This window comes from Streptantibioticus silvisoli, from assembly GCF_027947535.2.
Taxonomy (GTDB): domain Bacteria; phylum Actinomycetota; class Actinomycetes; order Streptomycetales; family Streptomycetaceae; genus Streptantibioticus_C; species Streptantibioticus_C silvisoli.
Window position 1 is genome coordinate 57,672 of the sequence record NZ_JAAGKO020000018.1, and the last position, 56,640, is coordinate 114,311.

Annotated in this window: 52 protein-coding genes and 1 pseudogene (2 of these 53 running past the window's edge); 22 read left to right on the forward strand and 31 right to left on the reverse strand. The window is 74.4% G+C overall.

Annotated features, from left to right (window positions below; genetic code table 11):
• The 5 genes from POF43_RS14275 to POF43_RS14295 all read right to left on the reverse strand — a co-directional run.
• A protein-coding gene (locus POF43_RS14275; protein ID WP_271324403.1) for a spherulation-specific family 4 protein crosses the window boundary here: on the reverse strand, positions 1–368 show its 5' portion. Its footprint begins 394 nt before the window's first position; the window shows 368 of its 762 coding nt (coding positions 1–368); the start codon lies at positions 366–368; the stop codon falls past the left edge of the window.
• Entirely contained in the window at positions 356–1,258 is a 903-nt protein-coding gene (locus POF43_RS14280; protein ID WP_271316336.1) for an NAD-dependent epimerase/dehydratase family protein, read from the reverse strand. The genes POF43_RS14275 and POF43_RS14280 overlap by 13 nt, the downstream gene beginning before the upstream one ends.
• A gap of 147 nt (positions 1,259–1,405) precedes the next feature.
• A complete protein-coding gene (locus POF43_RS14285) occupies positions 1,406–2,626 on the reverse strand; it encodes a hypothetical protein (RefSeq protein WP_271324404.1) in 1,221 nt (406 codons plus the stop codon).
• A 103-nt stretch (positions 2,627–2,729) separates the two neighbouring features.
• Positions 2,730–4,670 (reverse strand): glycosyltransferase, encoded by a 1,941-nt coding sequence (locus tag POF43_RS14290; RefSeq protein WP_282704581.1) that lies wholly within the window; start codon positions 4,668–4,670, stop codon positions 2,730–2,732.
• 374 nt (positions 4,671–5,044) lie between these two features.
• Positions 5,045–6,025: an alpha/beta fold hydrolase gene (locus POF43_RS14295; RefSeq protein WP_271315042.1), complete on the reverse strand. Its 981-nt coding sequence runs from the start codon at positions 6,023–6,025 to the stop codon at positions 5,045–5,047.
• A 120-nt stretch (positions 6,026–6,145) separates the two neighbouring features.
• Between POF43_RS14295 and POF43_RS14300 the strand changes: the two genes are divergently transcribed.
• The 4 genes from POF43_RS14300 (at position 6,146) to POF43_RS14315 (ending at position 7,997) form a co-directional block, all read left to right on the forward strand.
• A complete protein-coding gene (locus POF43_RS14300) occupies positions 6,146–6,373 on the forward strand; it encodes an Rv3202a family protein (protein ID WP_271323528.1) in 228 nt (75 codons plus the stop codon).
• A gap of 172 nt (positions 6,374–6,545) precedes the next feature.
• Positions 6,546–7,187 (forward strand): TetR/AcrR family transcriptional regulator, encoded by a 642-nt coding sequence (locus POF43_RS14305; protein WP_271315040.1) that lies wholly within the window; start codon positions 6,546–6,548, stop codon positions 7,185–7,187.
• Positions 7,188–7,307: 120 nt separating this feature from the next.
• Positions 7,308–7,535, forward strand: a complete 228-nt coding sequence (locus POF43_RS14310; protein ID WP_271315039.1) for a DUF3107 domain-containing protein — start codon at positions 7,308–7,310, stop codon at positions 7,533–7,535.
• Positions 7,536–7,718: 183 nt separating this feature from the next.
• A complete protein-coding gene (locus POF43_RS14315; RefSeq protein WP_271315038.1) occupies positions 7,719–7,997 on the forward strand; it encodes a hypothetical protein in 279 nt (92 codons plus the stop codon).
• 221 nt (positions 7,998–8,218) lie between these two features.
• On the opposite strand, the gene POF43_RS14320 is transcribed toward POF43_RS14315, so the two are convergent.
• On the reverse strand, positions 8,219–8,986 hold the full coding sequence (locus POF43_RS14320) for a ferritin-like fold-containing protein (protein WP_271323529.1): 768 nt from the start codon (positions 8,984–8,986) through the stop codon (positions 8,219–8,221).
• Positions 8,987–9,545: 559 nt separating this feature from the next.
• Between POF43_RS14320 and POF43_RS14325 the strand changes: the two genes are divergently transcribed.
• The 3 genes from POF43_RS14325 (at position 9,546) to POF43_RS14335 (ending at position 12,767) form a co-directional block, all read left to right on the forward strand.
• A complete protein-coding gene (locus POF43_RS14325) occupies positions 9,546–11,162 on the forward strand; it encodes a DEAD/DEAH box helicase (protein WP_271323530.1) in 1,617 nt (538 codons plus the stop codon).
• 341 nt (positions 11,163–11,503) lie between these two features.
• The gene (locus tag POF43_RS14330; RefSeq protein ID WP_271323531.1) at positions 11,504–12,379 is read left to right on the forward strand and encodes an alpha/beta fold hydrolase; all 876 of its coding nucleotides are present in this window, start codon (positions 11,504–11,506) and stop codon (positions 12,377–12,379) included.
• A 235-nt stretch (positions 12,380–12,614) separates the two neighbouring features.
• Entirely contained in the window at positions 12,615–12,767 is a 153-nt protein-coding gene (locus tag POF43_RS14335) for a DUF8834 family protein (protein ID WP_500692305.1), read from the forward strand.
• Between the two features lie 33 nt (positions 12,768–12,800).
• Here POF43_RS14335 and POF43_RS14340 read toward each other — a convergent pair whose 3' ends face one another.
• The 4 genes from POF43_RS14340 to POF43_RS14355 form a co-directional block, all read right to left on the reverse strand.
• On the reverse strand, positions 12,801–13,406 hold the full coding sequence (locus POF43_RS14340; protein ID WP_271315034.1) for a MarC family protein: 606 nt from the start codon (positions 13,404–13,406) through the stop codon (positions 12,801–12,803).
• Between the two features lie 251 nt (positions 13,407–13,657).
• Complete coding sequence (locus POF43_RS14345) at positions 13,658–14,515, reverse strand: PHP domain-containing protein (RefSeq protein WP_271323532.1); 858 nt, start codon at positions 14,513–14,515, stop codon at positions 13,658–13,660.
• A 300-nt stretch (positions 14,516–14,815) separates the two neighbouring features.
• Complete coding sequence (locus POF43_RS14350) at positions 14,816–15,454, reverse strand: DUF6758 family protein (protein WP_271315032.1); 639 nt, start codon at positions 15,452–15,454, stop codon at positions 14,816–14,818.
• A 450-nt stretch (positions 15,455–15,904) separates the two neighbouring features.
• Positions 15,905–16,498, reverse strand: a complete 594-nt coding sequence (locus POF43_RS14355; RefSeq protein ID WP_271317887.1) for a suppressor of fused domain protein — start codon at positions 16,496–16,498, stop codon at positions 15,905–15,907.
• A 462-nt stretch (positions 16,499–16,960) separates the two neighbouring features.
• Here POF43_RS14355 and POF43_RS14360 point away from each other — a divergent pair, with 462 nt between their 5' ends.
• Positions 16,961–18,088, forward strand: coding sequence for a magnesium and cobalt transport protein CorA (locus POF43_RS14360; RefSeq protein ID WP_271317888.1), 1,128 nt, complete (start codon positions 16,961–16,963; stop codon positions 18,086–18,088).
• Between the two features lie 3 nt (positions 18,089–18,091).
• On the opposite strand, the gene POF43_RS14365 is transcribed toward POF43_RS14360, so the two are convergent.
• Positions 18,092–19,066 carry a DMT family transporter gene (locus POF43_RS14365; protein WP_372516005.1) on the reverse strand — a complete coding sequence of 325 codons (975 nt, stop codon included), beginning with the start codon at positions 19,064–19,066 and terminating at the stop codon, positions 18,092–18,094.
• A gap of 81 nt (positions 19,067–19,147) precedes the next feature.
• Between POF43_RS14365 and POF43_RS14370 the strand changes: the two genes are divergently transcribed.
• From POF43_RS14370 to POF43_RS14385, 4 genes are all read left to right on the forward strand, one after another.
• The gene (locus POF43_RS14370) at positions 19,148–19,687 is read left to right on the forward strand and encodes a hypothetical protein (RefSeq protein WP_282698722.1); all 540 of its coding nucleotides are present in this window, start codon (positions 19,148–19,150) and stop codon (positions 19,685–19,687) included.
• 154 nt (positions 19,688–19,841) lie between these two features.
• Positions 19,842–21,137: a magnesium transporter MgtE N-terminal domain-containing protein gene (locus tag POF43_RS14375; protein WP_271314989.1), complete on the forward strand. Its 1,296-nt coding sequence runs from the start codon at positions 19,842–19,844 to the stop codon at positions 21,135–21,137.
• Positions 21,127–21,732, forward strand: coding sequence for a DUF1003 domain-containing protein (locus tag POF43_RS14380; protein ID WP_271314990.1), 606 nt, complete (start codon positions 21,127–21,129; stop codon positions 21,730–21,732). Before POF43_RS14375 ends, POF43_RS14380 begins: the two co-directional genes overlap by 11 nt.
• Positions 21,733–21,762: 30 nt before the next feature.
• Positions 21,763–22,923 carry an Mrp/NBP35 family ATP-binding protein gene (locus POF43_RS14385; RefSeq protein WP_271314991.1) on the forward strand — a complete coding sequence of 387 codons (1,161 nt, stop codon included), beginning with the start codon at positions 21,763–21,765 and terminating at the stop codon, positions 22,921–22,923.
• Positions 22,924–23,047: 124 nt separating this feature from the next.
• On the opposite strand, the gene POF43_RS14390 is transcribed toward POF43_RS14385, so the two are convergent.
• From POF43_RS14390 to sigE, 5 genes are all read right to left on the reverse strand, one after another.
• Positions 23,048–23,722, reverse strand: a complete 675-nt coding sequence (locus POF43_RS14390) for a hypothetical protein (RefSeq protein ID WP_271314992.1) — start codon at positions 23,720–23,722, stop codon at positions 23,048–23,050.
• Positions 23,723–23,922: 200 nt separating this feature from the next.
• A complete protein-coding gene (locus POF43_RS14395; protein WP_271314993.1) occupies positions 23,923–24,384 on the reverse strand; it encodes a sec-independent translocase in 462 nt (153 codons plus the stop codon).
• Between the two features lie 115 nt (positions 24,385–24,499).
• Positions 24,500–25,933 (reverse strand): S1C family serine protease, encoded by a 1,434-nt coding sequence (locus tag POF43_RS14400; protein WP_282704582.1) that lies wholly within the window; start codon positions 25,931–25,933, stop codon positions 24,500–24,502.
• A gap of 167 nt (positions 25,934–26,100) precedes the next feature.
• Positions 26,101–27,117 (reverse strand): zf-HC2 domain-containing protein, encoded by a 1,017-nt coding sequence (locus POF43_RS14405; protein ID WP_271316857.1) that lies wholly within the window; start codon positions 27,115–27,117, stop codon positions 26,101–26,103.
• Positions 27,114–27,902, reverse strand: coding sequence for an RNA polymerase sigma factor SigE (sigE, locus tag POF43_RS14410; protein WP_271316859.1), 789 nt, complete (start codon positions 27,900–27,902; stop codon positions 27,114–27,116). The genes POF43_RS14405 and sigE overlap by 4 nt, the downstream gene beginning before the upstream one ends.
• Positions 27,903–28,134: 232 nt before the next feature.
• On the opposite strand from sigE, the gene POF43_RS14415 reads away from it, so the two are divergent.
• Positions 28,135–28,770, forward strand: a complete 636-nt coding sequence (locus tag POF43_RS14415; RefSeq protein WP_271316858.1) for an O-methyltransferase — start codon at positions 28,135–28,137, stop codon at positions 28,768–28,770.
• A 539-nt stretch (positions 28,771–29,309) separates the two neighbouring features.
• Here the strand turns inward: POF43_RS14415 and POF43_RS14420 are convergent.
• Positions 29,310–29,477: a DUF3117 domain-containing protein gene (locus POF43_RS14420; RefSeq protein WP_271316856.1), complete on the reverse strand. Its 168-nt coding sequence runs from the start codon at positions 29,475–29,477 to the stop codon at positions 29,310–29,312.
• 319 nt (positions 29,478–29,796) lie between these two features.
• On the opposite strand from POF43_RS14420, the gene POF43_RS14425 reads away from it, so the two are divergent.
• Positions 29,797–30,594 carry an enoyl-CoA hydratase/isomerase family protein gene (locus POF43_RS14425; RefSeq protein WP_271324734.1) on the forward strand — a complete coding sequence of 266 codons (798 nt, stop codon included), beginning with the start codon at positions 29,797–29,799 and terminating at the stop codon, positions 30,592–30,594.
• Positions 30,595–30,913: 319 nt separating this feature from the next.
• Here POF43_RS14425 and POF43_RS14430 read toward each other — a convergent pair whose 3' ends face one another.
• A complete protein-coding gene (locus POF43_RS14430; RefSeq protein WP_271316854.1) occupies positions 30,914–31,504 on the reverse strand; it encodes a DNA-3-methyladenine glycosylase I in 591 nt (196 codons plus the stop codon).
• Between the two features lie 225 nt (positions 31,505–31,729).
• A pseudogene (locus tag POF43_RS14435) lies at positions 31,730–32,048 on the reverse strand (DivIVA domain-containing protein); the annotation flags it as partial.
• 136 nt (positions 32,049–32,184) lie between these two features.
• On the opposite strand from POF43_RS14435, the gene POF43_RS14440 reads away from it, so the two are divergent.
• Entirely contained in the window at positions 32,185–32,808 is a 624-nt protein-coding gene (locus POF43_RS14440) for a hypothetical protein (protein ID WP_282704583.1), read from the forward strand.
• Between the two features lie 39 nt (positions 32,809–32,847).
• Here POF43_RS14440 and POF43_RS14445 read toward each other — a convergent pair whose 3' ends face one another.
• Both POF43_RS14445 and dapE read right to left on the reverse strand, forming a co-directional pair.
• Complete coding sequence (locus POF43_RS14445) at positions 32,848–33,537, reverse strand: LOG family protein (protein WP_271316320.1); 690 nt, start codon at positions 33,535–33,537, stop codon at positions 32,848–32,850.
• Between the two features lie 308 nt (positions 33,538–33,845).
• Entirely contained in the window at positions 33,846–34,925 is a 1,080-nt protein-coding gene (dapE, locus tag POF43_RS14450) for a succinyl-diaminopimelate desuccinylase (RefSeq protein WP_271325344.1), read from the reverse strand.
• Between the two features lie 621 nt (positions 34,926–35,546).
• Here dapE and POF43_RS14455 point away from each other — a divergent pair.
• Both POF43_RS14455 and POF43_RS14460 read left to right on the forward strand, forming a co-directional pair.
• A complete protein-coding gene (locus tag POF43_RS14455) occupies positions 35,547–36,503 on the forward strand; it encodes a VldE C-terminal domain-containing protein (protein WP_271325129.1) in 957 nt (318 codons plus the stop codon).
• A gap of 297 nt (positions 36,504–36,800) precedes the next feature.
• The gene (locus POF43_RS14460) at positions 36,801–37,277 is read left to right on the forward strand and encodes an ATP-binding protein (protein WP_271325130.1); all 477 of its coding nucleotides are present in this window, start codon (positions 36,801–36,803) and stop codon (positions 37,275–37,277) included.
• A gap of 208 nt (positions 37,278–37,485) precedes the next feature.
• Here POF43_RS14460 and dapC read toward each other — a convergent pair whose 3' ends face one another.
• Positions 37,486–38,580, reverse strand: a complete 1,095-nt coding sequence (gene dapC / locus POF43_RS14465) for a succinyldiaminopimelate transaminase (RefSeq protein WP_271325131.1) — start codon at positions 38,578–38,580, stop codon at positions 37,486–37,488.
• Between the two features lie 333 nt (positions 38,581–38,913).
• Positions 38,914–39,234: a ferredoxin gene (gene fdxA / locus POF43_RS14470; RefSeq protein WP_271316319.1), complete on the reverse strand. Its 321-nt coding sequence runs from the start codon at positions 39,232–39,234 to the stop codon at positions 38,914–38,916.
• A gap of 114 nt (positions 39,235–39,348) precedes the next feature.
• Between fdxA and POF43_RS14475 the strand changes: the two genes are divergently transcribed.
• Positions 39,349–40,485, forward strand: a complete 1,137-nt coding sequence (locus POF43_RS14475) for a GNAT family N-acetyltransferase (protein ID WP_282704584.1) — start codon at positions 39,349–39,351, stop codon at positions 40,483–40,485.
• A gap of 840 nt (positions 40,486–41,325) precedes the next feature.
• Positions 41,326–42,066 (forward strand): transglutaminase-like domain-containing protein, encoded by a 741-nt coding sequence (locus POF43_RS14480; protein ID WP_282704587.1) that lies wholly within the window; start codon positions 41,326–41,328, stop codon positions 42,064–42,066.
• 79 nt (positions 42,067–42,145) lie between these two features.
• On the opposite strand, the gene POF43_RS14485 is transcribed toward POF43_RS14480, so the two are convergent.
• The 8 genes from POF43_RS14485 to POF43_RS14520 all read right to left on the reverse strand — a co-directional run bounded on the left by POF43_RS14485 (position 42,146) and on the right by POF43_RS14520 (position 50,731).
• Positions 42,146–42,751 (reverse strand): response regulator transcription factor, encoded by a 606-nt coding sequence (locus tag POF43_RS14485; RefSeq protein WP_271315215.1) that lies wholly within the window; start codon positions 42,749–42,751, stop codon positions 42,146–42,148.
• 33 nt (positions 42,752–42,784) lie between these two features.
• The gene (locus tag POF43_RS14490) at positions 42,785–44,062 is read right to left on the reverse strand and encodes a sensor histidine kinase (protein ID WP_271323800.1); all 1,278 of its coding nucleotides are present in this window, start codon (positions 44,060–44,062) and stop codon (positions 42,785–42,787) included.
• A gap of 31 nt (positions 44,063–44,093) precedes the next feature.
• Positions 44,094–44,849, reverse strand: a complete 756-nt coding sequence (locus POF43_RS14495; protein ID WP_271323799.1) for an ABC transporter permease — start codon at positions 44,847–44,849, stop codon at positions 44,094–44,096.
• Positions 44,849–45,805 (reverse strand): ABC transporter ATP-binding protein, encoded by a 957-nt coding sequence (locus POF43_RS14500; protein ID WP_271323798.1) that lies wholly within the window; start codon positions 45,803–45,805, stop codon positions 44,849–44,851. The genes POF43_RS14495 and POF43_RS14500 overlap by 1 nt, the downstream gene beginning before the upstream one ends.
• Before the next feature lie 512 nt (positions 45,806–46,317).
• Positions 46,318–48,426: a hypothetical protein gene (locus POF43_RS14505; RefSeq protein WP_271323797.1), complete on the reverse strand. Its 2,109-nt coding sequence runs from the start codon at positions 48,424–48,426 to the stop codon at positions 46,318–46,320.
• Between the two features lie 264 nt (positions 48,427–48,690).
• The gene (locus tag POF43_RS14510) at positions 48,691–49,050 is read right to left on the reverse strand and encodes a DUF6113 family protein (RefSeq protein ID WP_271315210.1); all 360 of its coding nucleotides are present in this window, start codon (positions 49,048–49,050) and stop codon (positions 48,691–48,693) included.
• Between the two features lie 5 nt (positions 49,051–49,055).
• On the reverse strand, positions 49,056–49,991 hold the full coding sequence (mshB, locus tag POF43_RS14515; protein ID WP_271323796.1) for an N-acetyl-1-D-myo-inositol-2-amino-2-deoxy-alpha-D-glucopyranoside deacetylase: 936 nt from the start codon (positions 49,989–49,991) through the stop codon (positions 49,056–49,058).
• 545 nt (positions 49,992–50,536) lie between these two features.
• Positions 50,537–50,731 (reverse strand): hypothetical protein, encoded by a 195-nt coding sequence (locus POF43_RS14520; RefSeq protein ID WP_271315208.1) that lies wholly within the window; start codon positions 50,729–50,731, stop codon positions 50,537–50,539.
• 245 nt (positions 50,732–50,976) lie between these two features.
• Here POF43_RS14520 and POF43_RS14525 point away from each other — a divergent pair, with 245 nt between their 5' ends.
• The 3 genes from POF43_RS14525 to POF43_RS14535 all read left to right on the forward strand — a co-directional run.
• Entirely contained in the window at positions 50,977–53,397 is a 2,421-nt protein-coding gene (locus POF43_RS14525; protein WP_282704585.1) for a S9 family peptidase, read from the forward strand.
• A gap of 507 nt (positions 53,398–53,904) precedes the next feature.
• A complete protein-coding gene (locus POF43_RS14530; RefSeq protein ID WP_271312985.1) occupies positions 53,905–54,951 on the forward strand; it encodes an ABC transporter permease in 1,047 nt (348 codons plus the stop codon).
• A 79-nt stretch (positions 54,952–55,030) separates the two neighbouring features.
• Positions 55,031–56,640, forward strand: partial view of an ABC transporter substrate-binding protein gene (locus POF43_RS14535; RefSeq protein ID WP_271312984.1) — the 5' portion only. The gene runs 55 nt beyond the window's last position; only the first 1,610 of its 1,665 coding nucleotides appear in the window; it begins with the start codon at positions 55,031–55,033; the stop codon falls past the right edge of the window.

Sequence of the window (56,640 nt, forward strand, 5' to 3'; positions counted from 1 at the left end):
CGGCAGGCGGCCAGCAGTGCACGATCCGCCGGGGCCCGGTCCAGGTAGAAGCCGTCCACCCGGTACCAGTCCAGGTAGTGCTGCGCGTCGCCGATCAGCTCGCCGAGGGTCCGGGCGCCGTACGCCATGTCCAGCCGGCCCAGCACCCGCACTCCGGCCTCCCGCAACCGGCCCGCGGCGTGCGCGTACCCCGGGTCGGCCCGGGTGCCGGGGCTGCCGGAGACGTTGAGCACCACCCAGTGCAACGGCGTGCCGGGGCGGGCGAGTTCGGCCCACTCGTCCGGGGCCGTCAGCGGGTCGGCGTAGGCGGGCACCCCCAGGCCGCCGAGCGCCGCCGCCTGCCGCGCGGGCCCGCTCACACCCGGCACGCCGCCTCCATCCAGATGTCGGCCAGCGACTCCTCCAGCGCGATCCGCGGCCGCCAGCCGAGCCGGTCGCGCGCGGTGCGCACGTCGGCCTGCTGCCACACCCCGCAGCCGTCCGGGTACGGCGGCACGGCGACCGGGTCCTCCAGCTCGTGCAGGCTGCCGTCGAACCCGGCCGCGCGGGCCAGGGTGGCGACGACGTCCTTGAGCCGCACCGCCCGGCCGGTGCCGATGTTGACCACGCCCTGCGCCGCCGACAGCGACGCGGCGTGCACCGCGCGGGCCACGTCGCGCACGTCGACGAAGTCCCGCTGCGCCGTCAGCCCGCCGAGCTTCAGCTCCGGGTCGCCGTTCTGCATCACCCGGCGCAGCGCCTCCGCCAGCCGGCCCAGCGGCGAGGCGGTGGGGGTGCCGGGGCCGACCGGGGAGAAGACCCGCAGCACGATGGCGTCCAGGTCGGAGCCCAGCACGAGCTCGCCGGCCGCCAGCTTGCTGACGCCGTACGGTCCGCCGGGCCGCGGCACCGCGTCCTCACCGGTGGAGGAGCCGACCGGGCTCGGGCCGTACTCCGCCGAACAGCCGAGGTGGACCAGCCGGGCGCCGCAGCGGCTGCGGCGCAGCGCCTCGCAGACGGTGGCGACGGCCACGGTGTTGTGCCGGACCAGGTCGCGGGCGCCGCCCCGGGTGGTGCCGGCGCAGTTGACGACGACCCCGGGGTGGACGGCGTCCAGGAAGCGGGCCAGCGCTCCCGGGCTGCCGTCGGCCAGGTCGAACCGCACGTCGGCGTCGTCGCGGCGGCCCAGCGCGGTCAGCTGCACGGCCGGGTCGGCCAGCAGCCGTTCGGCGACGTGCCGGCCGAGGAACCCGTCGGCGCCCAGCAGCAGCACTCTCATCGGGCGCCGCCACGGCTGGCCCGGGTGTCCGGTAGCGGTCGGGAGGGGAAGTTCACGTGTCTCTCCTGAGGGATATGTCTCCGGCCCGCCGGACGGCTCGGCCGGCGGGCGCGGCGGTCTCGGTGCCGGACGGCGGACCGGCCGGGGTCACCGGGCGGGCGCCGTCGGGGTGTGGGAAGGCGGTCCGCCGAACAGGGCGGCGGCGTACGCCGCGTCGTACGGCGGCGGGGCGGCGGGGCGGTCACCGCCGTGGGCGGCGGCCCGGCCGAGCGCCGGCAGGGCGTACAGCGCGAGCGCCAGCGCCCCGGCACCGCAGACCGCCGCCTGGACCACGCCCGGCCCGCCGACCGTGACCAGGGCACGCAGCGGTGAGGTGGCCCCGGCGCACGCCGCCGCGGCCAGCCCGGCCGCCTGCGCCGCGCACACGGTGCCCAGGCCCCAGGCGGCGGCCGGCGCGAAGCCGTGCACCGCCAGCAGCTGGGCGGTGAACAGCAGCACGCCGAGCGCGGCGGCACCGGTCAGCCCGACCAGGTCGACGCCGTCCACGCGGTGCCCCAGCAGGGCGTACGCCGCGCCGACCAGCGCCAGCAGCGCCACCGTGAACAGCCCCAGGGCCGCCACCAGCAGCGGGCGCACCCCGGCGCGGAACCCGGCGAGGCCGTGCGAGTCGGCCAGCCGGCCGCGCGCGCCGCGGGCGAACCGGCGCGCGCACCACGCGGCCGGCAGCAGCGCGAGGGCGCGGGCCAGGAACCCGGCGGCCGAGACCGGATCGAGCAGCCCGCGCGGCCGGGCCGAACCGTCGCCCAGCAGCGCCTGGAGCGCGTACGGCCCGTACAGCGCGAAGGCCAGCAGCCAGCAGGTCCACAGCGTGCTGCCCCGGGCGCCGGACGCGCGCAGCGGTCCCGAACGCGCCGCGGTCCGGGCGGCGAGCGCGACCGCCGCCAGCGCCACGCCGCCGGTGACCGGCGCGACCCCCGCGGGCGTCAGCCGGGAGACGGCCACCCCGGCGCCGCAGACCACGCCGGGCAGCAGGTGCAGCGCGACCGCCCGCCGGCCCATCGGCTGCTCGGGGCAGACCCCGGTGCCGTCCCGCTCGGGGCAGTCCGGGGCGTGGTCGCGCGGGACGCGGGCGTACAGCTCCTCGGCGAGGGTGAAGACGTCCCGGTGCCGGAACCGGGCGGCGATCCGGTCGGTGATGCCGTGCGCCTCCAGGCCGGCCGCGATCTCCAGCGGGTCGACGGCCCGGGCGCACAGGTCGTAGTGGCGGTGTATCAGCGCGAGCACCGGGTCCACCGGCCCACGGAGCCGCCCGGCCCCGGCACCGGCCTCGGGTGCGCCGCCGGGTCTGCCACTGCGCGTCTGGGTCATCGGGGTCCTCCTGGGTGAGTACGGGACGGGGTGCGCCGGGGGGCGGGGCGGGAGGCGGTACGCCGGGAGGCGGACGCGGTGCGCCGGGCACCGGTGCGGGCGTTCACCGGGCGTCCGGGCGGACTCCGCCGACCACGCCGCGGGCACCGGTGTCGCCGACCAGGCCGAACCCGCCGACCGTGCCGACTCCGCCGGGCCCGACCGGTCGGCGGTCCGCGGGGGCGGGGGCGGTCGGGGCGGGGAGGGGGCGCGCGGAGGCGGTCGGGACCGGTGCGGCGGGGAGCGCGGCCGGTGCCGGCGTTCCGGGGTCGGTCGCCGTGATCGCGGCCGTCGTCACGGTTGCCGACGCGGCCCACCCGGGGCCGGTGGGGGCCGGTGCGGTCCAGTGGCCGGGGACGTGCGCCTCGGCGGGGTGGGTGAAGGGCACGGCGGCGGGGCGGGCGGGGCGGTGGGCGACGAGGTCGAGGTACAGCGCGCGGAAGGCGGCGACGTTCCGCTCGACGGTGAACAGCTCCAGGGCGCGGGCCCGGGCGGCGGCGCCCAGCAGGGAGCGGCGCACCGGGTCGCGCAGCAGCGCACCGCACGCCTCGGCGAGCGCGTGGGGGTTGCGCGCCGGGACGACCAGGCCGGTGCCGCCGATCACCTCGCGGACCGCGCCGACGTCGGTGGAGACGGTGGGCCGGCCGCAGAACATGGCCTCGACGAGGGTGCCGGGGAAGCCCTCGACCGCGCTGGAGAGCACCACGACGCCGCCGGCCGCGTAGGCGTCGGCCGGCGTGGGCACGTAGGGCGAGCCGACCTCCTCGAAGGCCACCGGGCTCTCGCCGGCCGTGACGGTGTCGGCGGCCTCGTCGGGGAAGAGCTGGGCGGCCAGCGCCCGGCACTGCGCGAGGTAGCCGGGGTCGGCCGGGCCGTCGGCGATGATCCGCAGGCGGGCCGCCGGGAGTGCCCCGCGTATCTCGGCGAAGGCGTGCAGCAGGGCGACGAGGTCCTTGGCGGGCCCGATCCGGCCGACCCACACCAGCGTGGTGTCGTCCGGATCGGGCGCGGCGGCCTCGGACGCCTCGCCGACGGCCGTCAGCGCGGCGGCGTTCATGCCGGGGTGGACGGTGGTGATCCGGGCGCGGTCGGCGCCGCAGTGCTCCTGCCAGCGGCGGACGTGCGCGTTGCCCGCGGTCAGGGCGTCCGCGTGCCGGTAGACCTCGCCGGCCAGCAGGCGGTGGAACGCGCCGGACAGCGCCCGTACCGCCGGCGCCGGGCGGCCGCCGTCGCCGCGCAGGTAGTGCTCGCGCAGCCGGACGGCGTACTCGGTGACCAGCAGCGGGGTGCCGCACCAGCGGGCGGCCAGCACGCCGGGCAGCGCGGCCGGGCCGCCGGACGCGGCGTGGCACAGGTCGGCCCCGCCGAGCGCGTCGGCGCCGTACCAGGGCGCGGACAGCGGGCGCAGCGCGCGTTCCAGGAACTCGGCGGCGGCCAGCAGGTCGCGGGGGCGCGGGGCGGCGACCGGGCGGGCGGCGCCGGGGGCGCGGCAGGCGTCCTCCAGGGCGCGCATCGCGCTCTGGCCGAGCGGCGCGGCGCCGAGTCCGCCGTACTCACGGGCCAGGTCGGCCAGGGCGTACAGCCCGTCGGCGAAACGGTCCTTCACCGGGTCCCTCAGGACCGCGCCCCCCGCCCCGGAGCCGGTCGCGCTCCCCGCAGTGGTGCTCTCCGCAGCGCTCCCCCCGTCGGCGTCCGGGTGCGGCGTGCCGTTGCCGGCGTCGGCCAGTGCGCCGGCCAGCTCGCGGTAGGCGTCGCGGAACCGGCGGCGGGCGGCACGGCCCCGGGGGCCGGGGCCGGCCGGCGGGGGGCCGTCCAGCGGGAGTTCGGCGACCCGGCGCACCTGGCCGGGCAGCGGCAGCCGGTGCGGTGGCCGGCCGGCGGCGCGGGTCCGGGCGTACACGTCGAGTTCCTGGTCGGCCAGCCCGCGTACGAGGCGGTCGCACCAGACCCATCCGTCACCCGACGGGTACGGATAGCCACCCTCAGTGAGCAGCGCGATGCGCATCAAGCACCCCCTCAGAGCTGGGAGAAGACGATGCGCCGACGCTATGCCGACATGACGGTGGCGCGGCGGACGGTTGTCCGCCGCGCCATCAGAAGGGGTGAACGGCCGTAACTTTCACCGCCACCGCGCGTTGCGCGAGCCGCCGCAGCGGCCCGGACCTGCGGGAACGGTCCGCCGCCACTCGTCACCGGTGCGGCGGCGGGCCTCGGCGGCGGACGGCGGGCGCCGGCGATCCGGGAGCGGACACCGCCCCCGGCGCCGACCGGCCCGACAAGCGGCCGGCCACCCGTGAGCGGCCTCAGCGATCCGTCAACGGCCCCTCAGCGGCCTCAGAAACCCGTAGGAGCCGGCCTCGGCGCCCCGCCGGCGACCCGTCAGCGCCCCTCGGTGGAGGCCACGAGGTCGCGGAACGCCTGCTCGACGATGGCCGGGTGTTCCATCATGGTGACGTGGCCGCCCTCCGGCACGGTCACCAGTCGCGAGTCGGGGAACGCCTTCGCCGCGCGGTGGGCCATCCGGAAGGCGACCAGCCGGTCACGGCCGCCGTAGACCAGCAGCGTCGGCGCCAGCACCTTGCGGGCCTGCCGCCACAGCGAGTGCGGGCCGCCGAGGGTGTACGCGTCGACGATGCCGCGGGTCGAGCGGATCATCGCGTCCCAGAAGTACGGCAGTTCCATCCGCCGTTCGTACTCACGGGTGGCCGCCTCGAACTCCGCCTCGCCGAAGTTGGCCGGGTCGCCGAAGCACAGCGAGATCAGCGCCTCGGTGCGGCGGCGCGGGCTCCAGTCGCGGGTGGCCCGCATGTACAGCTGCGGCAGCCCCGGCACCGAGGCCAGCGCGGTCGGCCAGGCGGTGCGCTGCGGGCGGATCTCGGGCAGCGCGGGCGAGATCAGCGTCAAGGTGCGCACCAGGTCCGGGCGCACCGCGGCGATCCGGGTGGCGACCGCGCCGCCGAGGGAGTTGCCGAACAGGTCGACCGGCCCGGCGCCGCGGGCCTCCAGCAGCCGCACGACGGCGCGGGCGTGGCCGTTGACCGAGTAGTCGCCGTCGTCCGGGGGCGGGGAGAAGCCGAAACCGGGCAGGTCGACCGCCTGGCCGTCGACCAGGTCCACGAGCCGGTCCATCAGCGCCGACCAGTTCTGCGAGGAGCCGCCGAGACCGTGCACGAACACCGCCGGGCGCAGACCCTCGCGCTCCGGGCGGCGGGAACGCACGACCAGCGAGCACCCCGTCAGGGTGACCGTCGTGACCGTCTCGCGGTCGCTGTCCGCGGGCGGCGGTCCGGCGGGCGGAACGGATGCCGGAGCGCCGGCCACCGGGGCCGAGGAGGGTTCGGTCGACTCTGTCGAGGACATGGTCCGATAGTACGAGTCGATCCGGGCGATGCCCTGGCGCGCGGCCCGAGCCCGCGCGTCCGGTCCCGCGGCCGCCTACGCTCGATGGTGCACGGCAACCGGCAGGCGAAGGGAGACGGCATGTCCGACGAGCCGCTGGAAGAGCGCGAGGCAGACCCGGCGGACGCCGCGGAACAGCGGCGGCCGGCGGCCGGCGACGACGGGACCGGCACCGGGAACGGCAGCGACGACGACATGGCGGACGGCATCGACGACGGGGCGGCGGACCCCCCGCCGGACGAGGCCGACCGGGCGGACGCGATCGACCAGCGCCGCGCGGTTCCCGTGGACGATGACGACTATCGCTGACATTCCAGCACCGAACGGGCACGAACCCGGGCGCGCGGCACGTTCAGGTCATGAGATTCTGCGCCCGCGCGGCGCATCGTGACGTTACCCAAACGTACGATGGCGAACGCGGCACAACGACTCGCGGCGGACCGGAATTTCGCAACACGCCAGAGCACGATTGGGAGGCGGCGTGACAGCCATGGAGCAGACCGAGGCGCGCCCGCGCGGGACGCGTCTGCCCCGCCGGGCCCGACGCAACCAACTGCTGGGGGCGGCCCAGGAGGTGTTCGTCGCCCAGGGTTACCACGCGGCGGCGATGGACGACATCGCGGAACGGGCCGGGGTCAGCAAGCCCGTGCTCTACCAGCACTTCCCCGGCAAGCTGGAGCTTTACCTGGCGCTGCTGGACCAGCACTGCGAACTGCTGCTCCAGGCGGTACGCACGGCGCTGGCGTCCACCACGGACAACAAGCAGCGCGTCGAGGCGACGATGCACGCCTACTTCGCCTACGTCGAGGACGAGGGCGGCGCGTTCCGCCTGGTCTTCGAGTCCGACCTGACCAACGAACCCGCGGTACGCGAGCGGGTCGACAAGGTGGCTCTCCAGTGCGCCGAGGAGATCTGCGAGGTCATCGTCGAGGACACCGGCCTGGCCCGGGAGCAGTCCATGCTGCTGGCGGTCGGCCTCGGCGGCGTCTCCCAGGTGGTGGCCCGCTACTGGCTGTCCACCGGCAAGCGGGTCAGCCGCGACCAGGCGGTCGGGCTGCTGACCGCGCTGGCCTGGCGGGGCATCGCCGGCTTCCCGATGCACGGTGACGGCGAGGCCCACTGACACCGGCCGGCGGCGACGCCGGCCGGCCACCGCCGACGTCCTGCCCGGCCGGGCACCGGTGGCGGCGCGCAAACGCTACTGTTGGCGCCGTAGGACGCCTGAGCTTCGGAGGGAAGTGCCGTGGAGGTCAAGATCGGCGTGCAACACGCGCCGCGCGAGATCGTCATCGAGAGCGAGCAGTCGACCGAGGAGATCCAGAAGGCCGTTTCCGCCGCCCTCACCGGCGCGGAGAAGCTGCTGAGCCTCAACGACGCCCGCGGCCGCAAGGTCCTGGTCCCCGCGGACCGGCTGGCCTACGTGGAGATCGGTGAGCCGTCGAAGCACAAGGTGGGCTTCGGCGCGCCGTGATGCGCCGCGCGTGAGCGCGCCGGCGAACGGAAAGCGGCCGCCCCGGGTCACACCGGGCGGCCGCTTTCCGTTTGCCGGGCCCGTACCGCGGGGTAGTTGATGAATCGTCCGGTTCACCGGGAGTGACGGACCGGAGTCCGTCCGTCCGGGGCGGGCCGGCGGGACGACAGCGGGAGGGGCGCCATGATCGTGGCCATACTCGAAAGCGCGGTGATCGGTGTCGCCGTCGTCGTGGCGGCGCTGCGCCTGTTCCCCCACCACTTCCCCGCGCCCAGGCTCGCCGCGGTCGGCGGCCTGGTGGGCGCGCTGGTCGGCGGCATCATCACCCGGTGGGTGATGGGCGGCGGCCATCCCGCGGCCCCGGCGCTGGCCGCGCTGCTGGTCGCGGTCGCCGGCCTGTCGCTGCTGCTGCGCGCCCCGGCGCCGCGGCACCGCACGACCCGGGGACCGCGCACCGCCTGACACGACCCCGCCGGAGCGATGTCGCCGGACGGCACGCGGCACCGGACGGCGGCGGCACGCGGACCGGGCGCAGGCGGAACGCGGACCGGACGCCCACAGCACACGGGCACCGGACGCCGACCGGCGCCGACGGCACGCGGAACCGGACGCCAGCGGCACGCTGAGGCCTGCGGACGGCACCCGGACGGCACGCCGGCCCGGCGCCGGGGGAACTGCGACCGTCAGGAAGCCAGGCCCAGCGCGGACATCCGCTTGGTGTGCGCCTCGGTGATCCTGGTGAACATCCGGCCGACCTCGGCCAGGTCGAACCCGTCGGCCACCCCGCCGACCAGCATGGTCGACAGCGCGTCACGGTCGGCCACCACGCGCTGCGCCTGGGAGAGCGCCTCGCCCATCAGGCGGCGGGCCCACAGCGCCAGCCGGCCGCCGACCCGCGGGTCCTTCTCGATGGCGGCGCGCACCTTGCCCACCGCGAACGTCGCGTGCCCGGTGTCGTCCAGCACGGCGAGCACCAGGGCACGGGTGTCGGTGTCGAGGCGGGCGGCGACCTCGCGGTAGAAGTCGCTGGCGATGGAGTCGCCGACGTATGCCTTGACCAGGCCCTCCAGCCAGTCGGACGGCGCGGTCTGCTTGTGGAAGCCGTCCAGCGCGGCGGCGAACGGCTCCATGGCGCCGGTGGGCTCCTCGCCGACCTCGGCCAGCCGGTCGCGCAGGCGTTCGAAGTGGCCGAATTCCGACGACGCCATCTTCGCCAGTTCCGCCTTGTCGCCCAGGGTGGGGGCGAGCTTGGCGTCCTCCGCGAGCCGTTCGAACGCGGCGAGTTCGCCGTAGGCCAGCGCGCCGAGCAGGTCGATGACGGCGGCCCGGTACTGCGGCTGCCGTTCGGCGGTGATCCAGTTCTGCGCGGCGATGCCGGTCGGGGCCGGCGTCTCGTCCCGCCGGGGGGTCTTCGCCGAAGCGGGCGCGGTGCTGTCGTCAGGCGTCTGCATGCTCGGCACAATAGTCGGCCGCCGGCCGGGCGCGACCACGGACGGCCCCGCTCCGGCCGTTCGCGTACGCCGGTCCGCACCCCGGGAGCGGGCCGCCGCGTACCGGGCGCTGCGAACGTTTTGCCGAATTCGAATCCACCGGTTCCTCACGGCTGGGCGCATCCGGGGTACAGTGGTAGGGGAGCCCGTCGATTATCGGCGGACTCGTTCACGAATACGGATGCCCGGTCGGTGGCCCGATCGGCTCCGACCAGACTGTCCCGCCCACGTCCCCGTGGGTGGTGGCCCCGCTCGCGGCACGCGTGAGGGCCGCGGTCCCGCGCTTCACGGCCGTCCCGGCCCTGCCCCAACAGTCCGGGGAATCGGTTCGTACGACTCCGGACGGCGCGGTCAGCCTCCGTCGTTCTCGGATGCCCGACCCCCCTCACCGCACAGTGCCGCGCTCACGGAAGAGGCAAGCATCCTGTCCACCACGACTTTCCGCGATCTCGGCATTCTTCCCGAGACCGCCGAGGCCCTTGAGGCCGTCGGCATCATCACCCCGTTCCCCATCCAGGAGATGACCCTCCCGGTCGCCATGGCGGGCAACGACGTCATCGGCCAGGCGAAGACCGGCACCGGCAAGACGCTGGGCTTCGGCCTGCCGCTGCTGGAGCTGGTCACCGTCGGCGCCGACGTCGAGGCCGGCCGCGCCACCGACGAGAAGCTGACCGTCGGCCCGCAGGCCCTGGTCGTCGTCCCCACCCGCGAGCTGTGCACCCAGGTCACCAACGACCTGCTCACCGCCGGCAAGGTCCGCGACGTACGGGTCCTGGCGATCTACGGCGGCCGGGCCTACGAACCGCAGGTCGAGGCGCTGCGCAAGGGCGTCGACGTGGTCGTCGGCACCCCGGGCCGGCTGCTGGACCTGGCCGGCCAGCGCAAGCTGGACCTGTCCTCGGTACGCGCCCTGGTCCTCGACGAGGCCGACGAGATGCTCGACCTGGGCTTCCTGCCGGACGTCGAGAAGATCATGGACATGCTGCCGAAGAAGCGGCAGACCATGCTGTTCTCGGCGACCATGCCCGGCCAGGTCATCTCGCTGGCCCGCCGCTACATGTCGCAGCCCACCCACATCAGCGCCACCGCGCCGGACGACGAGGGCGTCACGGTGGCCAACATCACCCAGCACGTCTTCCGGGCGCACTCGCTCGACAAGCCGGAGTTGGTCGCGCGCATCCTGCAGGCCGAGGGCCGCGGGCTGGCGATGATCTTCTGCCGCACCAAGCGCACCGCCGCCGACATCGCCGACCAGCTGGCCCGGCGCGGCTTCGCCTCCGGCGCGGTCCACGGCGACCTGGGCCAGGGCGCCCGCGAGCAGGCGCTGCGCGCGTTCCGCAACGGCAAGGTCGACGTGCTGGTCTGCACCGACGTGGCCGCCCGCGGCATCGACGTCGACGGCGTCACGCACGTCATCAACTACCAGTCGCCGGAGGATGAGAAAACGTACCTGCACCGGGTCGGCCGCACCGGCCGGGCGGGCAACTCCGGTATCGCGGTCACCCTGGTCGACTGGGACGACATCCCGCGCTGGCAGCTGATCAACAAGGCGCTGGAGCTGACGTTCAACGACCCGGAGGAGACGTACTCCACCTCCGAGCACCTCTATGAGCTGCTGAACATCCCGCAGGGCATCACCGGTGTGCTGCCGCGCGCGGACCGCACCCGTGCGGGCCTGGCCGCCGAGGCGGTCGAGGACCTCGGCGAGACCGGCGGCCGCGGCCGCAAGTCCGCCGGTGCCGCCGCCGCTCCCGCGGTCACCGAGGAGCGCGCCCCGCGCACCCGCACCCCGCGCCAGCGCCGCCGCACCCGCAACGGTGCGCCGGTCACCGAGGGCGAGGCCGCGGTCGCCACCGCCGAGGGCAGCGCGCCGCAGGCCGTCGCCCCGGCCGACGGTGAGGCCGCACCCGCCGCGCCGCGCCGCCGCCGCCGCACCCGCTCCACCGCCGCCGGCGCCACCGCCACCTCCGCCACGGCCCCGGCCACCGCGACCGCGGTCGCCACCGCCCCGGTCGAGGCGGCCGTCGCCGCTGCCGCTCCCGAGTCCGCCGCCCCGGACGCCGAGGGCGCGACGCGCGCTCCCCGGCGCCGCCGGCGCACCCGGCCGGCCGCCGCCAAGCCGGCCACGGAGTCCTGACCCGGCTCGACCCGTCCGACGGCCCGGCACCCCCGCGAGGGGCGCCGGGCCGTCGGCGTGTGCGGGCAGGCGGCCACCGTCCCGATCCGCGCCTGGTGGGCAACGGTGATGCCCGGCACCGGACCGTCGGCATACGCGAGCAAGCGGCCACCGCCCGGATCCGCGCCCGGTGGGCAACGGTGACACCCGCGTACCCGGGCAGGCGGCCACCCCTTGGTCTGCGCCCGGTGGGCAACGGTGACACCCGCGTACGCGGGCACGCGGCCACCCGGCGTACGCGGGGGCGCGGCGGTGCGGCGCGGGCTACTGCGGCCGGCGGGGCGGCGGCTAGCCTGACGGCCATGAGCCGACCGCCGATGTTGCAGCTGCCCGACTCCGCGCGGGCGTACCGCCTGGAGACCTCGCGCGGGTCGTTCGCCGTGCTGGACGCCGGGGCGGCGCGGCGCGGGACCGCGTTGCTGGTACCGGGGTTCACCGGCAGCAAGGAGGACTTCATCGGGCTGCTGGAGCCGCTGGCGGCGGCCGGCTGGCGGGTCGTCGCGGTGGACGGGCGCGGGCAGTACGAGACCGGTGGCCCGCGCGCGGAGGAGGCGTACGCCCGCGGTGAGCTGGTGGCCGACCTCATGGCGCAGGCGAAGGCGCTGGCGGCGGACCGGCCGGTGCATCTGCTGGGGCACTCGATGGGCGGTCTGCTGGCGCGGGCGGCGGTGCTCGACGGTGGCGAACCGCAGGCGTGGGCGTCGCTGACGCTGATGAGCACCGGGCCGGCCGCGATCGACGCCGCCCAGCAGGTGCGGACGAACCTGCTGGTGGACGCGCTGGCCACCATGGACCTGGAGAGCATCTGGCAGGCGATGCAGGAGATGGACGCCGCGCAGACGGTGGACGCGGCGGCGGTGACCGGGGTCGCGGACGGGGTGGACGAGTTCCTGCACCAGCGGTGGCTGGCCAACACCCCGCAGCAACTGCTGGCGACCGGGCGGCAGTTGATGTCCGAGCCGGACCGCGTCGAGGAGCTGGCGGCGGTGGGGATGCCGAAGCTGGTGATCTCCGGCGAGGCGGACTACGCGTGGCCGGTGCCCTGGCAGGACGAGATGGCGGTCCGGCTCGGCGCCCGGCGCGAGGTCGTCACGGGCGCCGAGCACTCCCCCAACGCCGAACGCCCGGCGGACACCGCCGCGCTCCTGGACGACTTCTGGGGTTCGGCCACCGGCTGACCGCCGCCGCGCCCGGCCGCTCACCTGCGCTTTCGCTGCTGTCGGCGACGGGCGGGACGCTCAGCGGAGTTGAACGGCGAAAAAATTTCTTTCGCTCAGGGAAGATTTTCGGTGCGATAGGCGTTGGACGGTGATGTAACCCACAAGCAATCACCGTGAAGCCGGTGCGAAGCAGCGGCGGACTTCACTGGTGGACGTCGCAGTCCTCCCCGAGCGAAGGGAGCTTTCCATGCGCATGGAGAACGCGCTGTTCGAGATCATGCGTCTCGACGACATCAACGGCAACGCCATCGACAGCACGATCGTGGACGCCGCCTGCGTGCGGCAGTACGTACAACAGGCCGCGGAGACCGGCCAGCGGATCTATATACGGCCCGCCGAGCAGTGATCCCCGTCCTTCCGTGACGGGGGGCCGGCGGGGTCAGGTGCCGTGTACGAAGCCCATGACCCCGTTGGCCACCTGCTGGACCGCGATCGCGGACAGCAGCATTCCGGAGAGCCTGGTCACCAGCACCACGCCGCCGTCCTTGATCAGCCGGATGATCGCCAGCGAGTAGCGCATCGTCAGCCACAGCACCACGTGCATGGCGACGATGGCCGTCCACACCGACAGCAGCTGCGCGCCGCCGTCGGCGTGCTGGACGGCGAGGATCACGGTGACGATGGCGCCGGGTCCGGCCAGCAGCGGCATCCCCAGCGGCACCAGGGCCACGTTGACGTCCTTGGTCTGGCTGGGTTCGTCGGACTTGCCGGTCAGCAGGTCCAGCGCGATCAGCAGCAGGAGCAGCCCGCCGGAGATCCGCAGCGCGGGCACCGACACGTGCAGGTAGTCCAGGATCTGCTGGCCGCACACCGCGAAGACCGCGATCACCCCGAAGGCGACCAGCACGGCCTGCCAGGCCATCCGGCGCTGGGTCTTGTGCGGGCGGCCGCCGGTCAGGGCGAGGAAGATGGGCGTGATCCCGGGCGGGTCCATGATCACGAAGAGGGTGACGAAGACCGATCCGAACAGGGTGACGTCGAACATGGCAGGGCGGACTTTCGCGGTTCGGTACGGCCGCGCGTCGTGCGGCGGCCGGCATGGGGACGGGTGGGGGTGCGGCCCGCGGTGCGGCGGGCCGGCGGGCGCGGTGGATCGCGCCGTGCGGACGCGCCGGACGGAACGGCCCGGTGGGCGCGCGGGGCGGCGGGACCCGCGGCGGTGCGGGTCGGTGCGCCTGGGGCGGGTCCCGGGGAGCGCGGTGGGCCGTGTGCCCGCCGGGCCCCGCAGGACCCGCCCTAGATCGCGGAGATGGGGACCGCCCCGGTGGCCCGGCGGGAGATCTCCCGGTAGACCTCGGGGTCGGTGGTGTACTCGCCGAGGCGGACCGTCTTGCGGCTGCCGTGGTAGTCGCTGGATCCGGTGGTGAGCAGGCCGAGTTCGGCGGCGAGGGAACGCAACCGGGCCCGGGTGGGCTCGTCGTGGTCCATGTGGTCGACCTCGAGGCCGTCCAGCCCGGCGGCGGCCAGTTCGGCGATCGCGCTCTCCGGGACCGTCCGGCCGCGCTTGACGGCCGCCGGGTGGGCGAAGACGGTGACGCCGCCGGCCGCCTTGACCAGGCGGACCGCGTCGAAGGGGTCGAGTTCGTGCTTGCCGACGTAGGCCCGGCCGCCGTCGCCGAGCCACAGGTCGCTGAAGGCGTCGGAGACGGTGGGCACCACGCCGAGTTCGACCAGGGCGGAGGCGATGTGCGGGCGGCCGACCGAGCCGTCGCCGGCGATACGGGCCACCTGCTGCCAGGTCACCGGCACGTCGAGGTCGCGCAGCCGGGCGACCATGGCCTGCGCGCGCGGCACCCGGTCGTCGCGGACCAGTTCGCGCTCGCGGGCGAGGTCCGGCTCCTCGGGGTCGAACAGGTAGGCCAGCATGTGCACGCCGGTGCCACCGAGCCGGCACGACAGTTCGGCGCCGCGCACCAGCGTCAGCGGCCGGTCCAGCTCACGCACCGCCGCGGCGGCCTGCTCATGGCCGCCGACCGTGTCGTGGTCGGTGATGGCGACGACGTCCAGCCCGGCGCCGGCCGCGTTGCGCACGAGTTCGGTCGGGGAGTCGGTGCCGTCGGACGCGGTGGAGTGGGCGTGCAGGTCGATGCGCACGGCGGGCACTCCTTCGTCGGTCTCGGTCGCGTCGGTGTCACGAACTGCTGCGGAACTGCGGGCGCCGCCCCACCGTGGACCACTGGCGGCACGGGTGGGCAGCGCGGTCGGCGCGCGTGGGGTGCACGAGCGCCGCGGGAGCAACGGTAACGGCATTCGGGGCCGCGGAACACAGGGCCCGGTCCCGGCGGCCGTCCGGTTCCGCACCCGGCGGTCGAACGTCCGCACGCCGCCGTCGCAGCTTGCGAATGCAAGGATAACCGCCGCCGACACCCCGCAATCCCAAGGGTGCGCTTCGGGTCAGGACAGCAGTCGCGGGGAAAGCGCGCCGCAGGGCAGCAGATCGACCTCGGGGCCGGCCTCGCGGACGTCGGCCAGCACGATGTCCTCGTACAGCAGCATCCCGGCGCGTTCCGGCCAGATGACGGCCCACAGCCACAGGCCGAAGGCCTCGCCGGCGTAGACGGCGCGGTCGTCGGGGGCGTCGGGGACGTTCCACAGCGCGGTGGGGTGGCCGGCCGCCAGCACCTTGGCGTGCGCGGGGGCGTGCGGCGGCATCCGCGGGCCGGGGTCGGGGCCGGGCACGCCGGCGTAGCGGGCGCCGAGGCCGACGCCGAGCTCCTCCGCGATCAGCAGCATCTCACCGGCGCCGCCGAGCGGTCCGGGGCCGGAGCAGGCGATCACGCTGGCCCGTCCGCCGGCCCGGTCGTCGCCCGCCGACGCCGCACCGGTGAACAGCCAGCCGACCGGCAGCGGCCAGGGCATCCACACCGGCACCCTGGACCGGGCCGCGACCACCCCGAGCGCCTCGACGCTGGGCGGCACCACCGGCTGCACGGGCTGGACGGCGCCATGCACGGCGCACTGCCAGGAATCGGCGAAGAGACCAGGAGTCCTGACCCGGCCGCCGCACTTCGGGCAACTGGGTTCACCTCTCATACCGACCCACGGTCCTCCCGGTCGCCCGGCGGGTCAAGCGGGCGCGACGGCCCGGCGCCCGGTATCACCGGGACGGCACCCGGCGCTCACCCCGGCACCACCCGGCGCCCACGCCGACCGCACATGACCGCGCGGCACGCCCGGCGGGCGCCGGCGCTCAGCGCCCCCCGGCGGTCGGCCTACGGCGTCCGGCCACCACGGCACACGGCACCTCCGACGGCGTCCGGCACCCCCGGCACCCAGCCGCAGCGGCCCCCGGCACCCCCGGCACCCAGCCGCAGCGCCGACCTCACCCAGCGTCCCGGCTCCCCCAGCGGCTTCCGACGCCCCCGGCACCCGGCCGCAGCCCCGCCGCACCCGGCGTCCCGGCTCCCCCAGCGGCTTCCGACGCCCCCGGCACCCGGCCGCCGCCGCGCCCCGCCCGGCGTCCCGCCCCGGGCACGCCCCCGCTCACCCCAGCGGCACCGAGCGGCGCAGCGGGTCGCGCAGGTCGGTGGCGGCGGTCAGCCAGCGGTCGTGCAGGGCGCCGGCGCCGTGCACCCGTTTCCAGGCGGCCTCGGTCGGCGTCATCGGCAGCAGCGGGTAGAAGCGCACCGGGTCGCGGGGGGCGTCCAGCTCCAGGTCGGGCACCAGGCCGCCCGGTTCGGCGACCAGCACGGCGGTGAACGGCGCGCCGGGCCACAGCGGTTCACCGGTGTCCAGCGACGCGCCGGGGGTGATCACCAGGCCCTCCACCTGCGGCGAGGCGGCCAGCACCGCCAGCGGGCGCAGTACCTGGTCGGTCGCGGCGAATCCGGCGCGCACCGAGAGCACCAGTTCGGCGCGCGGTCCGCGCTCGGCGTCGGCGACCGCGGCGAGCGGGTCGGTCATCGCGGCGGCGGACATGCCGAGCGTGGCGTACCGCACCACGCCGGCGGCGGGGTCGTCGAAGCGCAGCACCTCGATGCGGTCGGTGCCCACGAAGGTGACCGCCGCCCGGGCGCCCGGTTCGCCCAGCGCCGACCTCAGCCGGTTCTCGGTCAGCTCCAGCACATCAGCAGCCATGGGCCGAGCATAGAACGAGGGCCGAAACAGGGGTGGTGCACGGGCCGGGCGGCGATCTTGGTAAAGTGGAGCGCTGGCCGCCAGGGCATGGCGGGTCCGGCATGGCGCTCCCCACGGGGACAGGCTGGAGGAGGTGGGGCTGCAATGGGAGATCCGAGTCGACCGTGCAGTACCGATAGCTCTTCCGGCGAACGCGTCACCCTCGCCTGATCGTTGCCCCACTACCCGGCCGTAAAGACCGGGAAACCCCGTGGTCACCGCCGTCGCAGGCGGTTCTCCACCGGTCCGGCGTCGGCCGGCCGCCACGGGTCGTGCGGGCCGGGTTGCGGGCATCGCCTTCACACTCGTCGTGTTCGCGGCACCGGTGCCGCCGGACACTCCCGGAAGAGTTCCTTTTCCTCGTCACCGCTGCGCCGCGGGCATCCGCCTGGTGTCCACGGCCGGTCCCGGAAGGAGCTTGCCATGTCGATGATGCGCGAACTGCGTGCGGCCGTCCGACCCTCCCTGCGCAAGGGCGCGGCCGCCGGCCCGTCCGGAGCGGCCCCCGGCGGCGCCGGGTCCGCCGAGGCGCTGCCGGACTCGGTGGTCGACTGCGCGGTCTACCGCGACGGCCGCCGTTGCACCGAACGTGTCCTGCCGCGCGCCGCGCTGCGGGAGGTCCGCGAGCGGGGCGAGGGGTTCGTCTGGATCGGGCTGCACGAGCCCGGTGAGGCCGAGTTCGCCGGGCTGGCCCAAGAGTTCGGGCTGCACCCGCTGGCCGTCGAGGACGCCGTGCACGCCCACCAGCGCCCGAAGCTGGAGCGGTACGACGACATGCTCTTCACCGTCTTCAAGACGATCCGCTACGTCGAGCACGCCGAACTGACCGCCAACAGCGAGGTGGTGGAGACCGGTGAGGTGATGGTCTTCACCGCGCCCGACTTCGTCATCACCGTGCGGCACGGCGGCCACGGGTCGCTGCGGTCGCTGCGGCACCGCCTGGAGTGCGACCCGGAGCTGCTGGCGAAGGGGCCCAGCGCGGTGCTGCACTCCATCGCCGACCGGGTCGTCGACGACTACCTGACGGTCAGCGACGCGGTGCAGAACGACATCGAGGACGTGGAGAGCGACGTCTTCTCCGCCGAGCCGGCCGGCAAGGGCCAGGGCATGGACACCGCCGGGCGGATCTACCAGCTCAAGCGCGAGGTGCTGGAGTTCAAGCGGGCGGTCTCGCCGCTGCTGCGGCCGATGCAGCTGCTGAGCGAGCGGCCGATGCGGGTGGTCGACCCCGACATCCAGAAGTACTTCCGCGACGTCGCCGACCACCTGGTGCGGGTGCACGAGCAGGTGGTGGGCTACGACGACCTGCTCAACTCCATCCTCCAGGCCAACCTGGCGCAGGCGACCGTCGCGCAGAACGAGGACATGCGCAAGATCACCGCGTGGGCGGCGATCCTGGCAGTGCCCACGATGATCACCGGCGTCTACGGCATGAACTTCGACCACATGCCCGAACTGCACACCAAGTACGGCTACTACGTGGTGCTCGTCGCGATGGTCGCGGTCTGCTTCGCCATCCACCGCGGCTTCCGGCGCAACGGCTGGCTGTGACCGTCACACCGGGGTGAGCTGCGACGGCTCGGCGACCGGCCCGCGGCCGCCGAGCACCACCAGCACGAGCCCGGCCAGGATGACCAGCAGCGCCGGGTAGACGGCCACCGGCGGGTGCTGGCCGAGCCATACAGCGGCGATCAGCGCGGCGCCCGGCGTCTCCAGCAGGATCGCGGTGGACGTCACCGACGGCCCGAGCCCGCGCACCACCCGGTTCAGCAGCGAGTGCCCCAGCAGTTGCGCGGCGACGGTGAGCGCGGCCAGCTTGACCCAGGTCTGCCCGCTGTAGCCGGCGCCCACCGACGCCCCGTCGGCCAGGCACGCCGCCAGCAGCACCACGGCGGTCGTGCCGTAGCAGACGTAGGTGTACGACAAGGTGCTCACCGTGCGGCGCACCCGCGAGCCCAGCAGCACGTACCCGGCGGCCGCGATCCCGCCGCCCAGCGCCAGCGCGTCCCCGGCCAGCGCCCGCCCGGACGTCGTCAGGTCCACGCCCGACACCAGCAGCACGCCGACGAACGCCAGCGCGGTGCCGGCCCACACCAGCCACGGCTGCCGCTGCCCGCGCATCCGCAGGAACAGCGTGGTCCAGATCGGCGTGGTCGTCACCAGTGCCGTCGAGGAGGCCACCGACGTCATCGACAGGCTCGGCAGCCACAGCCCGAAGTGCAGCGCCAGCACCACCCCGGACAGCGCGGACAGGCCCACCTCGCGGCGGGTCATCCGGCGCAGCTCCGCGCGCCCGCGCAGCAGGGCGAACGGGCTCATCACGCCCATGGCCATGGCGTTGCGCCAGAACGCGATCGCCAGCGCGGGCGCCGCCGTCGAGGCGATCAGCGGCGCCGAGACCGACACCCCGCTGATCGCGACCGCCAGCAGGCCCAGGTCCAGCCGGCGCGCGCCGGGGCCGGGCGGGCCGGCGGCGTCGGGTCCGGCGGGGGCGGTGCCCGGCCGCGTGGTGCGCGGGGCGCCTGGCACGGTTGCTCCTCGGGGCGGCGAAGGGGGATTCCAGGGACTCCATCAGCCTAATCGGGGGCGTTGAGGCAATAGGCTGCGCGTATGGCTCAGGCGCAGACACCGACCCCGCTGGACCGCGCTCTGATCGAGGAGGCGGCCAAGAAATCCGGCCTGCTGTGGGTGCGCGGCGAGGACGCCGGCCCGGCGGTGGGCCTGTGGTACCTGTGGATCGACGGCGCGGTCTGCCTGGTCGGCGGTCCCGGCGAGCAGCCGTTGCGCGGGCTGACCGACGGCGGCACCGCCGTGGTGACGCTGCGCAGCAAGGACAAGGGCGGCCGTCTCGTCGCCTTCCCCGCCCGCGTGGCGGAACTCGCACCGCACTCCGACAGCTGGCAGGCCGCGGTCGGCGAGCTGAAGGGCAAGCGCCTCAACGCCCCGGACTTCGCCGACATGCCGGAGCGCTGGGCGCGGACCTGCCGCGTGCTGCGCCTGACCCCGGACGGCGCACCGGTGGAGTCGCCCACCGTCATCCCGACCGGCTCCGGCGCCGCGGCCCCGCCGCCCACCCCGGCCACCACCCGCCACCCGATCCCCCGTTCGCTGCCCCGCCTGCTGCTGCGCCGCCGGCGCGCCGAGGACTGATCCGGCCGGCCCCTGACCGGTTCCCCGGCGCCCGTCGGCAACCCATGTCGTGCCCGCGGGGGTGGCGGCGGATAGGGTGACGGTGGCCCGGCGGCGGTCCGGCGGCGACATGCGCGCGGGCCGCGCCGGATATCCGCGAGAGGGGGAGGTCCGCATGGTCGCAGGAGCCCCCCGGGTGTTCATCTCCCGGCTCGCCGGGGTCGCGGTGTTCGACCCCAACGGCGACCAGGTCGGCCGGGTCCGGGACGTGGTCGTCATCCTGCGCGTCGGCGGGCGTCCGCCGCGCGTGCTGGGCCTGGTGGTCGAGGTCGTCAGCCGGCACCGGATCTTCCTGCCGATGACCCGGGTCATCGGCCTGGAGTCCGGCCAGGTCATCACCACCGGCGTGGTCAACCTGCGGCGCTTCGAGCAGCGGGAGGCCGAGACCCTGGTGCTGGGCGAACTGCTGGACCGCAAGGTGCGGCTGGCGGCGGCCGGCGAGGACGTCACCGTGCTCGACGTGTCCATGGTGCAGCTGCCGGCCCGGCGCGACTGGGAGGTCGACAAGGTCTTCGTGCGGCGCGGCCGCGGCGGGGCGCTGCGGCGCCGGGGCGAGACGCTGACGGTGGACTGGTCGGCGGTGAGCGGGTTCGCCGCCGTCGAGCACGGCCAGGGCGCCGCGAGCCTGCTGGCCACCTTCGAGCAACTGCGCCCGGCGGACCTGGCGAACGTCCTGCACCACCTGTCGGAGAAGCGCCGCGGCGAGGTCGCGGCGGCGCTCGACGACGACCGGCTGGCCGACGTGCTGGAGGAGCTGCCGGAGGACGACCAGGTGGAGATCCTCAGCAAGCTCGCCGAGGAACGCGCCGCCGACGTGCTGGAGGCGATGGACCCCGACGACGCGGCCGACCTGCTGTCGGAGCTGCCGGAGGCGGAGAAGGAACGCCTGCTGACGCTGATGCAGCCGCAGGACGCCGCGCCGCTGCGTCGGCTGCTGACGTACGAGGAGCACACCGCGGGCGGTCTGATGACGACCGAGCCGATCGTGCTGCGGCCGGACGCCACCGTGGCGGAGGCGCTGGCGCGGGTGCGCAACCAGGACCTGTCGCCGGCGCTGGCCGCGCAGGTCTACGTGTGCCGGCCGCCGGACGAGACGCCGACCGGCAAGTACCTGGGCGTCGTGCACTTCCAGCGGCTGCTGCGCGATCCGCCGTTCACCCTGGTGGGCGCGATCGCCGACACCGACCTGCGGCCGCTGACGCCGGACACCGCGCTGCCGGCGGTGACCAGCTACCTGGCCACGTACAACATGATCGCCGCGCCGGTGGTGGACGACAGCGGTTCGCTGCTGGGCGCGGTGACGGTCGACGACGTGCTCGACCATCTCCTGCCGGAGGACTGGCGGGACTCGGCGGCGCACGACGAGCTGTCATCCGTAGCGCAGTTGGGGGAGGACGCCGATGGCCGCTGAACGCACCGGGCGCGGGGCGGGTGCCGAACGGGGCAAGTCGCCGGGCGGCGCGTCGCCGGTCACACCGCGCGGCGGCAGCAGGACGCGGCTGGACCAGCCGCGCGAACCGGGGCGCCGGGTGCTGCCCTCGTGGGACCCGGAGGCGTTCGCCCGGCTGAGCGAGCGGATCGCGCGGTTCCTGGGCACCGGCCGGTTCATCGTCTGGATGACGGTGGTCATCATCGGCTGGGTCATCTGGAACGTCTCCATGCCCCGCCACCTGCGGTTCGACGAGTACCCGTTCATCTTCCTGACGCTGGCCCTGTCGCTCCAGGCCTCCTACGCGGCGCCGCTGATCCTGCTGGCGCAGAACCGGCAGGACGACCGCGACCGGGTCAACCTGGAGCAGGACCGGCGGCAGAACGAACGCAGCATCGCCGACACCGAGTACCTCACCCGGGAGATCGCCGCGCTGCGGATGAACCTCGGCGAGGTCGCCACCCGCGACTGGATCCGCTCCGAACTCCAGGACGTCGTCAAGGACCTGGAGGAGCGGTTGTACGCGGAGCTGACCGGCGCGGTACGTGAGGAAGGCGACCGGCCGACCCGTCCGTGAACGCCGGTGCGGCGCCGTACCATCGACCGTATGGCTACCGACACTCCCCCGGCCACCACGCCGGACACCGACGCGGTGCGCGCCGCGCTGGCGACGGTGAACGATCCCGAGATCCACAAGCCGATCACCGACCTGGGCATGGTCAAGTCGGTGGAGGCCGGTGAGGACGGCACGGTACGCGTCGGCATCTACCTCACCGTCTCCGGCTGTCCGCTGCGCGAGACGATCACCAAGAACGTGACGGACGCGGTGGCGCGGGTCGCCGGGGTCCGCCGGGTCGAGGTCGAGCTGGACGTGATGAGCGACGAGCAGCGCCGGGACCTGGCGTCCTCGCTGCGCGGCGGCCAGACCGAGCGGGAGATCCCGTTCGCCAAGCCGGGCACGCTGACCCGGGTCTACGCGGTCGCCTCCGGCAAGGGCGGCGTCGGCAAGTCCTCGGTGACGGTCAACCTGGCGGCGGCCATGGCGGCCGACGGGCTGAAGGTGGGCGTGGTCGACGCCGACATCTACGGGCACTCGGTGCCGCGGATGCTGGGCGTGGAGGGCCGGCCCACCCAGGTCGAGAACATGATCATGCCGCCGTCCTCGCACGGCGTGAGCGTGATCTCCATCGGCATGTTCACCCCGGGCAACGCGCCGGTGGTCTGGCGCGGTCCGATGCTGCACCGCGCGCTCCAGCAGTTCCTGGCCGACGTCTACTGGGGCGACCTGGACGTGCTGCTGCTGGACCTGCCGCCCGGCACCGGCGACATCGCGATCTCGGTGGCGCAGCTGGTGCCGAACGCGGAGATCCTGGTGGTGACCACCCCGCAGCAGGCCGCCGCGGAGGTCGCCGAGCGCGCCGGGTCGATCGCGGTGCAGACCCACCAGAAGATCGTCGGCGTCATCGAGAACATGGCGGGCCTGCCCTGCCCGCACTGCGGGGAGATGGTGGACGTCTTCGGCAGCGGCGGCGGCCAGCGGGTCGCCGACGGCCTGACGAAGACCACCGGGGCCAACGTGCCGGTGCTCGGCTCGATCCCGATCGACGTGCGGCTGCGCGAGGGCGGCGACGACGGCCGCCCGGTCGTGCTGAGCGACCCCGGTTCGCCGGCCGCCGGCGCGCTGCTGACCATCGCCGGCAAGCTCGGCGGCCGGCAGCGCGGGCTGTCCGGCATGTCACTGGGCATCACGCCGCGCAACAAGTTCTGACCGCCGCTCCCCCCGGTACGCCCGCGGGCCCGCCCCGTCCGTCGTCGGTGCGGGCCCCCCGCTCCCCCGGGTCCGCCCGCGGGCCCGCACCGACCGTCGGGGGGGCGGGCCCGCGGCGTGTGCCCTACAGCGTCGCGTCGTAGGCGGTGAGGTCCTTCACCCGGGCCAGGGCCAGGCCGTAGGCGCTCATGCCGCGCCCGTAGCCGCCGAGGTGGGCGCCCTCGACCGAACCGGCCAGCACCCAGCCGTACTCCGACTCGCGGTAGCGGAACGGGGTCGGCACGTCGTCCACCGGCAGGCTCAGCGTGGTCCAGGCGTCGCCGTCGAGGTCGTCGGCCAGCTCCCAGGCGATCGCGGTCTGCTGCTCCAGCCAGTCCGAGCGCAGCGCGCGGTCCATCCGGCCCGGCCAGGTCGACGACAGCAGCCCGGAGCCGGCCAGCCAGGCGGCGGAGGAGACCGAGGTGGCCTCCAGCGTGCCGGTGCCGTCCGCGCTGGTGCGCACCGGCCGGTCCCCCAGCGTCACCACCACGGCGAACCGCTGGCGCTCGGCCTCCGGGTCGGCCATCGGCAGCGCCGCCATCAGGCTGGGCCGGTCGCCGTGGCCGAGCGCGCCGTGTTCCACGGTGCCCTCGGCGCTGAACCCGGCCTGGGTCAGCCAGCGCTCCCCGTCGTACGCGGCGTCCAGCCCGTACCAGGGGAACCCGGCCAGCAGGTAGCCGTCTATCGGCCGTGTCCCGGCCTGCGGTTCGTTGCGTTCCCCGCTGGGCGCGGACGCCCCGCCCCGGCTCGTCGTCTCCATACGCGCGGCGCCTTCCTCGATGCCCTGACGTCTCGTCGGCACACGCCCGTGCGCGGCCTGCACGCCCCACCCCGTGGGCGAGTCCCACCTTGGCGTGTCCTGGGTGCCCGCGGCCCCGCACGACATGCCTTAGGAGGATAGCCGCGCCCGGGGAGCGATCCCGTCAGGTGGTCGCGGGGACCGGTGTGTTGAGGGGCCGCTCAGGTGGCGTCGGCGTCGAACGGCGGGTTCTCGCCGGGGCTGAGCGGGTTGTCGGCGGCGACCCGCTTGCGCAGCAGGTCGGAGCCGTTGACCGGGCCGTTCGCGGTGCGGTCGCCGGCGGTGCGCACGGTGACGCCGCTCTCGCTGACCGCCTCGGTGACGGTGGACAGCTCGTCCTTGAGGTCGAAGCTGTTGCGCAGCTCCTTCAGGCCCAGGCTGTCGTTCTCCAGCAGGTTCTTGCGGACGAACGTCTTCGGGTTGAGGTCCTCGAACTCGAAGTCCTTGAACTCCGGGCCGAGCTCCTTGCGCAGGTCGGCCTTGGCGCTGTCGGAGAACTCCCGCAGCTTGCGGATCATCCCGGTGAGGTCCTGGATGAGTTTCGGCAGCTTGTCGGGGCCGAAGACGATGACGCCGAGGAGCACGATGGTGACCAGTTCGAATGGCCCTATGTCGAAGAACACCGTTGCAGCTCCTTGGAACGTCCGGAGCCACCACGGTACCTGGCACCCCGTGCATCGCGGGAGGGCGCGTGGTCAACGGCAGGTATGAAAAGACCCGCCGCCGACCCCGCGCGCGTCAGTTCCCGGTGGAGCCGCCCAGCGTCAGCCGGACGTGCAGCGTCTGCCCGCCGCGCTCGACGGTCAGCCGGACGGTGTCGCCCGGCAGGTGGCTGCGGGTGCGGACGATCAGTTCCTCACCGGAGGTGACCTGCTCGCCGTCGACCTGGGTGATGACGTCACCGGCCTTCAGCCCCGCCCTGGCGCCCGGGCCGTCCGGGGTGACGGCGGGGCTGCCGTGGGCGCCGGTCGCGGCGATCCGGGCGCCGTCGCCGTTGTAGCGCATGTCGACGGTGACGCCGACGACCGGGTGGACGGCGTGGCCGCTGTTGATCAGCTGCTGGGCGACCCGGCGGGCCTCGTTGACCGGGATGGCGAAGCCGAGGCCGATGCTGCCGCCCTGGCCGCCGCCGTCGGTGTCGGCCGACCGGATGGCACTGTTGACGCCGATGACCTCGCCCCGGTTGTTCATCAGCGGGCCGCCGGAGTTGCCCGGGTTGATGGGGGCGTCGGTCTGTATGGCGTCCACGTAGGAGACGTCGCTGCCGCCGCCGTCGCCGGCCGCGGTGATGGCGCGGTCCTTGGCGCTGACGATGCCGGAGGTGACGGTGCCCTCCAGGTCGTAGGGGGCGCCGATGGCGATGACGGGGTCGCCGACCCGGACGGTGGCGGAGTTGCCCAGGGTCAGCGGTTTGAGGCCGTGGACGCCGCCGACCTTGACGACGGCCAGGTCGTAGCCGGTGTCGCGGCCCACGATGGACGCGGACCTGCTGCTGCCGTTCTGCAGCGTGACCTTGATCGTGCCGCTGGAGGCGGCCGGCTGGACGACGTGGTTGTTGGTGAGGATGTGGCCGGCGGTGTCCAGCACGATCCCGGTGCCGGTGGCCTCCTCGCCGCCCGCCTTGACGTGGATGTAGACCACGCCGGGCAGCGTGGCCTGGGCGATCCCGGCGACCGTGCCGGGCGCCCGGGTGTCGCTGCCGGCCGGTGCCTGCGGCAGGCTCACGCCGGCCCGGCCGTCGCCGCGTTCGATCAGCGCGCCGGTCAGGCCGCCGGCCGCGCCGGCCAGGACCGCGATGGCCAGCGCCCCGGTCAGCAGCCGCGAGGTGCCGTGCCGCTCCGGCGGCCGGCCGCCGTCGCCGGCCGCGGTGGGACGCGGCGGCCAGCCCCCGGACGCCGGCCCGCCGCCGACGCCCTCGCCGGGCATGGTGACCGCGTACGGGTCGTTGGGGACGTCGGGGCCGGCGGGACCGGTTCGGCCGTCCGGGGCGGGTTCGGCGGCGTCGGGGGCGGGACCGGGCCGGTCGGGGGGCGCGGCGGGGGGCGCGGCGTCTTCCGCGGGGGGAGTCGCCGGGGCGGGCCCGTACGGGGTGCCCGCCGGTGCCGCGGTGCCCCGGCGCGCCCCCTGGGGGCGGCGCCACCAGTGCGGACGGGCGCGCTTGCCCTCGTTCATGTGGTTCCCCTCTGCGTGCGGTCCTCCGTCGCGGGTGGGCCGTGCCGGCCCCGCCCGTCCCGTCGGCCGGAGCCGTCGGAACCCCAGCCCACACGCAGGCGGTCCGTGCCGCAACGCGACACGGACCGCTCAGGGGAATCAGGCAGCCGGGTGGCCTCGGTGCGGCCTCAGTACGGATGGCCGCCGAGGTAGCCGGCCGGGAGCCGCTCGGCGTACTCGCCGGTGAGCTGCGGCAACGGCACCGGGGTGCCGGCGCGGCCCGCGGGGGCGGACGCCGGCGGAGTGGACGGCACGGGCGCGCGCGGGGCGGCCACGACCGGCGCCGGGGACGCCGTGGCGGACACCGACGCCGCCGGGGAGGCCCCCGCCGCCGTCCAGGGCGCCAGCGGCAGCGCGCTGGGCCCGGGGGCGCCGGCGGCGAGCGGGCGGGCGGCGGGCGCGGCCGGGCCGGTGGCGCCGAGCGGGGAACGCCCGCCGCGCGGTGACATCAGCGACTGCTCCACCGCGTCCGGCGCCGGGGAGGCGACGGCTTCGGCGGACCGCTGGTCGGCGACCTGCCGCATGCTCTGCGGGGTCGCCGCGGTGCCGGGGGCCGGGTCCGCGGCACCGGTGACGGCCGACCCGCCCTCCAGCGGCACGGCGGCGCCGATGGCGAGCGCGGCCAGCGAGAAGGCGCCGGCCGCGGCGAACGCCAGCCGCCGGCTCCGGGATGCGGCGGGCCGGGTGAAGTCGTGGATGGGGAAGCCGGCCAGCGGCTCGGCCGGGGTCAGGAACGACCGGCGCTCGCCGCCGCGGGCCGGGGACCGGTCACCGTCGGACGGACCGCCCAGCACGCTGTCGAGGACGCCGGGGCCACCGCGCCCGAACAGCCCGCAGGGGGTGTCGGGGCCCGGCCCGGCCAGGTCGTCGTGGTCGCAGCCCGGCAGGCCCTGGAGGCGGGCCAGCAGCCCGTCCGACAGGGCGGGCGGCAGCGCGTCGGCCACCGCGTTCTTCAGCCGCCGCTGCTCCTCCGCCTCCGCCTTGCACGGGTCGCAGGACGCCAGGTGGGACAGCACGCGGTCCCGCGCGTCGTCCCCGAGTTCGCCGTCGACGAAGGCGGCCAGCCGGTCGCCCAGGTGCTCCCGTGCCGTGCCGGAGCGCGACAGTGCGCCTCGTACGTTGCGGAATTGACCTGTACCGCTCACGATCTCCCCCGCGTCGCCGTTCCTACCGTGTCATTGCCGGCGACGGCCTCGGCCAGGTCACGTCCCGAACGGGGCGTGGCCGGCGCGCGGTGTCGCAGGGCGCTGCGCAGGTGGGAGCGGCCGCGGTGGATGCGGCTGCGAACGGTACCGAGCTTGACCCCCAGGGTCGCCGCGATCTCCTCGTACGACAGGCCCTCGATGTCGCACAGCACCACGGCCGCACGGAACTCCGGCGCGAGGGTGTCCAGCGCCTGCTGGACGTCGGCGTCGAAGTGGGTGTCGTTGAAGGCCTGGGCGGGAGACGGCTCACGGCTGGGCAGCCGCTCCGCCGCGTCGTCGCCGAGGGCGTCGAAGCGGATCCGCTGGCGGCGGCGCACCATGTCGAGGAAGAGGTTGGTGGTGATCCGGTGCAGCCAGCCCTCGAAGGTGCCGGGGGTGTAGGTGGACAGCGAGCGGAAGACCCGGACGAAGACCTCCTGGGTGAGGTCCTCGGCGTCGTGCTGATTGCCGGTCAGCCGGTAGGCGAGGCGGTAGACCCGGGCGCTGTGGGCGGCGACGATCTCCTCCCAGGAGGGAGGCGTCCACGTCTCCCCGTCGGTCCCGAAAGTGGCGGTCGCGACCGCGGCCTCGGAACGGGAGGCGTCGGTGCCACGCTCAGCGTCATTGTTCACGGATCTGGGCCGGCCCAGGTGTACCCGGAAGCGGTCGATCACTCCGGGCGCGCTGTCGTCGCCGGCCGCACCTCCCCTGTCGGCTCCGGTGGTCTCCAGTAGAGCCACTACCATATCCACCCCGCCCGTTAGCTCCGGATAAGCAACTTTGCAACTGCTCTGGTCCGTTGGAAGCGATCTGTCGGCGGAGCCCTGCGCGTGCTCCGCGACCCGTTCCACCAGCGTCAACGCACGGACCGGGCCACGGGTTCCCACCCGCAGCGGATACAGTCGCCGAGCGGCACAACACGCGAGGCCACACGGCCGTTCGGCGCATGCCACGGCACACGGGGACGGGAGAGGGACCATTAGCGGCAACGGGCACCCGGCCGGGGCGTTCGCCGACGCGTTCGCCGAGGAGGAGAACGCGCTCCTCCGTGCCCGGCAGCGCTCACGGCTGGCCGGGGTGCGCGCGGTCTCGCCCGCCACCGGCGCGACGCTGCGCCTGCTGGCCGCCACCGCCTGCGCCAAGGTCGTCGTGGAGATCGGCACCGGCCTGGGGGTCTCCGGGGTGCACCTGCTGCGCGGCATGCGGCCGGACGGCGTGCTGACCACGGTGGACACCGAGCCGGACCGCCAGCAGCTGGCCCGGGAGGCGTTCCGCGAGGCCGGCTTCGCGGTGAACCGGGCCCGTTGCATCCCCGGGCGGGCGGCGGACGTGCTGCCCCGGCTGGCCGACGGCGGCTACGACCTGGTGTTCTGCGACGGCGACCGGCACGAGTACATGCGGTACCTGGCCGAATCGCTGCGTCTGCTGCGGCCCGGCGGGCTGGTGTGCTTCGAGGGGGTCTTCGCGCACGGCCGCGCCATGGACGCCGCCTACCAGGACACCGAGGTCCGCGAACTGCGCGAGGTACTGCGGGCGGTACGCGACAGCGACGCACTCGTCCCCGTCCTGCTGCCCACCGACGACGGGCTGCTCTGCGCGGTCAAACGCCCCTGACGCCGCTGCGGCGCGGGGCTGCTCCGGTGCGGGGCTGCTCCGGTGCAGGGCTGCTCGGGTGCGTCTGCTCCGGTGCGGGGCTGCTCCGGTGCGGGGCTGCTCCGGTGCGGGATGCTGCGGTGCGGGGCTGCTCCGGTACGGGGCTGCTCCGGTGCGGGAGCGGGCTGCTGCGGCGCGGGGGCCGGGCCCCTGCTCTGCGCGGGTCGGCGTTCCGCTCCGCCCAGGGCGCGGCTGCTCTGCGCTCTTACGTACACGTCTTACGCGGCGCCCGCCCTACACCTCTTACGCGGCGGCCTGCTCGGCCCGGTCGAACGGCCCTGACGGCCGCTCTCGCGCCGTACGGTCCGGCGGATGCCCCGCCGGGACACCCGGGGGCCGCCGGGGCCGGGAGCGGCCCGCCAGGCCCCCGTACGCCCCCGGGCACGCTGACGGCCCCGGGCCCGCCGCCGGCCGGTGACCGCGTGGGTCACCGGCCGGCGGCCGATCCGGGGCCGCGGGAAGCGATGCGCGAGCCGCTGGGGCGGCTCGTCACGCGGCGTTCAGCCGCATGCCTTCTTGAGAGCCTCGCCGAGGGCACCCGCCTCGTCGGGGGTCAGCTCGACGACGAGCCGCCCGCCGCCTTCGAGCGGAACTCGCATGACGATGCCCCGCCCCTCCTTTGTCACCTCGAGCGGGCCATCACCCGTCCGCGGCTTCATGGCCGCCATGCTCGATCCCCTTCCTGAAACCAGCTCTTCGCAACCGGTGACCCAGGCGCCACCGGACTCGAACACATTGGTTCCAAGCCATTATCCCGCATGGCGGTCCCCGATGACCAACATCGGGTGCCGACCCTTCGGCGGCTCGCCGCTGGCCAATGACCTGGACCCCTTGATCAAACACCCCCAATACCGCTGCTCCACTGCGATACTTCGCCATCCGCGATCTTTCCCGCGAAAGCCGTCCCACGCCCCGGTCAACGTGTTCCTTCGTCACGTTCTCGGGCATGCTGGGGCTCATCAGCCGCGACGAAGGGGATCCGCTGCCATGGCCGACTGTGTCCTGTACGAGGTGGCCGACGGCCTCGCCACCGTCACCCTGAACCGTCCGCAGGCCATGAACGCGCTCGACATCGCCACCAAGGAGGCGCTGCGGGACGCGCTGCGCGAGGCGGCCTCCGACACCGGGGTCCGCGCCGTACTGCTGACCGGCACCGGCCGGGCGTTCTCGGTGGGCCAGGACCTCAAGGAGCACGTCGCCATCCTCCAGGCGGACGCGCCGTCCGAGGGCCGGCTGATGAACACCGTCGAGCTGCACTACAACCCGATCGTCGAGGCGATCGCCACCATGCCCAAGCCCGTGGTGGCCGGCGTCAACGGTGTGGCGGCCGGGGCGGGCGCCGGCTTCGCCTTCGCCGCCGACTACCGCGTGGTCGCCGAGGACGCGTCGTTCAACACCTCCTTCGCCGGCGTGGCGCTGACCGCGGACTCGGCCGTCTCCTGGACGCTGCCGCGCCTGATCGGCCCGGCCCGCGCCGCGGACCTGCTGCTGTTCCCGCGGTCGATCGGCGCGGCGCAGGCGCTGGAGTGGGGCATCGCCCAGCAGGTGGTCCCGACGGCCGAGCTGCCCCAGGCCGCGCTCGCGGTGGCCCGCCGGCTGGCCGAGGGTCCCACGACCGCCTACGCGGCGATCAAGGAGTCGCTGGCCTACGGCGCCGGCCACCCGCTGCGGGAGACGCTGGCCAAGGAGGGCGAACTCCAGGAACGCGCGGGACTGTCCCGGGACCACCGGATCGCGGTGGAGGCGTTCCTGAAGAAGGAGAAGCCGAAGTTCACCGGCAGCTGACCCGGGCGCGTCGCACGGGTGATCACGGATCATCGGATCGGTGGATCAGCGGACGGGCGGATCGGCTGAACGTCGGAGCGGCCGACCGTCGGACCGGCGGACGGTCGGATCGACCGACGATCGGACTGACTGGCGATCGGACCGGCGGACGATCGGACTTGCTGCCGGGCGGATCAGCCGATGAGCGGATCGTGGGATCGGCGGATCGCCGGGTCACACGGACTGTCGGGCCGGCTGACCGTCGGACTGGCTGACCGTCGGTACAGCCGATCATCAGACCAACCGACCACCGCACCGGCGCATCAGCCCGCGTACCCGATCAGCGCGCGTGGCAGCCGGCCAGGTGGTCGTTGACCAGACCGCACGCCTGCATGAGGGCGTAGGCGGTGGTGGGGCCGACGAAGCGGAAGCCGTGCTTCTTGAGGTCCTTGGCCAGCGCGGTGGACTGCGGGGTCACCGCGGGCACGTCGGCGGTGCCGCGCGGTGCGGGGCGGCCGGCCGGGTCGGGGGCGTGGGACCACACCAGCGCGTCAAGTCCGCCGTCGTGGCTCCCGGCGAGGTCGACGGTGGCCCGGGCGTTGGTGATCGCGGCGTCGATCTTGGCGCGGTTGCGGATGATCCCGGCGTCGGCCAGCAGGCGGGCCCGGTCGGCGTCGGTGAACGCGGCGACCTCGGCCGCCCGGAAACCGGCGAAGGCGGCGCGGAACCCCTCGCGGCGCCGCAGGATCGTCAGCCACGACAGCCCGGACTGGAACGCCTCCAGGCAGACGCGTTCGAACAGCGCGTCGTCGCCGTGCACCGGGCGGCCCCACTCGTTGTCGTGGTAGGCGACGTAGTCCGGCGTGGACAGCCCCCAGGGGCAGCGGGCGAGGCCGTCCTCGCCGGTGACCGGCGAGCCGGCGTCACTCACCGCGGCCGCCGTCCCACGGACCGGGCTCGGCGTGCCCCTGCCAGGGGTCGCCCTTGGCCAGTGACGGTCCCGGACCCCGGTCGCCGGGCTCGTGCGGGTACCGCTCCTGCGGGTACTGCTGCTGGGGGTAGTGCTGCCCCTGCTGCTGGGGCTGTCCCTGCTGCTGGGGGTACTGCTGCGGGCGGGGCTGCGGCGGGCCGTAGTCGGGGCCGCCGAACGCGGGACGGCCGAGCCCCGGGCCGCCGAACGCGGCGTCGTGCGCGCCGGCCAGCGCGGCCTCCAACTCGGCGATGCGGGCGTCCCGTTCGGCGAGTTCGGCGCCGACCCGGTCCAGCACGTCGTCAACGTCGGACATCCGGTAGCCGCGCAGGGTGACGGCCAGGCGCAGCGCGTCGAGGTCGGCGGGCCGCACCGGGCGCTCGGCCGGCAGCGGGTCGTCGAGCCGGTCGTGCTCGGCGTCCGGCAGTGTGCCGCCGTTTCCCAGCACCGCGAGGGCGACGGCCGCGACCACCACCACAAGCGCGATGAGCATGAACCAGAACACGACGTGTCTCCCGTTCCCGACCCGAACTGTGGATGACGATCGTGCCATGCCGCTCGTTACCGCGTGGCGCTGCGGGGAGGGGTTAGGGTCGGCGCGAGGTCCGCACGGGGGTCGGAGAGCGAGGGGAACGGCGAGGATGCTGCGGCTGGGCGGGCGGGAGTTCGGGGAGCACGAGCCGGTGGTGATGGCGGTGACGGCCGGGGACGCCGGGGCGGTGGCGCGGGCCGTGGCGCAGGGTGCGGCGATCGTGGAGCTGGACGGGCCAGCGGCGCTGCCGGCGGTGCGGGCGGCGCATCCGGGGCTGGTGGTGGCGGTACGGGCGGCGGACCCGGTCGCGGCGGAGGCGGCCTGCGCGGCGGGCGCCGACCTGGTCGGCGGGCCGGCCGGCGGCGCGGACCCGGCGTTCGCACGGATCGCCGCCCGGTACGGCGCCGGCGTGGTGTGCGCGCCGCAGGCCCTGGAGGCGGCACTGGCGGCCGGGGTGCGGGCGGACGGGGTGCTGCTGGACGGCGGGGCCGGTGGCTCGCGGGAGGCGGTCCGGGGCACCGCGGCGCTGGCCGCCACCGGTCACGCGGTGCTGGTGGGGCTGGCGGACGGCGAGCTGGCCGGCCCGGCCGTGGCCACCGCGGCGGTGACCGCGTGGCTGGGGGCCCGGGTCTTCCGGGTCCGCGACGTCACGGTGGCCCGGCAGGTCCTCGACATGGTCGCCTCGATCGCCGGTCACCGTCCGCCCGCCGTGACGCTGCGCGGCATGGGCTGACGGAACCGGCGCGGTGCGGCCCCGGCGGGGCGGGCCCGGTCAGACCTCCTTGGTGACCAGGGCGACGGCCTCGTCGACGTCGTCGGTGACGTGGAACAGCTCCAGGTCGGCGCGGGACGCCTTGCCCTCGGCGATGAGCGTGCCGCGCACCCAGTCGACCAGCCCGCCCCAGTAGGCCGTGCCGAACAGCACGATGGGGAAGCGGGTGACCTTCTTCGTCTGCACCAGGGTCAGCGCCTCGAACAGCTCGTCCAGCGTGCCGAATCCGCCGGGCAGGACGACAAAGCCCTGGGCGTATTTGACGAACATCGTCTTGCGGACGAAGAAGTAGCGGAAGTTGACGCCCATGTCGACGTACCGGTTGAGGCCCTGCTCGAAGGGCAGCTCGATGCCGAGGCCCACCGACAGCCCGCCGGCCTCCAGCGCGCCGCGGTTGGCGGCCTCCATGGCGCCGGGGCCGCCGCCGGTGATGACGGCGAAGCCGGCCTCGGCCAGGGTGCGGCCGATGCGGACGCCGGCCTCGTACTCGGGTGAGTCGATGGCGGTGCGGGCCGAGCCGAACACGCTGATGGCCGGGCCGAGTTCGGCGAGCGCGCCGAAGCCCTCGACGAACTCGGACTGGATGCGCATGACCCGCCAGGGGTCGCCGTGCAGCCAGTCGGTGGAGTCCTGGGTGTCCAGCAGCCGCTGGTCGGTGGTACCGGACTGGACCTGGCCGCGGCGCCGCACGACCGGGCCGGTGTGCTGTTCGGGCCAGCCGTGGCCGTAGGGGGCGCTCTCGGCGGCCGCGTTGGCCGCGGCGGCGGCCTCCTGCGCGGGCCTGGGGCTGCCGCCGCCCCCGGTTCTGCGCCCGGCACCGGTGCCCCGTGCGGCGGTTCGCGCCGCGGCGCCCCCCTCGTCGCCCTCCGCCGTGCTCCCGGCGTCCTGCCGGGGGTGTCGCTCCGTGCGGTACTCGTCCCTCGGTTCAGCCACGTCGCGCTCCTTCCTGCCGCCGCGCGCGCGGCGGCCGTAGTTGCAGCGTACGTATCCCTGCCCCGTTACGCGGTCAGCCAGCGCCGCAGCCGTTCCTCGCACTCCAGGACGGCGGCGGTCTCCACGTGTTCCTCGCGGGTGTGGGCGAGAGTGGGGTCGCCGGGGCCGTAGTTGACGGCCGGCACGCCGAGGGCGGAGAAGCGGGCGACGTCGGTCCAGGCCTCCTTGGCCGACGGGGTACCGCCGATCGCGGCGAGGAACGCGGCCGCGGCCGGCTGCGTCAGGCCCGGCAGCGCTCCCGGGGCGCTGTCGGTCAGCTCCACGTCGTAGCCGTCGAACACCTCCCGCACCCGGGCCAGCGCCTCGGCCTCCGACTGGTCGGGCGAGAAGCGGTAGTTGACGGTGACGGCGCAGGAGTCGGGGATGACGTTGCCGGCGTGGCCGCCCTCGATGAGGACCGCGTTGAGGCCCTCGGGGTAGACCAGCCCGTCGATCTCGACCCGGCGCGGCTGGTGGGCGGCGAGCCGGGTCAGGATCGGGGCGGCCTTGTGGATGGCGTTGTCGCCGAGCCAGCTGCGGGCGGAGTGCGCGCGCCGGCCGGTGGTGGTGATCCGGGCCCGCAGGGTGCCCTGGCAGCCGCCGTGCACCTGGCCGCCGGTGGGCTCCAGCAGGACCGCGAAGTCGCCGGCCAGCCACTCCGGGTGGTGTTCGGCAAGCCGCTTGAGGCCGTTGAACTCGGCGGCGATCTCCTCGGCGTCGTAGAAGACGAAGGTCAGATCACGGTTGGGATCGGGCAGCGCGGCCGCCAGTCGCAGCTGAACGGCGACGCCGGACTTCATGTCGGTGGTGCCGCAGCCGTGCAGCAGGCCGCCGTCCAGCCGGGACGGCAGGTTGCCGGCGATCGGCACGGTGTCGAGGTGGCCGGCGAGCACGACCCGTTCGGTCCGCCCCAGCGACGTGCGGGCCACGATCGCGTCGCCGTCGCGGTCCACGCTCAGGTGCGGCACCGCGCGCAACGCCGCCTCGACCGCGTCGGCCAGCGGCTTCTCCTCGCGGCTGACGGAGGGGATGTCGACCAGCTGCGCGGTCACCACGACCGCGTCCTGGGTGAGGTCGAGCACGGGCGTGGTCGTGGAGGCACTCATGCGGGCGACCCTACCGGCCGCTTCCCGCACCGCACGGGTTCCGCCTCCCGCACCGCACGGGTGCCAAGGCTTTCCCCCATCGCACGGCACCGGCGCCGTACGTACACCGGCCGTTCCCGTCGCTCCGGGACCGCACGTACACCGGCTGATCCCCTCGCCGTACGTACACCGGCCGGTTCCCCCGCCGTACGGCACCGCCGCTCCGGAACCGCACGTACACCGGCCGATCCCCCTGCCGCACGTACACCGGCCGTTCCCCCTGCCGTACGACACCGCCGCTCCGGCGCCGCACGTACACCCGCCGATCCCCCGCCGCACGGGTGCCAGGCGCTCCCATCGCACGGCACTGGCGCCGCACGTACACCCGCCGATCCCCCGCCACGGCACCGCCGCTCCGGAACCGCGCGTACACCCGCCGATCCCCCGCCGTACGTACACCGCCGCTCCCCCGTCACAGCACCCCACCCCGGAACCGTGCCCCCGTCCGGGGACCGCACCACCGCGTCCGGCAACGCGCCGCCGGGCCGGTGCCCGCCGCTGGTGGCGGGTAGTGGGGGCTGTCAGCGTGACGTGTGCCGGCGGTGCCGTTCGCGGGCCGCCGGCCCGGGTACCGTGGTGCGCGTGCCCCGTCATCCGTCAGCGTCCAAGCCGCGCCGCAAACGGGTGCGTTGGGGCGCCGCGACGCTGGCACTGCTGGCCGTGGCGGGATATGTGACGCTGCGTGAGGTGGCGGGGGCCGGTCGCTCGGACTGCTCGGTCGCGGCGGGCGGCAGCCGGCTGGGGCTGGCGCAGGACCAGGCGGCGAACGCGGCGACCATCGGCGCGGTGGCGGTCTCCCGCGACCTGCCGGAGCGCGCGCTGACGATAGCGCTGGCCACCGCCATGCAGGAGTCGGACCTGCGGAACCTGTCGGGCGGCGACCGGGACTCGCTCGGGCTGTTCCAGCAGCGGCCCTCGCAGGGCTGGGGCACCCGCGAGCAGATCGTGGACCCGGTCTACTCGGCCAACGAGTTCTTCGACGAGCTGGTGAAGATCCCCGGCTACTCGCGGCTGCCGCTGACGGTCGCCGCGCAACGGGTCCAGCGCAGCGGCTACCCGCAGGCGTACGCCAAGCACGAGGCCGACGCCTCCCTGCTGGCCGGCGCGCTGTCCGGGCGGGCGCCCAGCCTGACCTGCCGGGTCGTCAGCGGCACGACACCCGGCGATCCGGCGCGGGTGACCGCCCGGCTGACCCGGGAGTTCGGCGCGCGGATCATGCGCCCCTACGCCGCCGCCGGCCTGCCGGACAGCGGAACGGCCGCCGGCGGGACAAGCGCCCCGGCGCCCGGCGGCGGCGCGGCGGACCCGACGGTGACCGTGCCGGGCGACAGCGCGGGTGAGCCGACCGGGCTGAACGCGGCGCAGCACGGCTGGGTGCTGGCGCAGTGGGCGGTGGCGCACGCGGCGGAGCTGCGGATCACCGAGGTCCGCTACCGCGGCCGGGTCTGGTGGGCGTCGCGGTCCGACGACGGGTGGACCTCCGACTCGCGGCCGGCCGGACAGGCGTACGGCGACGTTCGGATCACCGTGCAGCACTGACCGCGCACAGGCGCGACCGTTCACCCGTGCGGGGGCAACCGGGCCGGGCGGCACGGCGCCGGGGACGGACTCCGGCCAGCCCGTACGACAAACGGCGCGGCCCGTGCGGGAGTTGGGCAGGGACGGTTCGGCGGGACCGGTCCGGCGGGGCCGAATGCCCGATTCTCCCGAAAGGTGATTATGCGACGCGTTGCGCATTCTTTACTTCGAACGCCCGCAACCTAAACGTCGCTCACGCGGTAGTCACGGTGTCCGCCGCGGCGGACACCGTGTCCTCAACGCCCGTCAAGGAGCATCATGTCCCACCCCCTCAAGCGTCGGATGGCCCAGGCCGCCCTGCTCATCGCGGCCGCCGCTCCGGTCATCGGCCTCGGTGCCGGCACGGCGTCGGCCGCCGGACTGCCGCAGGCCGCCGACCTGGGCGGACTGAGCAGCACCGACGCCGCGTCCGCCCTCGGCGACAACGTGGACGGCGCCACCCACCAGGCGGTCGGCGTGGCGAACGTGACCGGCCGCGACGCCCAGCAGACCCTGCTGCCGGCCGCGCAGAAGACCGTGGAGTCGGCGGGCCGCACCATGGCCCCGGCCGCGCAGAAGACCGTGGGCGACGCCGCCGGCCAGGTCGGCCAGGCCACCGGCCACACCGCGCAGGCCGCCAAGGGCGGCTCCGGCCTGACCGACAAGCTCCCGCTGCACGGTCTGTCCACCGGCGGGCTGACGACCCAGGGCCAGCAGAACGGCCCGATGATCCCGGCCGGCGGCCTGCCCCTCTGACGCACGCCAGCGGCACGTCGTTGACGCGCGACCGCTCGGACGTCAAGGGTGATTGACGCGGCACGGCCCGCGCGACACCGCCCGTTGACGTCCGAGCGGCACGACGGTCATACGTCATCCGCGCGGAAGGGCCTGTCCTCCGTGCGGAAGGGCCCGGGGAGTCGGTCGGCTCCCCGGGCCCTTCGGCGTTTCCGGCCGGCGGCGTACGTCAGGCCAGCCGCCGCGCCGCCGCGTCGACCCGCTCGTCGGTGGCGGTCAGCGCGACGCGTACGTGCCGTTGCCCGGCGGGACCGTAGAACTCGCCGGGGGCCACCAGGATGCCGCGCTTGGACAGCTCGGCGACCGTGTCCCAGCAGGGCTCGTCGCGGGTGGCCCACAGGTACAGGCCGGCCTCGCTGTGGTCGACGCGGAAGCCCGCGCCGGTCAGCGCCGCCTTCAGTACCGACCGCCGCCGCGCGTACAGCTCGCGCTGGGCCGCCACGTGCCCGGTGTCGTCCAGCGCGGCGACCATCGCCTCCTGCACCGGCGCGGGCACGATCAGCCCGAGGTGCTTGCGGATCTCCAGCAGCTCCTTGACCAGCACCGGGTCGCCGACGACGAAGGCGCCGCGGTACCCGGCGAAGTTGGACCGCTTCGACAGCGAGTGGACGGCGATCAACCCGTCGTGCCGGCCGCCGCAGACCCGTTCGTCCAGCACGGAGACCGGCGTGACGTCCCAGCCCAGTTCGATGTAGCACTCGTCGGAGACCACGACCACGTCGTGCGCCCGCGCCCACTCCACGATCCGCCGCAGCTCGTCCACGCCGAGCGTGCGGCCGGTCGGGTTGGACGGCGTGTTCAGCCACAGCATCCGCACCCGCTCCGGGTCCAGGTCGATGACCGGGTCGACGTAGGTGACCGGTTCCGCGCGGGCGGCCAGCGCGCCGATCTCGTACGTCGGGTAGGCCAGCGCCGGGTAGGCCAGCCGGTCGCCGGGGCCGAGGTCGAGCAGCAGCGGCAGCAGCGCGACGAGTTCCTTCGAACCGATCACCGGCAGCACCGCGGCCGGCGGCACCGTGATCGACAACCGCCGGTCCATCCAGCGCGCCACCGCGTCACGCAACGCGGGCGTACCCCAGGTCTGCGGGTACCCGGGCCGGTCGGACGCCCCGGCCAGCGCCCGCTGGACCACCTCGGGCACCGAGTCGACCGGAGTGCCGACCGACAGGTCCACCACCCCGTCCTCGTGGGCCAGCGCCGCGGTCCTGTAGGGCTCCAGGCGGTCCCACGGGAAGACGGGAAGACGGTCGGTCACACGCGCCACGGTGGTTCTCTTTCTGTCCTGCTGTCGTGGATCTGTCCTGCTGTCGCGAGTCTGCCCCGCTGTCGCGGTTACGTCCCGCATTCGCGAGTCTGTCGCGCTGTCGCGGTCTGTCGCGAGTCGGCGGATCCATCTCGACGCCGCGGGGCTGTCGCCGTTGTCGCGCATCCGGCGCGGATCTGTCGCGCCGGCGCGCGGGTCAGCCGTGCCGACGCGGGTCAGTCGTGCCGACGCCGGTCTGTCGTGAGTCGGCCGTGCCGGCCCGCCGGCCCTGTCAAAGCAGCCGGCCCCGTACAGCGGGGAGCCGTACGGGACCGTCGCATGGCGAGCGCGTCGTCAGCCGTTCTGCGGCGGCAGAGCGGCGACGAACGGGTGGTCGCGCTCGATCAGGCCGAGCTTGGAGGCACCACCGGGCGAGCCGAGTTCGTCGAAGAACTCCACGTTCGCCTTGTAGTAGTCCTTCCACTCGTCCGGGGTGTCGTCCTCATAGAAGATCGCCTCAACCGGGCATACCGGCTCGCATGCTCCACAGTCGACGCACTCGTCCGGGTGGATGTACAAGGACCGGGCGCCCTCGTAGATGCAGTCGACCGGGCACTCCTCGATGCAAGCCTTGTCCTTGACGTCGACACAAGGCTGCGCGATGACGTAGGTCACGCTGTCGTTCCTCCTCGATAGGGCTCATCTCGCGCGGGAGCGCGGCGTCGTCGATGCCCGCCTCTAGTATCTCCGGTTCGGGGCGTCAGGCGAACAAGAGGGGCGTGCGGAACCGTGGAACACCGTGCCGGAGGACGGCTCGAAGTACGCATTACCCCCGCTGACGTGGGAAAACGAGTATCCGTCCGGAGGGTAGCGGAGATACGCGACGCACACCCGGTATTCGCCGACACCCTAGGTGTTCTCACATCGTGGTCCCATGGTGTGCTAAGCGTCACACGCCGCACCGGTGAGAACGTCCGCATCGCGGAATCCAGCCTCGTCGCGGGCAAAATCGTCCCCGCCGCGCCGACCCGCCGCCCGCTGGCCGCGCCGCCCGCCGACGGCCCCGAACTGCGGCGGATCGCCGCGGACGGCTGGCCCGCCCCGGAGGTCGCGGCGCTCGGCGACTGGCGGCTGCGCGCCGGCGGCGGCTTCACCCGGCGTGCCAACTCCGTCCTCGCCCACGGCGACCCCGGCCGCCCGCTCGACGATGCCCTGCGCCAGGTCATCGCCTGGTACGCCGAACGCGGCCTGCCGCCGTACGTCCAGGTCGCCACCGGCACCCCGCTCGACGCCGCCCTCGCCGGCCACGGCTGGACCCCCGAGGCCCCCGTCGTCTCCATGACCGCTCCCCTCGCCCCGCTCGCCGACGCCCCCGGCGCCGAACGCGTCACCCTCTCCCGCGAGTTGACCGACGCCTGGCTCTCCCGCTACCACCGCACCGGCGACCTCCCCGAGGCCGCCCGCACGGTACTCACGGGCGGAACGTCGGTGTGGTTCGCCTCCGCCGGGCTGGGGGCGGCGGGGTCGGGAGCGTCGGGGTCGGCGTCAGCTGCGGGGTCGGAGTCGGGGTCGGGGTCGGCGGAGGTGCCGGGGCCGGCGGAGGCGGGGTTGGCCGGGGGTGCGGGGGGCTCCGGCGGCGGTACGGGCGGGCCGGCCGCGATCGGACGGGTCGCGGTGACGGGGCGGTGGGCGGTGTTCGCGGCCGTCGAGGTGGCCGCCGAGCACCGCCGCGAGGGGCTGGCGACCGCGGTGATGGCGGCGCTGGCCGCCCGGGCGCTCACCGAGGGCGCGTCCGGCGCGCTGCTCCAGGTCGAATCGGACAACGCCGCCGCCCTCGCCCTCTACGCCCGCCTCGGCTTCACCTCCGGCGAACCCCACCACTACCGCCGCCCACCCCACCCCGCCACCGCCGCCAACAGCCACTGAGACCGTAAACGTGACGGATGACACCCGGGAGGCGGACCACACATGACCTCACACGACGACGCAGCCGGGAGCGGCCACGGGGGCGGCGGCTGGGGCTGGGGCAGGGCGAGAGCGGTGCCGGGGGGCGTTGCCTCTGGGGCCGGGGTTACGCCTGGGGGCGGAGTCGCACCCGAGGCCGAGGTCGCGCCCGAGGCCGAGGTCGCGCCCGAGGCCGGGAGCGGGGTCGGGAGCGGGGTCACGCCTGGGGCCGGGACCGGTGCGGGGGCCAGGTACGGGACCGGAGCCACGTCTGAGGCCGAAGCCGCGGCAGGAGCCACGCCCGGTGGCGGGGCCAGGGCCGGCGATGCGGGGGACCGCGGCGACGCGAGCGGGACGGGCGCCGCAAGCACGACCCGCGACACAGGCGGCGACCACGGAACGGGGAACGGGGACCCGGGCGGGGAGAGCGACCCCAGCAGCGGCTCCGGCGGGAGCGGCGACTCCGGTGAGATCGGCGGCACCGGGAAAGACGGGCACGGCGGTGCCGGCGGCGACCGCGGAACGGGGAACGGGGACCCCGGCGGAGAAAGCGACCCCGGCGGGGGCGGCAGCACCGGTGAGTCCGACGGCACCGGGGAAGACGCCCCCGGCGGCCCCGGAAAGGGTGGCCCCGCTGGAGACGGCCGCACCGGGGACGACCGCCCCAACGGCCCCGGAGGCGGACACCGCGGCCCCGGTGAGAACGGCCCCGGCGGAACCGGCCCCCGTGACGGCGCCGGCGCCGGCGATCCCGGGCGGCCCTGGCGGGAGCGTTTCCGGGCCGAGGCCCACCGGGACGAACCCGACCTCGCCACCCTCTGCCTGCTCATCGGCGCGGTGGCCGCTCCCCGGACCGACGACGCCGCCCTCACCGCCGCCGAACGCGAACTCGACCGGCTGGCGTCCGAGGTCGCCCGGCGCGCGGCCTCCGGGACCGGGACGGGGACGGCGGGCACGCCGGAACGGTGGGCCTGGGCGCTGCGGGACGTGCTCGGCGCCCGCCACGGCTTCCACGGCCGGGCAGCGGACTACGACCGGCTCGAATCCTCACTGCTCGCGGCCGTCCTGCGCCGGCGCAGCGGCCTGCCGATCCTGCTGTCGGTGGTCTGGACGGAGGTCGGCCGCCGGGCCGGCGCGCCGGTGCACGGGGTCGGCCGACCGGGGCACTTCGTGGCCGGCGTCGGCGATCCGGCCGGCCACCGGCTGCTGGTCGACCCCTTCAACGGCGGCGTGCCGCTGTCGCCCGCCGACGCCATCGGGTCACCGGGCGCAGCCGGTGCGCTGGAGACCGTCTCCCGCATCCTCAACAACATCAGGGCCTGGGCCGCCACCCGCCCCGAACACTCCGCCGTCGCCCTGTGGGCGCTCGACCTGGCCCTGTTGCTGCCCCGGCACCCGGCCCGCCTGCGCCTGGAACGCGCCCGGCTGCTCGTCCGGCGCGGCGAGTTCATCGGCGGCGCCGTGGCTCTGGAGTCCTACGCCGAGGTCATCAACGGCATCGATCCCCCGGCCGCCACCGCCCTCCGCCACGAGGCCCGTTCCGCCCGCGCCCTGCTCAACTGAGGCCGTCCGGCCGGCGGCGGCCCCGGAAGACGCCGCACCGGCCGACACCGTCAGCCACCCCCGATCCCGGCACTCGCTCCTACAACCACCCCTTCTCGCGGGCGATGCGGACCGCTTCGGAGCGGTTGCGGGCGCCGGTCTTGTGGATGACGGTGGACAGGTAGTTGCGGACGGTGCCCTCGGACAGGCGGAGGGCGCGGGCGATCTCCGCGTTGAGGGCGCCGCCGGCGGCCGCTTTGAGGACATCGCGTTCCCGGGGGGTGAGGGGGTCGGCGCCCTCGGAGAGCGCGGCGGCGGCCAGCGTGGGGTCGATGACCTTCTCGCCGCGCAGCACCCTGCGTACGGCGTCGGCCAGTTGGGCGGCGGGAGCGTCCTTCACCAGGAAGGCGTCCGCGCCGTATTCCATCGCCCGCCGCAGGTACCCCGGGCGCCCGAACGTCGTGACGATGACGACCTTCACCCCCGGCAGCTCCCGCCGCAGCCGGGCCGCCGCCTCGATGCCGCTGAGTCCGGGCATCTCGATGTCCAGCAGCGCCACGTCCACCGCGTGTATGCGGGCGGCCTCCAGCACCTCGTCGCCGCCGGAGACCTGGACGACGACCTCCATGTCGTCCTCCAGGTTCAGCAGCGCGGCGAGTGCCTCACGCACCATGGACTGGTCTTCCGCCAGCAGTACCCTGATCATTCCCGCAGCGTAACCAGCACCGGGACCATCGCGTCAGGCCTGTGGATAACTCGGCTCGGGCGCCTCCTGGGGCGGTCGTACCGCCCGCAGCGGCACCTGGGCGCGGACCGAGAAACCGCCGCGCTCCGACCGTCCGGTGCGCAGCAACCCGCCGGACAGGCACAGGCGTTCCCCGAGTCCGCTCAGCCCGTTCCCGGGCCGGTGGACGCGGGCCGGACCGCGGCCGTCGTCGGCGACCTCCAGGCGCAGGTAACGGCGCTCGTCGCTGTCCCACACCTCGTCGAGCAGGATGTCGCAGTGCTTGGCACCGCTGTGCCGGACCACGTTGGTGATCGCCTCGCGCAGCGCCCAGGCCAGCGCGCTCTCCTCCTCGGCGCCGAGCCCAGGGTGGCTGGTGGAGACCGGGGTGTCCAGCGCGGGCGCTATCTCCGCGTGCACCCCGGCGGTGCGCAGCGCGGTGCGCACCCCGGCGAGTTCGACCGCGAGCGTGGGGCGCCGGTAACCGCTGACCGCCTCGCGGACGTCGACCAGGGCCTGGCGGCTGACCCGTTCGATGTCGGCGACCTGCCGGGCCGCCTCCTCGGGCCGGTCGGGCAGCATCCGGCCGGTCAGCTCGCTCTTGAGGGTGATCAGCGACAGCGAGTGCCCGAGCAGGTCGTGCAGGTCCCGGGCGAGCCGCAGCCGTTCCTCGTTGGCGGCGAGTTCGGCCACGGTCTCCCGGGCCTCGCGCAACTCCCGCATGGTGCGGCCCATCCCGGCCACGCCCATCATCGCCGCGCCACCCATCAGCGCCGGCAGGAACATCGTCACCAGCGTCGACTTGCTCGCGCCCACCAGCGCGCCGGCGCCCAGCAGCGAGCAGGCCGCGAACGGCACCGCCCACGCCCCGTGCCGCAGCGGCAACAGCACACCGGCGCCGACCGTCACGTAGACGAACAGCACCAGCCAGGTCTGCCCCATCGACAAGGTGAGCGCCGCGGCCAGCGCGTAGAGCCAGCTGATCAGCCCGACCTGCCGCCAGGTCAGCCCGTCCCGCACCCGGCGGCCGAGCACCAGGTACAGGTAGGGCAGGACGAACGCGGTCAGCCCGGCCCAGCCCAGCACCCCGGCGACCACGGTGTGGCTGTCGGTGAGCAGGTCGGCCACCGGTCCGGCGAGGTAGAGCAGATAGACCAGCGTCCAGCACAGCTTGACCATCTGCTGGCGGCGCGACTCCGGGGCCATGCCCATGCCGATGTTCAGGCCGGGCCCCCACGGACGGCTCCGCGTCGTGCCGGCCGTTGTCACGGTGTCGTCGTGCGCGCGGTCCATCGGCTCACGCCCCTTCTGCCGTCCTCTCCCGTCACGCCTTCTTGGTGTCCTTGCGGTAGAGCCACGCGGCCGCGCCGACGAAGAGCACCAGGTAGACCAGCAGCACACCGATGTCCTTCATGTGCGGCGCGTCACCCAGCTCGATGGCCTGGCCGAGCGCGGCGTAGGAGTGGGTGGGCAGCCACTCGGCGATGTTCTGGAGCCACTGCGGGAAGATCGTGGCCGGCATCCACAGGCCGCCCAGGATGGACAGCGAGAAGTAGATGATCATGGTGATCGGGCGGACCGCGTCCCCGGAGGCGATGTAGCCGATGGCCACGCCGAGCGCGGCGAAGACCAGGCTGCCGGCCCACACGGCGAAGGTGAGGGCGACCCACTGCCAGGTCTCCATGCGGACGTTCTTCAGCACGGCGGCGACCAGTTCGATGACCAGGATCGCCGGGAGGGTGACGGTGGCGGCCGAGGCGATCTTGGCCACCACGTACCCGTGGCCGGGCAGCGCGGTCAGGCGCAGCTGGCGCACCCAGCCCTTCTCCCGCTCCTTCGCGATCCGCTCGCTGTTGCCCATCAGGACCGCGGTCAGCGAGCCGAAGGACGCCATGGCGACCAGGTAGTACAGCTGCATGCTCAGGTGGGTGTGCGGGATGGTGGCGCTGCTGCTGGTGCCGGAGATGATCAGGTAGAGCACCGACGGGTAGATCACCGAGAAGAACATGAACTTCTTGTTCCGCAGGGTGCGCAGGATCTCCAGCTTGATCAGCGTCGCGGACGAGAAACTCTTCAGCATCAGTTGTTCTCCTCTGCGGACGCGGCGTCGGTGATGGCGATGAAGGCCTGCTCCAGGCCCAGGCCGGTGACCTCCAGGTTGCGCGGGTAGAGGCCGAGGCCGTAGACCGCGTGGGTGGTGGCGTCGGCGTCGGTGGACTGGATGCGGACGGTGTGGCCGGAGACGCTGAGCGAGGTGAGGAACGGCAGGCCGCGCAGCGCGGTCTCGTCGATCGGGCCCTCCAGGTCGAACACCACCCGGCGGGCGCCCGCCTTGGCCTTGATCTCGGCGGCGGAGCCGTCGGCCAGTATCCGGCCGCGGTGGAGCACGATCACCCGGTCGGCGATGGCGTCGGCCTCTTCGAGGTAGTGGGTGGCGAACAGCACGGTGCGGCCCAGCTCGGCCTGCGCCCGCATGGTGCCCCAGAAGGCCTGCCGGACGGTGACGTCCATGCCGGTGGTCGGCTCGTCCAGGATGATCAGATCACTGGCGCCGGCGGTGGCGAGGGCGAACCGGACGCGCTGCTCCTGGCCGCCGGAGAGCTTGTTGACCATGCGGTCCGCGATGTCGGTGACGCCGGCGTGCTCCAGGACCTCCTGGACCGGGTACGCCTTGGGATGCAGGTCACAGGCGAGCTGGACCAGCTCGCGGACCCGGACGTCCTCCATCAGGCCGCCGCTCTGCAGCATCGCGCCGACCCGGCCCTGGGCGATCGCCCTGCCCGGTGTGGTGCCGAAGACCTCGACCGTGCCGGCGTCGGGGTTGCGCAGCCCGAGCAGCAGGTCGAGCGCCGTCGACTTGCCGGCGCCGTTGGGCCCGAGAAGGGCCACCGTCTCGCCGGGCCGCAGCGTGAGGTTGAGCCCGCTGACTGCCTTGACCTGGCCGTATACCTTGCTGACGTCGCGGAACGAGACCACCGGCCCGTTCGCGTCCTCAGCCCCCGTGTGCACGGATGCCCGTGCCTGTGCGTTACTCATGACAGCAAAGCTACGGGCCGCCCGGCGGGCGGCCCAGTGTCTGCGGTCGTGACTTCGGGATGACAGATGTCATGCCCGACCGGTGACATGAGACCCCTGCGACCAGCCCCGACCCGTCGGGCGACCGGCCCGCGACCGTGGAAAACCGGTCGGCGGGCGGGCCCGGGGACCCGCCGCCGACCGGCGGTGGTGTGACGCGGAACTCGACCGGCGGCACTCCCGGCCGCGGACAGCCGGTGCGATCAGCCGCGGCGGCCGGCCGGTGCGGTCGGCCGGCCGCACCGGTGCGCGGGACAGGGCCCCGGCCGCCGGCACCGGCCGGGTCGACCCTCCGCCTGCTCGACCGGTGCGCACTCACCGGCGCACGTGACCGGACCCCGGCTTCTCCACCGGCCAGCTCGGCCCCTCAGCCGGCCCGACCGCCCTCATCGGCGCACGCAGCCGGCGAACCCCCGGTGCACGCGGCCGGCGACCCCCCCGGCGAACCCCCCGGCGGGCCCACCGGACCGGGTTCACTCGGCGACGTTGGTGATGGTCGCCGTCTTCGAGGGTGCCGTCTTGCGCAGTTCCGGCAGCATGGCGGAGGCCACGTCGGCCGGGGTCACCGGTGTCTTGCTGCCGTTGGCCCGCTCCAGCAGGACACCGTCGAACGCGGTGCCGTAGAGGGTCTGGAGCTCCGGCAGGTCGATGTGGAGCGTCAGCTGACCGGTGCCGGGGACGGCGACGATGGTGAGGACCTTGCTGAGCGACAGCTGCGGGCTGAAGGGAACGCTGCGGCCGCCCGCGACCACGGTGATCCGGCCCGACATCGCCGGGTCGCCGATCGTCTTGATCGCCTGGGCGAGGGCCGCCCGGGTGACCAGCGGCTGGTGGACGGTGACCGGCAGGTCGACCGGCTCGTCGACGCCGGTCTGCGCGCGCCGTTCGTAGGCGGCGGTGATCTTGCCCGCGGACGCGGCCTCGTCCACCGCCTGGTACGGCTTGCCGGGGACGGCCACCGGGGTGCCGTCGACGAACTTCACCATGCCGTCGGACCCGCCGCCCGTGCCGCCGGTCAGCGGCTGGAGCTGGCTGTGCAGCTTCTCCTGGTCGACCGTGACGTGCGGGGCGACCTGGTGGGTGCCGCCGAAGAGGGACTCGATGACCGGGACCGGGTTGTAGTCGCGGTGGGCGACGCCGTCGACGGTGGTCTGGGTGTCGATGGACAGCCCGGCCAGCTCCGGCTTCAGCTCGACGACCTTGGAGCCGACCTTGACCTTCAGCGGCGCGGTGGAACGGTCGCCGACCGCGGTGTTGAGGGCCTTGACGGCCTGCTGCCGGGAGTCGCCGCCGATGTTGACGCCCAGCACCAGGGTGCCGTTGGGCACGTCGGCGTGGTCCATCAGCAGCCCGGCGCCGTACGCGATGGCCGCGACGGTCACCAGGACACCGATGAGCAGCATCGGCTTGGAGCGGCCCTTGCGCGCCGGCTTGCCGGCGGCGGCCTTGCCGGCCGGCGGCGGCGTCTGCGACGGCCCGGACGGTGCCGGGGCGGCCGGCGGCGTACCGTCCGCCGTCACCGGCGGGAAGCCGCCGGCCACCGTGTCCGTGGGGTCGGCGGTCGCGCCGGCCGCCGGACCGCCGGGGCGGGGGCCACCGGGGCGCGGGCCACCGGGCGGCGGGAAGCCGGTGCCGCCGGCCGTGGGTGTACGCATGGCGCCGGTGGCCGGGCCGGTGGTCGGTCCGGAGGGGCCGGCCGGTCCCGCGCCGCCCGGACGCAGCGCCGGGTCGGGGTGGTGGAAGCCGGGGAACGCCACGGTGTCCTGCCCGGCGCCGCCCTGGGTGCCGGCCGGCGGCGTGTCGGTGCCGAAGGGGCGGCCCGTCGAGGGCCCGGCGCCGAAGGGGTCGCCCGGTGCCTGGGGCGCCCGGGTGCCGGGGGCGCTCTGCTGTCCGGGGAACGGCGGCGGCGGTACCGGCGGATTCTCCCCGAGGTAGGGGATGTTCGGCGGCGGCTGGGTGCCGGAGGCGCCCCGCGGACCGCGGGGGCCCGCGCCGAAGCCGTCGCCGTCGCCGTAACCGCCGCCCGTGCCCGGGAAGCCGGTGCCGTCGTCGAAGCCCGGGGCGGGCGTGCCGCCGGTCGCCGGGCCCTGCGGGGTGAACGGCTGCGGGCCGGGGCCCTGCGGCGGGACGGTCGGTCCCGGTGCGCCGCCGGAGCGGCCCGCGGCGGGCTGCGGGGGCGTCTTGCGGGGCGCGAACCAGTCGCTGGGCGGGGGCTTCTCCTTCTCGCCGCTCGGCGGCGAGAAGGGCGCGCCGGACGTGCCGCCGCCGGAGGTGCCACCGGGACCCTCGGGCGCGCCGGAGGCGTTCCCCGGGGCGCTGGGGGCGGCCCAGCGCGGCATCGCCTGCGTGGCGTCGGCGGCGCCGGAGGGCGGGGCGGGCGCGTCCTGCGCGGCGTCGTCGGAGTCGGCGTTGCCGGTGTCCGCCACCGGGGTGCGCAGCACGACCGGCGGGATGGGACGGGAGCCGGGGATGTTGATCCGGACGCGCGTGGTCAGCGTGGTCTCGGTCTTGGGCTCACGGGGCGCCGGGGGCTTGGGACGTTCCTCGTCCTGCCCGGGGTTCTCGCCCGTTTCCCCGGCCACGTGGTCCTCCTGCGGATGCAGCGACGGATACTGGCGGGTTCCATACGGCGGCGTCCCGGACGGATACGCGGCACCGCCGCGCCCCTGGGGTCCGGAGGACGAACTGTCAGTTTCACGACTCAAGGCAGGTTCTCCTGGGTAGCTCCGCCGCCCGTCGCGACATCCGCGGGCGGCTCGCCAGTGCCCACCACCATACTGGCCAACCGGAGGCCGGATTCCGCCCCCGTCGGCCGGACGAAGCGTCAGGCCGACGTACAGGGCGCATCACCGGCCAAGTCGGGCACCCGGCGCGGTGGTTGACGGCCGCACTGGAAGTGTGAAGCAGATCACGCCGGCGGCCATACCGCCCAACAGGTAGATATACGGGCCGATATCGGCGGCGAAGAGGAAATCCCCCTCCGGACGGGACGCGCTGACGTACATCACGGTGAGGAACCACACAGCGGTGGGCACCGCCGCGCCCAGCCGGGTACCGGTCAGGCGCCGGCCGCCGTAGAACAGCGCGGCGCTGCCCGCCAGCGCCAGCAGCAGTCCGCCGGGGAAGAAGCCGTCCTGCACCAGCGCGCCGGCGGCGGCCACCGCCACGCCGAGGACGGCCAGAATCACGTATCCGATGACGCGCACAGCCGTCACACCTCCGAGCCGTCAGTGGTAGCGGTGGTCGCGGGGACACCGGCGAGTCCGGCGAACAGGTCGTCGCCCCTGCTGCCGTCCGGCCGGTCGAGCGGTACGCCGCGCACCAGTGTGAAGTATTCGGTGGCCAGCAGTGGCTGGCCGCGGTCGTTGGACAGCGTGAAGTACGCGCCGTCCACGGTGACCTGCGTGGCGTGGGCGCGCAGGGCCGCCGCCTTGCGGGCCAGGTGGGCGCGGCCGTCGATCTCGACGGAGATGTCGGACTCCTCGACGACACCGGGGATCTCGTCCAGCGTGGCGATTCCCCCGAACGGGTTGCCGGGGCCGGCGGCGGCCAGCGCGGCGAGGCCCGCCTCGACGACCGGGCGCGAGACGCGGACCCAGAAGACCCGGTCCACGGCGTGGGCGGCTCCCAGGTCGGGCCGGAACGCGGGGTCGGCGGCCAGTTCCACGGCGCGCGTCGCCACCCGGTGGGCCTGGATGTGGTCGGGATGCCCGTAGCCGCCGTCGGGGTCGTAGGTGACCAGCACCCGGGGCCCGGTCTCGCGCACGACCGCCACCAGGTGCGCGGCGGCCTCGTCGACATCGGCACGCCAGAAGCTGTGCGGCCGGTCGTTCTGCGCAACGCCCATCATCCCGGAGTCGCGGTACCGGCCGGGACCGCCGAGGAAGCGGTGGTCGGTGACGCCGAGTTCGGCCATGGCGGCGGCCAGTTCGCCGACGCGGTACGGCCCGAGGGCGTCGTCGCGGTCCGACGCCAGATGCGCGAGGTCCGGCGGGATGACCTCGCCCTCCTCGCCCAGCGTGCAGGTCACCAGCGTGACGTGTCCGCCCTCGGCGACGCAGCGGGCCATCGTGGCGCCCGTGGTGATCGACTCGTCGTCGGGATGCGCGTGCACGAGCAGCAGGCGCCGCGCGGGAGGCTCGGTCATCCCGGCAGCGTATTACGCGACCACGGCGCACCCGGGAGCGGTCCGCGTCGTCACGAACACCGCACGACGCGGACCGTCGTCACGTATACCGCACGACTCACCGCACGACGGGGATCACCACACGTCACAGGGCGAGGGCAATCGTCACGTTCACCGCACGATGAGGATCACCACACGTCATAGGGCGAGGGCAATCGTCACGTTCACCGCACGATGAGGATCACCACACGTCATAGGGCGAGGGCGATCGTCACGTTCACTGCACGAAAGCCGTCGCGTGCCACCGCCCGCCAGCGATCACCGCGCAACGCCGCACGAACGTCACCGCACGCCAGGGCTCACCACGCAACGCCCTACGAACGTCACCGTACGAATGCCACCGCACGACCCCACCCGCACCAACCTCACCGCACGGCAGCCGCCGGACGCCCGCCGCACGACCCGCGCGGAGCGCACGGCAGGGCCGTAGCGGCTCCGGAGGGCGGTGCGCCGGTGGCCGATCCCTGCGGACGGGCCGGGCGGCGGCGGTCCACCCTCCGGGGGCGTCACATGCGGAAGCCGCCGATCATGCCCGCCACGTTCGAGGTCAGTTCGTGGATGCTCGGGGCCACCGACGTGCCGGAGAGGAAGAACCCCAGCAGGACGCAGGCCGCCGCGTGCGGGCTGCGCAGGCCGGCCTTCTTGATCAGCAGCGCCACGATGATCATCAATACGATCGCCACCGAGACAGAGAGGGCCACGGCAACTCACCTCCAGTCGTCGCATTACCTGACGCGACCGACGCTAACCGTGGGTGAGCGGCGGCGGCTCGGCGGAGCGCAGCCGGCGGTTCACCGCACGATTCCGCGTCGCCGCAGGTCACAGCGGCGGGCGGTGCGCCAGGCGGATGAAGGTGACGGATAGCCCATCGGGCTGAGCGAACCGCGCCCGCGCACGTTCCGCGACCGCGGCGACGGGACCGCCGGAGCGCGCATAGCCTCGGCCCATGGATGCCACGAACACCACCGGGGCCGGGCACGGCGACGTCTCCTTCCCCCGCCAGCACGCCAGGACGCAGCGGTTCACGCTGGGCGCCCCGCGGACGTTCACCGTCTCACCGGACGGAGAACGCGTCGTCTTCCTGCGGGGGACGTCCGGCACCGACCGGGCCAACCGGCTGTGGGTGCTGGAGACCGCGACGGGCGCCGAACGGGTCGCCGGTGACCCCGGGGAACTGCTGGGCGGCGCGGGCGAGGCGCTGACTCCGGAGGAACGGGCCCGGCGCGAGCGGAGCCGGGAGGGGTCGGCCGGCGTGGTGGGGTACGCGGTGGACGGCGCGGTGCGGCGGGCGGTCTTCGCGCTGTCCGGCCGCCTGTTCCTGGCGGACCTGCGCCCCGGCGGCGGCGCGGCGCGCGAGATCGCGGTGCCGGGCCCGGTCGCCGAGCCGCGGCTGTCGCCGGACGGCCGGTGGATCGCGTACACCGCCGCCCGCGGCCTGCGCCTGGTGGCGGTCGACGACGGCGACGGTACCGGCGACGGCGACCGGCCGCGGACCTCCCACCCGACCGACTCCCCCGGCACCCAGCCGCAGACCTCCCGCCCGACCGATACCCCCAGCACCCAGCCGCAGACCTCCCGCCCGACCGATACCCCCAGCACCCAGCCGCGGACCTCCCGCCCGACCGATACCCCCGGCACCCAGCCGCAGACCTCCCGCCCGACCGATACCCCCGGCACCCCCGCCACCCCGCCGCGGACCGACTCCCCCTCCTCCCCCGACCGCCTGCTCGCCGGGCCGGGGTCCGGGGACGGGCCGCAGGTGTGCTGGGGGCTGGCGGAGTTCGTCGCGGCGGAGGAGATGGACCGGGTCCGGGGTTTCTGGTGGTCGCCGCGCAGCGACGCCGTGCTGGCGGCCCGGGTGGACGACGCGCCGGTGCGGCGCTGGTGGATCGCGGACCCGGCGAATCCGCAGACCCGGCCGGCCGAGGTGGCCTACCCGGCGGCCGGCACGCCGAACGCCGAGGTAACGCTGGCGGTGCTGGGGCTGGACGGGACGCGGACCGACGTCACGTGGGACCGGGAGCGTTACCCGTACCTGGCCCGCGCGCACTGGTCGGCGGCCGGTCCGCCGCTGCTGCTGGTGCAGGCCCGCGACCAGCGGACGCAGGCGTATCTGACGGTGAACGTGGCGACCGGCCGCACCGACGAGGTGCTGACCGAGTCCGACCCGGCGTGGCTGGAACTGTTCGCCGGGGTGCCCGCGTGGCTGCCGGACGGGCGGCTGCTGCGGATCGCGGACGTGGCCGGGGTCCGGGTACTGCTGGCCGGCGACGAGCCGCTGACCGGCGGCGCGCTGCACCCGCGGGCGGTGCTGGACGTGGGCGACGGCGACGTGCTGCTGACCGCGTCGGCCGGGGCGGACGCGGCGGAGCCGGAGACCGGTGAGATCCACGTGTACCGGGCGGGCGGGGACGCGGCGGTGCGGCTGTCGCGGGAGCCGGGGGTGCACGGCGCGGTGCGCGGCGGGCCCACCACGGTGCTGGTCTCGGCGGTGCCGTCCCGTCCCGGCAGCGAGGCCCGGGTGCTGCGCGACGGGCGCACCGGCGGCGGCACGGTGATCACCTCGTTCGCCGAGCGGCCGGTGCTCACCGCCCGGCCGGTGCTGACCCGGGCGGGCGACCGGCGGATTCCGGCCGCGGTGTTCCTGCCGTCGGGGTACCGGGAGGCGGACGGGCGGCTGCCGGTGCTGGTGGACCCGTACGGCGGGCCGCACGGGCAGCGGGTGACCGCGTCGCACAACGGGCACCTGACCTCGCAGTGGTTCGCCGACCAGGGCTTCGCGGTGGTGGTGGCGGACGGCCGCGGCACCCCGGGGCACTCCCCCGGCTGGGAGAAGGCGGTGGCCGGCGACTTCGCCGGGGTGACGCTGGAGGACCAGGTGGCGGCGTTGCGGGCGCTGGCCGGGGAACATCCGCTGGACCTGGACCGGGTGGGCGTGCGGGGCTGGTCCTACGGCGGGTACCTGGCGGCGCTGGCGGTGCTGCGCCGGCCGGACGTCTTCCACGCCGGGATCGCCGGGGCGCCGGTGACCGACTGGCGGCTGTACGACACGCACTACACGGAGCGCTACCTGGGCCATCCGGACCGGGTGCCGGAGGTCTACGACGCTAACTCCCTGGTGGCCGGCGGCGAGCTGTCGCGGGCGCGGGGCACGCGGCGGCCGCTGATGGTGGTGCACGGGCTGGCGGACGACAACGTGGTGGCCGCGCACACCCTGCGGCTGTCGTCGGCGCTGCTCGCGGCGGGTCACCCGCACGAGGTGCTGCCGCTGTCGGGGGTGACGCACATGACGCCGCAGGAAGTGGTGGCGGAGAACCTGCTGCTGCTCCAGGTGGATTTCCTGCGGCGTTCATTGGGTGTGAAGTAGCACACGTCAAGAAGCCCGAAGTGGTCCCCTGAATTATCCGGGAACGGGTGCGCCGGCCGGCGTCACGAGGGTCGGCCGGCGCGCTCGGCGGCCTCCGGCAAATCGGCGGGCGGGCCGTTTAAAAACGTAACTCTGCGTTGCCCGGCAACTCCGCATAGACCTATTCAGCGGCAGCTGACCACGGCTCAATTCGCACCGCACCGACACATCTGTCTCACAGCGCACACCCGTCAGGCAAACGGAACGCAAAGACACCACTGGGCGTGGTGGCAGCCTTTTGCCCCCCTGAATGCCGACATATCGGACAGTCAATCCAGGCCAACCCGCGGATCAGCAGCGTCACAAAGAGGGGCATAAGCCGAGAAAGCCAATAAATCGCTGATCTCGCATGATCTCATTCTGGTCTCATCCCGCTTCCCTCTCTTGAGCCGCGAAAACATGGTTGCGTAGAGTCCCCTTCACCGCGCAGCGCCGAGAACTCTGAACTGAATCCGGGGATTCCGCACGATGACCATGCAACCCCAGCCGACCGGCACCGCAGGCGAAACCTCGCTCTCGACGGATCCGGCGGCCGAGACATCACCTGGCACGCCGTCTCCCGGCGGCGCGCCGACCATCACCGGCCGGTCGCCCGGCCGTGCCGCCTGGGACCGCATCAAGCGCGACCGGGTGTCGATGGCCGCCCTGGTGATCTCGGTGCTCTTCATCCTGGTAGCGATCTTCGCGTCGTTCATCGCCAAGCTCGGCGGCTGGGGTCCGATCACCACGGACGGCAAGGCGATCAACCCCGACACGGGCAACTACCCGTACGGGACGCTCGGCGGCATCAGCGCGCACCACCTGCTCGGGGTGGAGCCCGGTACCGGCTACGACCTGTTCGCCCGCATCGTCTACGGCCTGCGCACCTCGCTGCTGGTGGGCTTCGCCTCGGCGGTGCTGTCGATCGTGGTCGGCGTCATCGTCGGGCTCGCGGCCGGCTACTTCGGCGGCTGGATCGACAGCCTGCTGTCGCGGATCATGGACCTGATGCTGGCCTTCCCCCAGCTGCTGTTCATCATCGCGCTGACCCCGGTGCTCCAGAACTCGCTGCAGACCAACATCCACGGCGGGACCAATGAGAACCTGCGCCTGCTGATCCTGGTGCTGTGCATCTCGGCCTTCGCCTGGGCGTACACGGCCCGCATCGTGCGCGGCCAGGCCCTGTCGCTGCGCGAGCGGGAGTTCGTCGACGCCGCGCGGATCATGGGCGCCGGCTGGACCCACATCCTGTTCAAGCAGCTGCTGCCGAACCTGTGGGCCCCGATCCTCATCTCCTTCGCCCTCGCGGTGCCGCAGAACATCACCACCGAGGCCGCCCTGTCCTACCTGGGCGTGGGCGTCGTGCCGCCGAACCCCGACTGGGGCGCGCTGCTGACCGACGCCTCCCAGTACGCACTTCAGGATCCGGCGTACCTGTTCATCCCCGGCATCCTGCTTCTCGTCCTCGTTCTCTCGCTCAACCTTCTCGGTGACGGCGTACGGGACGCTCTCGACCCGCGCGCCAACCGCAGCTGACGCGCCCCACAGCGACGGCCGCGTGGAAACCCGACCGGGTTCTCTCCACGGTCGACATCTCTACAAAGGAGCACTCCTGATGATGCGCAGGACGCGCACGGCCGCCATCACGGCGACCGCTATCGCGCTGGCTCTGGGGGCCACCGCCTGCGGCGGTTCCTCCGGTGGCAGCGGTGGCAAGGCCACCAAGGGTGGCACTCTGACCATCCTGAACAAGGCCGACTACGACCACCTCGACCCCCAGCGGACGTACACGACCGAGGGTTCGAGCATGGACACCGAGATCGTCCGCGCCCTCACCGGCTGGGACGAGAGCACCTCGACGCCGAAGCTGGTCGGCGACCTCGCCACCAACACCGGTACGCCCACCAAGAACGACACGGTGTGGACCTTCCACCTGCGGGCGGGTGTCAAGTTCCAGGACGGCACCACCGTCACCTCGCAGGACGTCAAGTACGGCGTCGAGCGCGCGTTCTCCGCGGACATCAACGGCGGCCCGCCCTACGCGAGCCAGTGGCTGATCGGCGGCAGCAAGTACAAGGGCCCGTACACCGGCAAGTCGCTGGACTCGATCCAGACGCCGGACGCCAGCACCATCGTGTTCAACCTCGACCAGCCGGTGGCCGACTTCAACGAGACCACCGCCATGCCGGGCTGGTCCGCGGTGCCCAAGGCGCACGACACCGGTGCGACCTACGACACGCACGTGTGGTCCGACGGGCCGTACATGATGAAGTCGTACACCAAGAACAAGGAACTCGTCCTCGTTCGCAACCCGTACTGGTCGCAGAAGACCGACCCGCTGCGGCAGCAGAACGTGAACGAGATGGACGTCAAGTTCGGTATGGACGAGGCGGCCATCGACAACCTGCTGAAGTCGGACAGCGGCTCCGCGCAGACGTCGATCCAGCAGTGGCCGATCGCCGGCTCCGACCTGGCCGGCATCAACGGTGACAAGGCGCTGGCCTCGCGTTACTACAAGATCCCCGCGCCGGGCATCAACTACCTGACGCTGAACGTCAACCGCATCAAGGACATCCGGGTGCGCAAGGCGATCGAGTACGCGATCGACAAGACCGCCGTCCGCGGTGCCTTCGGCGGCGAGGCCTACGGTGCCTACGCCACCACCATGCTGAACCCGGGCATGGGCGGCTACAAGCAGTACAACGAGTACAGCAGCAACCCGGCCGGTGACGTCACCAAGGCCAAGGCGCTGATGTCCCAGGCCGGCAACCCGAAGCTCACGCTGTCGGTCGCGGTGGAGAACACCCCGACCCAGGAGCACGCGGGCGACGCCATCGCCAACTCGCTGGCCCGCATCGGCATCAAGGTCAACGTCTCGCCGATCGACGCCTCGACGTACTTCAGCACCCTGGACAACACCAAGAACCAGTACGACATGGCGTGGATGGACTGGATCGCGGACTGGCCGAACGCCTCCACCGTGCTCCCGGTCCTCTTCGACGGCCGCCAGATCAAGGCGAACCCGCTGTCGAACCAGGACATCTCGTACCTGAACGACCCGGCCATCAACTCCGGCTTCGACAAGGCCGCCAAGATGACCGACATCAACACCCGGAACGCCGCCTACGGCGCGCTGGACCAGCAGATCCTGAGCCAGGCCTCGGTCGTGCCGCTCATGTACATGAGCTTCACCGAGCTGTCCGGTTCCAAGGTCGGCGGCGTGAT

What these genes read in the sequence shown, in the direction of transcription:
- POF43_RS14425 (WP_271324734.1), top strand. Translation starts at nt 29,797, where the DNA reads ATGGCCGACTGTGTCCTGTACGAGGTGGCCGACGGCCTCGCCACCGTC.
- POF43_RS14370 (WP_282698722.1), top strand. Translation starts at nt 19,148, where the DNA reads ATGGCTCAGGCGCAGACACCGACCCCGCTGGACCGCGCTCTGATCGAG.
- POF43_RS14500 (WP_271323798.1), bottom strand. Translation starts at nt 45,805, where the DNA reads ATGAGTAACGCACAGGCACGGGCATCCGTGCACACGGGGGCTGAGGAC.
- POF43_RS14330 (WP_271323531.1), top strand. Translation starts at nt 11,504, where the DNA reads ATGAGCCGACCGCCGATGTTGCAGCTGCCCGACTCCGCGCGGGCGTAC.
- POF43_RS14390 (WP_271314992.1), bottom strand. Translation starts at nt 23,722, where the DNA reads ATGGAGACGACGAGCCGGGGCGGGGCGTCCGCGCCCAGCGGGGAACGC.
- mshB (WP_271323796.1), bottom strand. Translation starts at nt 49,991, where the DNA reads ATGACCGAGCCTCCCGCGCGGCGCCTGCTGCTCGTGCACGCGCATCCC.
- POF43_RS14280 (WP_271316336.1), bottom strand. Translation starts at nt 1,258, where the DNA reads ATGAGAGTGCTGCTGCTGGGCGCCGACGGGTTCCTCGGCCGGCACGTC.
- POF43_RS14380 (WP_271314990.1), top strand. Translation starts at nt 21,127, where the DNA reads ATGGCCGCTGAACGCACCGGGCGCGGGGCGGGTGCCGAACGGGGCAAG.
- POF43_RS14285 (WP_271324404.1), bottom strand. Translation starts at nt 2,626, where the DNA reads ATGACCCAGACGCGCAGTGGCAGACCCGGCGGCGCACCCGAGGCCGGT.
- POF43_RS14320 (WP_271323529.1), bottom strand. Translation starts at nt 8,986, where the DNA reads ATGCAGACGCCTGACGACAGCACCGCGCCCGCTTCGGCGAAGACCCCC.
- POF43_RS14350 (WP_271315032.1), bottom strand. Translation starts at nt 15,454, where the DNA reads ATGAGAGGTGAACCCAGTTGCCCGAAGTGCGGCGGCCGGGTCAGGACT.
- POF43_RS14340 (WP_271315034.1), bottom strand. Translation starts at nt 13,406, where the DNA reads ATGTTCGACGTCACCCTGTTCGGATCGGTCTTCGTCACCCTCTTCGTG.
- sigE (WP_271316859.1), bottom strand. Translation starts at nt 27,902, where the DNA reads ATGGTAGTGGCTCTACTGGAGACCACCGGAGCCGACAGGGGAGGTGCG.
- POF43_RS14375 (WP_271314989.1), top strand. Translation starts at nt 19,842, where the DNA reads ATGGTCGCAGGAGCCCCCCGGGTGTTCATCTCCCGGCTCGCCGGGGTC.
- POF43_RS14315 (WP_271315038.1), top strand. Translation starts at nt 7,719, where the DNA reads ATGATCGTGGCCATACTCGAAAGCGCGGTGATCGGTGTCGCCGTCGTC.
- POF43_RS14295 (WP_271315042.1), bottom strand. Translation starts at nt 6,025, where the DNA reads ATGTCCTCGACAGAGTCGACCGAACCCTCCTCGGCCCCGGTGGCCGGC.
- POF43_RS14485 (WP_271315215.1), bottom strand. Translation starts at nt 42,751, where the DNA reads ATGATCAGGGTACTGCTGGCGGAAGACCAGTCCATGGTGCGTGAGGCA.
- POF43_RS14490 (WP_271323800.1), bottom strand. Translation starts at nt 44,062, where the DNA reads ATGGACCGCGCGCACGACGACACCGTGACAACGGCCGGCACGACGCGG.
- POF43_RS14420 (WP_271316856.1), bottom strand. Translation starts at nt 29,477, where the DNA reads ATGGCGGCCATGAAGCCGCGGACGGGTGATGGCCCGCTCGAGGTGACA.
- POF43_RS14440 (WP_282704583.1), top strand. Translation starts at nt 32,185, where the DNA reads ATGCTGCGGCTGGGCGGGCGGGAGTTCGGGGAGCACGAGCCGGTGGTG.
- POF43_RS14290 (WP_282704581.1), bottom strand. Translation starts at nt 4,670, where the DNA reads ATGCGCATCGCGCTGCTCACTGAGGGTGGCTATCCGTACCCGTCGGGT.
- dapE (WP_271325344.1), bottom strand. Translation starts at nt 34,925, where the DNA reads ATGAGTGCCTCCACGACCACGCCCGTGCTCGACCTCACCCAGGACGCG.
- POF43_RS14495 (WP_271323799.1), bottom strand. Translation starts at nt 44,849, where the DNA reads ATGCTGAAGAGTTTCTCGTCCGCGACGCTGATCAAGCTGGAGATCCTG.
- POF43_RS14360 (WP_271317888.1), top strand. Translation starts at nt 16,961, where the DNA reads ATGTCGATGATGCGCGAACTGCGTGCGGCCGTCCGACCCTCCCTGCGC.
- POF43_RS14325 (WP_271323530.1), top strand. Translation starts at nt 9,546, where the DNA reads ATGACCCTCCCGGTCGCCATGGCGGGCAACGACGTCATCGGCCAGGCG.
- POF43_RS14460 (WP_271325130.1), top strand. Translation starts at nt 36,801, where the DNA reads ATGTCCCACCCCCTCAAGCGTCGGATGGCCCAGGCCGCCCTGCTCATC.
- POF43_RS14335 (WP_500692305.1), top strand. Translation starts at nt 12,615, where the DNA reads ATGGAGAACGCGCTGTTCGAGATCATGCGTCTCGACGACATCAACGGC.
- POF43_RS14300 (WP_271323528.1), top strand. Translation starts at nt 6,146, where the DNA reads ATGTCCGACGAGCCGCTGGAAGAGCGCGAGGCAGACCCGGCGGACGCC.
- POF43_RS14355 (WP_271317887.1), bottom strand. Translation starts at nt 16,498, where the DNA reads ATGGCTGCTGATGTGCTGGAGCTGACCGAGAACCGGCTGAGGTCGGCG.
- POF43_RS14525 (WP_282704585.1), top strand. Translation starts at nt 50,977, where the DNA reads ATGGATGCCACGAACACCACCGGGGCCGGGCACGGCGACGTCTCCTTC.
- POF43_RS14400 (WP_282704582.1), bottom strand. Translation starts at nt 25,933, where the DNA reads ATGAACGAGGGCAAGCGCGCCCGTCCGCACTGGTGGCGCCGCCCCCAG.
- POF43_RS14530 (WP_271312985.1), top strand. Translation starts at nt 53,905, where the DNA reads ATGACCATGCAACCCCAGCCGACCGGCACCGCAGGCGAAACCTCGCTC.
- POF43_RS14385 (WP_271314991.1), top strand. Translation starts at nt 21,763, where the DNA reads ATGGCTACCGACACTCCCCCGGCCACCACGCCGGACACCGACGCGGTG.